Here is a 57,671-nt window from a genome sequence, read left to right as displayed (position 1 = left end):
AGACCAAAAAAGGCGAGTACCAAACCAGCACTCGCCCTCTTCCATCCGCAGCTACGAGGCCTTCTTCTCTAGCGTCTCGTCGCTGTAGGTTTTCATCACATACTTAAACTCAGCCAAAGACTCAGTGAACACCCTAACCAGTTTAGGGTCAAAATGTTTTCCAGATTCGCTAACGATGAGGTTCACCGCATCTTCAAAGGCCCACGCCTTCTTATATGGTCTAGAGCTAGTAAGAGCATCAAATACATCAGCTATCGCTACGATTCGGGCGGCCAATGGTATATCAGTGCCTGAAATCCCCTCAGGGTAACCAGTACCATCCCACTTTTCATGATGATAGAGCGCAATGTCTCTAGCAGTACTAAGCAAGGTGGAATCAGTGTGTTGGCCAATGATATCAGCACCGAACTTAGGGTGTTTTTTCATGACCTCCCATTCTTCAGGATCAAGCTTACCCGGCTTTTGAAGAATGTTATCGGGCACACCAATTTTTCCGATGTCGTGCATCGGAGCTGCATCACATAACAGCTCAACCCAATCTGATGGCATTTTCAAATTACGCGCTAACACTTCGGTATAGCGACTCATTCGGAAAATATGCAAGGCAGTTTCATTGTCTTTAAACTCCGCGGCATGCCCCAGACGGTTGATAATTTCACGTCGTGAATCTTTCAACCTTTGGTTAGTTAAGCTACCGGCATATAGAGTAAACAACAAACATGGCACGGTGAAAGCCACCATCACTAGCACAACAAAGAACACGCTTCGCCTAAATAAAAAATAGTCGTTAAGTATTTCATCAACATCCATTTTCGCTACCAAAGCAACATTCAGCTCAGAGTTCCAATGAAGCATGGCATAAGTTGCCACCCCTCGATAATCGATGACTTTGTGAATACCAGCTAGGTTGTTATCTAAACCATGCACTTTAAGCTTTTGAAGCATTTCTCGGATGAACATGCGTTCGTTTTCAACACGTGCTGAATTAAGCTCGAACCGCGGTGTCGATAACATTCGTCCGTCACGATCAAACACCATCATTTCGCCACTGTTTGAGAAATTATGCATGCTGAGATCTCGATACGACACCTCTTCTTCGTTCACTTCAATCATCACGACAGCAATTACGGTATCGGTCGCTGCATCAAAAACCGGCGTTGCGAAAACAATTCGATACTCGGTTTGCCCTGTCTTAACATCATGGGTAACTTGAATAGGAATAAGCTCAGATTCACCACGTAATGGCTTAGACAATCGATTTGAACTGCTGCTCAGAATATCTTCAAGGCTCAACTCTTGGCCTTGACTATAGATAACGTCCAATTCAGGATTCACAATCAGCTTGCTGCCGTTCAGACTAAACTCACGGTACTTATCCCAAACCTCGGTCATTTTGTTACTATAGTAATTCTCGGCCTCTTTATCTCGTGTGATGATCGCTTGCAATATCTCATACAAACTATGCTGGAACTCGCCCTTCGATAAGATATGGCGAAATGTTTTCTCTCGAATCATGTGCAAGTTTACGAGACTGCGGTCAAAGGAGCGCAAATACTGATGAAATGCATCCGAACTACGGACCATTATGTTGGATTTGTTATGTTCGAGCGTGAGCCAACTTCCGGCGATACTGATCAAAATAAAGACCGAAATGGCCCCAAAAATCAATCGTGCAAAGCTCTGGGTACCGAAGGTTAAATAAATATTCCCACCTAAGTTTTTTGTTAACAACCGAAAGATAAATGCAATCAAAGCGAAAAAGCACACAAATGCAATCAACAAAATGATCAAGTTATTCGATAGTGCATCTAACCGGCTGGCTTCCTCTTCCGACAGGAAACGAATTTCAATAAGTCCAATCAACGCACCATTGTATGAGATGCTTGCTTTAGCCGTTTGATAACGTTCAAGGTAATTCGGAAAATCGCCTCGGACAAAGCTTTCTGTATCATTTCGATAAATCGAGGCTATCACTTCTTGGGTGGCATAATCGGTCACGCTCACCGCTTGCAAGCGTCGGTTAGCGCGCAACATCACCAATAATGTTTGGTCTATTTGTTCTTCATCTAAGTTATATAGATGAGCAGCCGTCAGTTCTGACAGCTCCAATGCCATTTGTCCTGCATCGGTTTTTTCAGACATTTGATCATTAATCGCCACTCTTACTTCGTCACCGATAGATGAAAAGCAAACGCTTGGAAAACATATCGAAAAGAGCAACATGCAAGATGTTATTAACCGAAACATTACTCAACCTCTGCGATATAAGAGTGAATAATCGCGTGCAATTTTCCGCTCTGTTTCATATTTTGAATGGCTTCGTTAATCGGCTGGAGAAGCTCGGTGTGTTCTTTATGCAATCTTAAAGATAGGGAGTATATAGCCACTGGCTCGGTATATTTGAGCCGACCGAACGAGGATTGGGCGTTAATGACATCGATCGGAAAGATCGCCCAATCACAGCGCTGCAACTTTATCAAATCAATGATCTGCTCTTCTGAGGTCAATGCATGCTCTTTCAACTTCGATTCTTGAACACCATTAAAACCCAGCATCTTGCACGATTTGTGGTGCATCAGTTCTGCATGTTGTGGGGGCGTTGGGAACTTGCTTGGGTTATAAACCAGCACTTCTGGTGACTGGAACAACACGTCTGAATAAACCGTCGACTCAACCTCTCCTTCTTCTTGCCTCCACTCAGGATCGATTCCAGGTTCAACATCCAATAAACCAATTTTAATGTAAGCGCGAATCCGTTTTTGAGGCAAAAACTTGTAATTGAAGTCTATGCCTGTCTGCTTGCCTATCTCATCCATAATATCGATATACATTCCTGATACCGAAGTATGGGTAGTTGACCTCACAAAATACGGTGGCCTGTCCGCATCCACTAAGCCAACATCTAACGTCGTTGAATAAGCCCCATGTGACACCAACAAACCCAACAATAGGGCTTTAGATAATTTCATTAATATTTTCTCTTTGTAGTAAGCACTCTACACAAGTGTTGCAGCACGCCATGAAACGATTACGGCCACTCATCTTGGCCCGGTACATTGCTTTGTCCGCTCGTTCATAAAGTGAATAGAAATCATCACCAGTTCTATAACTCGCAACGCCAGCACTGACCGTGACACAAGACGAGACCGACGAAGTTGGATGATGAATTGATTCATTGCTGAGCTGTTGTTGTATTTTTTTAACGAGATGAATCGCACCTTTGTTTGGGGTGCTCGGTAAGATAAGTGCGAACTCTTCACCACCGACCCTCGCAATCGTGTCTGTGACTTTACGACATTGAGTGTTTAGTAAGGACGCAACCGCTTTGAGGCAACGGTCCCCTGCGGGGTGACCAAGTGTGTCGTTATATTCTTTAAAAAAGTCGATATCTAGAAAGACAATAGAGAATGGTAAGCCATACTTTTCGGATTCTTGAACCGCACTGGCAAGACTAAGATTAAAGCCTTTACGATTTTTCACTTGTGTCAGCTCATCGATATGGCTGTCGCTTTCAAGGCGAGTGATGGTTTGATCTTTCTTTAAAAACTCTTTCTCAACATTGGCGTAAAAACGATGCACTGTAGAGTAAAAGATCACCATGAGTAGAGGGAATTTTATGATGCTAACGATTAAATCAATCACGGTTGTATTGATCTCTTGATAGCCCAACCAAAAGTAATAAACAAGATTAGGAAATACTGCAAAAAACAAAACTGTTCGGCAGATGCTCAAACTCATTAACGTAATAAAGAAACCAATGAGTAAGATCTTTTTCGCTTCGTCAGGAGAACCCCATACCAACTCAACCACCAATGACAAAACCACGAAACTTAATCCAATAAAAGCTGCACTGATACTCTGAACAGCAAAGTAACGCGAGTGGAATTTAGCGCGACAAGATGTGGTATAGCCGACATACATAAACAGTAAGCCCAAAACTAAAATAGGTGCGCTTTCGAGTGAAATCGAATGCGGATCGACCACAATATAATAACCAACCGTCAAATACAGGATCGAAATCGCCGCTGAGGCCCATAGAAAACCTTGCTCTAGAGTGTCGTAGCGTATTAGTAAAGAGATATCTTTCACTCTTTCTACTGCACCATTACACATCCACACACCCTTAAGTAATAAATTGTTACACAAGAAAACACTTAAAAATAATTGACCCGATAATAACGGATATTGACCATAAAAATCCAGCGGTAAAATCTATTTGATCAGGTGAAATCACTTCGATTTTCTATTGGTAGATGATAGAGACACAGATTTATCCCCTGACCAAAAACTATCAAAAAAGCAAATAAAACAATAAATTCCATCATTATCGATCGATTTTTATAAAATCTCACTGACAACCATTGATAACTTCTATACCAAGACAAAAAACATCAACATGGAGAAACAATAACAAGAGAGAGAGAAACTAGCATCACGCCTAACATCTCATTGTGTACCTCAACAACCATACTGGACACCTGCCCTTATTTAAAGGTAAAGTATATGCTCATTTTTAGACCAAAGCGACTATAACGGTTATCACAGTGATAGAAGCACAAGAAAACTACTGTTTAACTAAAGTCACAACTCGTGACAACACCTACCTAACCCGTGTCCCAAGACAAGAAAGAGGCCTTTATCATAAAAAGTTCTTTGGCTCGAAACGAGGCGACTCAAAACTCGAGGCAAAAAGATGGCGTGATCAAATTGGCCAGCAAGAATGGGGAAAAGATAGATGGGCGTTAATCTTGTTTATTGGCAAGACAACACCGTTTAGAGGCGATTGGAAAGCTGTTTACAGTTACATGTATACGGTTCAAGGAGTTTTACTCGGTTGGAGGGTCGTATGGCGTGAAGAGGGCGAAAATCATGCAAAATTATTCAAAGTTGCTGATTACGGTCGTGCTAAAGCTAAGAAAGCTGCACACTTGTTTGAAAACAATAAAAGAAGCGAATTGCGTTTTCATAATCATACGTTCCCAACGCCTAAAGTTGGAGATTGGATAACAGTACAAGGTGAGCAGTGTTTGATCGTCAATGTGGATGAAGGATGCAGCGACGTCCCCCCTTGTGAAGTAATCTATAACACGAAAACACCAACCAATCGCAATGTGGTTTGGAGAAAAGGCCAGTGGCAATGGGAGTCGTTCGTTAACCTAGGTGACTACGCCGATGAAATCGACCGTTTAAAAATGTATCTCAAGTTCTTTAAGGAAGGGCCAGGGATCCAGTCTGAGCCTATTTAATAAATCAACATCACCCCGCATTTAGCGGGGTGACTTTTTGGGGACAATGGGGGTTGTTTTCGCAGATTACTGCCTGTTTTTCCAATCTTCCACTTGTTCAATGAAGCTTTCGAAATCTTCCTTTCCTAAAATTCGCTCATCGTTTTCTTTTAATACCACGTTCAAGGCCGTAACCATCTGCCCAACGGGCGGATTAAGTTCAGCCAGCTTTTCAAACAACCCAACTAAGCGAGCATCGATACTGAAACGTTTTGTGTCTGCCGACTCTTGCAGGCGAACACGTTCAAAGACCGATTGACGCGACTGCGCCACCTGTTGGCGATTAATTTGATAGCGCTTGAGCAGAGTTAAAAGCCCCCTCCCCTGAGTATCAGAAAAATACCAATGTTGTGGCTGCGAGGCTTTAAGAGATTGCGCATGCTCCAAAATACGGAAACAGTGATCCGCAAATCCTACTTCTTGATCTCGACAGCCCAAACTGAGTTTGCATCGATGTTGATGGCCCTTCTCAAATTTTACGCTGATATCGACCTGATAATGACCGCTTTCAAGGGCATCCAAAGCAACTTTGAAGGCGATAGCCTCAAAGATTTCAAACTCGAATTCTTCACCAGGTTTAAGCCGTGGGGATTCAGAATGATGAACCACTACTGACAATGGTGCCATTTTCATTGTTGAAGAGCCTGACAGATGCAACGAGGATACGTTGCTCGCTTTAGCGGGCTTAGTGCTGTGAGTGTGCGAAGAAAGGGAATGTGACATGGTGTGCTCCTTAGGTGATTGGGGTTTCATCGTCGTTTTCGCCTAACTTCCCGACAGACAAGCGGTTTTCATTGTCAAAAGCGCGCAGCGTGCATTTCACTTTTGATAATGAAGTTCGATTGGCAAAGGATAGAAGTGGCGTAAACGAAACGATGAAATCCATAGCTGAGGACTTTCTCTTGCACAGGCAAAACGCACACTCAGACAGCACTTGGCCGAGAAAGCGAAAGTTTGTTCAGCCCTGATTGTGACCGGTACGGACAAGACTATAGGAAATACGCTGTTTGTATTTTTTATTGGCTTGGTTGAGCCACCGAGAAACGAGGGACGAGTGAAGAGGTTCGCGAGATAAAGCAGGTTTCAGCTTCTCTTTAATCAATACAAACATGCCTAGGTAGCTTGAAGATCTTCTCGATTCGTAATATGCCAATTATCCTCACAACACCAACGCCCAGCATCTTTAACCTAACAAGTTAAAATAAATCATGGTGATCAGCGTTTTATATTGCTTATTTGTAATTTACATAGGTGATCAGCTAGATGTTTTTTTAGACCTATATACTGGCCCTGTCTTTAGACATTAATTAACCCAAATAAAGGAATAAAAAATGAAGAAACAAAATCATAGAGCACTTATCGCCTTTGTAGCAGGCGTTGTTGCGAATAACCCAGCTTTAGCAAACGAAGAGGTAGATACGTGTAGCAAGGCACTTGAAATAGAGCAACGCACAACCAAAAGCTACTATTTAAGCCACGATATTGACTGCAGTGGTTATACCTTAACGGCGCCTATCAAGTTTAATGGCATACTTGATGGAAAAGGTTATGCAATTCGTAATCTCACTATTGATGCAAATAGCCGTTACTCAGGCTTCTTTTCTGAAATGGACGGCGCTACCGTCAACAACCTTACCTTTGAAAACATTACGCTCAAAGTAGGTAGTAACGTTAATGCTGCCGGAATTTTAGCTGGTGATATCCAAAGTAGTAGACTGGAAAACGTCATCATCACTCACAGCCAAATCCAAGCGACAGGTGAAACAGTTCCACAAGGAATTGGTATAGTCGCCGGCCGTTTTCGCAATCAGAGTGACGCGCTAGGTATCAATGTACTCCACTCCAACCTTTGGGTAGAGAAGAGTAGTCACGTGGGCAGTATCTTTGGGTATGCGGCTAACAGCAATATGTCTTCCTTAATCACTAGCAACAACCAATTGATAGTCGAGGGAGACAATCGAACTAACTTTGGTGGTCTTGTCGGTTACTTAACCGATGCAAGCCTATTTGATATTGAAAGCACCGATAATCTACTTAGTGCTCCTATGGTTGAGAAAGGCAATATGGGCATGATAAGTGGTTACATTGTCACGGGTCAAATTGTGGATGCCACCATTGCCCGACATATTTTCGATACTCAGGCACAAACGAACCACCTACGTTTAGCGATCATTTCTGGCTACATCGATGATCCTAAAGATTCGCCAGAGTCCCCTTCGCTCCAAGGTATTGCTTACTACGGGGACAGCTCATTAGATTGGTTCAACAGTAAAGATGTTGTTTATACGGACAATCTGACCAAAGTTGAATAAATGGACTAGTTAGCTTTATAAAAAATCGCCCCGCATTTAGCGGGGCGATTTTTTTGAAGAATAGAAGCTAGTTTCTACCCCAAGTACAGCTGATTTAACATAGCACCTTATCATTTATAATCTCTTAATAAGTAATATATAAACAAAAAACTCTATCTTTGTTGTGACCGCCTAATAAATTAAAGAGATTTTTTACTGAGTTTGAGAAAAGAATTTTCTTGTCCGTTTTGTACTGAAAATTCGATTTATCACAACCCAAAGTTACGATAACTTTAACATTCACAGAAAAATCACCATAAGTAATTTATAAGTTTTTTATTAGTTATTTATTAGTAATAAATTCGTTAAATTTAGTGTTGACCAAAAGTACAAGTTACATTTAAGCTATATAAATCAACCACTTAAATGGATACTAAAAAATGACAAATACAGACACAAAACCACCAAAGATAAAACATCAACAAAAGCAACTATTAGCAAAAAAAATTAGTGAATTAGGAATAGATGGTGTTTTGTATCCAGACGTAAGTGAGGGACGACATCCATATACACAAGAAATAATGCTCATGGCTATGAGTAAAAACATAAAACAGGAGGATTTAAGTAGGCTTTGTGGAGTAAGCCAACCCCAAATATCACAATGGGCCAACGGAAAAGGGTTCGCTACGGAAGAGCAACTCGCAAAATTATTACCTCGATTAAAAAACACTGCTCCAGGAGAGGTTTTCCATAAATTTAATGTCGTAGAAAAAAGTATCCTAGACCTACCTGAAGACTGGGAGCAAAAGAGCTTTATTGCGTATTTGAAAAAGGCAATTGCGGATAGACTAGAAGGCATGGATCCTAAAAAGATATGTATCCCAATTTTGGAAAAGTTACGGAAACAAGAGCCATATGATTGGTATCAAGATGACTATACCTATAACTGGAAAAATATTGAGTGGAATTCAGAGTTTTTAGAAACCGTTTTGTACGGGACACTTAAACAAGAGCACGCCAATCAAGAAGAGGATCTACGCAAGCAACATAAAAGTCACCTTGATAAAGTGGCGGAAAAGATTGATGAACTTCGAAATCTTAAGCTGAAGTCAGAGCAAGAAGAACAGAATAATCAATCAAAAATAGAGCTTCATAGTGCGTCAATACAGCAATTCTACAACGAACGCCCTCAGTTGATTAACGTAGACGAAGATGTAAAAGAAGCCTTAGCTCTACACGACCACCCAGAACCTACTATTACGCATGATTCAAAGGATGCTTATGAAGCATTTCTGTGTTCCTGTTCAGAGGAAATGGGCACCAATGCCAATTACTCAAACGTTATTGAGATTCTTCATCACAAGAGTGATGAATTAAAAGAAAAACATGATATTGAGATTTCTAATCTGAAAGCCCAACAAGAAGAGGAAAAAGTCCAACGAAAAATTCTAGGGAAATACAATTCCGATTGCGCTGTGCCAGATCTTCATATCTCTGATTTTTTCCAATTACCAAGTTCTGAGATTCAGACAAAAGCAAACGAGCTGTATAAGTCTAAAAGTATTGATTTAATTATCCCATTAAAGGTTGTTATATGCAGAAGATATTTAGACAAATCACATGAGTTTAACGTTGATGAAACGATAAAGCTCGATTTGGAGCAAGCCTTTATAGATTACTGCAGTACTTTACCTTTAAGGCATGAACAAGAAGTAGTTCAGGTAGCCGGTTGTTGTATCTTTACTTCAGAAACTGTCGAGTGTTATCGATTATACAGTGACCGCCTACTTATCAAACACCTCAGGAAAGACGGTGATAGTAAAGATGTTCATGAATATATCCACATTGATTGTGACGGCGACTCAGCTATCGAGACTATACGTAAGATAAATGAAATTTATAACATTGATCCAGCGTTAGAAGATAACTTAACTAACGCTTTGATTCAGAAAGGCTACTTGCTAGACAGTGTGCGTACGATCTACTAGTTATCCTCTTAATTATAGGAAAGAAACATGGTTGAATTTACTTTTGCTGTACTTGTTGATGGGGAAAATGTTCAACAATCAAAATACCCCGAGATATTAAGTGAAATTAGTAGGAAAGGTGTTATCGCTCTTAAGTGGGTGTACGCCGATTGGACGAACCCAAACTATAAAAACTGGCAACAATATATCTTAGATACAGCGTCTACACCAAAGCAGCAGTTTCATCATGGCAAGGATGCTGCAGATCATGCATTGATTATGGATGCCATAGAGTTGATTTGCACAAACGACAAAATTAATGCTTTGTGCATTGTTAGTAGTGACGGCGGTTTTGCAGGACTCGCTCAGAGAGTGCGTGAAAAAGGGCTACATACCATGGCGATAGGAAAAAAAAGTACGCCTGAGCGCTTTCGTAATGCTTGCCATGATTTTGTGTACTTAGAAAACCTGAGCCAAGAAGACAACGATGAAACCGAGCAAGAACTCAAGGTTACGGATAATTCAACAGAACTCGACAACTTAATATCAAAGGCTTACTGGCAATTTTACGCTAGTGAAGATTACGTTTATCTTGGAGATCTAGGAACCAAGCTTAAGCAAATTGATAGTACCTTTGACACACGCAGTTATGGGTACTCAAGTTTAAAAAAGACCATTAAAAACCTGAGCCATCAATTCGAAATTTTTGGAGAAAAAGAAGACCGATGTTATGTGAGACCGACAGCCCTCATTGGCAAAGTAAAGTCAACACCACAACAGAGTAAACACTTTGCCTTTGTTGTGTACGAAGGAGAAGAGTTCCATTTTAGAAAAAATGACTTAAATGAAGGGCGACAATGGGATCAAATAACTAAAGGGACAAGTCTTAAATTTCAAGTTTCCCCGAACTCAACAGGAAAAGCGCGTAGTGCATGTAATGTTGAAGTGGTTTAGAAAATTTGCCACCACGACACGACCACCGCTGCGCCAATTAAAAGCCTGTGATAATGGGTAAGATGCCGATAATGCCACAGCTTTAGGTGAGCTTATTAAACCAAAGAACGGGGGCGCAGCTCTGGGTGGGCGGGGGATGTGGGGGCTACCCTAAAACAGCTTGCGCCTTTTGGGGATTGGCCGGTACGGGCAACATAAAACCTGCCACGTGTGAAGATTCAAACTCACCGCTGAACGTGACCGCTTGAAAACACGTTGTTTGTGTTTTGATGCGCCACCAATGCCCTGCTTTGCCCGTCTTTTGGGGCAAGGCAGATAAACACTGCCAGCTTGCCTGGCCGCCTTGCAGCACGCTTGCCGTGCGGTTGTGAAAATTTATACATAATGTCCAACAATGCTTGAAGTTGCCCAGCGCCCGGCAGCTTGCTGGCGGATTGGCGCGTAGCAATTTCGCATTGTTCCACATTATGTTCAATTTGAACTAAAAAGCCCCAAGCTTGGGGTTTGGGGTTGGTAAAAAAGCTCTTAAGGGGCCTTGCTACGGAAGACAAAGCGCAGCCGCCTGAGTGGTGAAGACGTTTATGTGATGGGCTGTGGCGCGCAGCGGCACGTATTTAGCCCATGACATGTTTTTTCGTGTTCACCGCTTAGAAGTGGCAAGTTTTGGCTGGAGTGGTGAGCAAGGCCGCGATTTCAATGCCATCTTTGTTCAAAAACAAATAAACGTGAACAAGGCTTCATCAACTGTTGCAACTAAACCAGCTTAAAATTAAAGTTCAGCACCCTTTATTTTTTGACGTTGTGAACATTATGAATTGTAAGAAGAACATATTCTTCACTCTTTTTTTAGCTTTTGCTTCACCCCTTGCTGTCCACGGTAAGACCAACTCGGCAATTGGAATCTATGAAGATACCTATGTGATGCAAACCGCCACCAATCAAATAAATCAAGCGGTGTACGACGAGGCTTATGATAACAAAGTTGATGGGCTCAATAACTCAGAAGTAAAATTTCAGTTTTCGTTGTCTGCTCCACTCCATGGAAAAGGGAGACATGCTCTAATGCTCTCCTATACCCAGTTATCTTTATGGCAATTGGGAAATACTCAAGCCTCATCCCCTTTTCGAGAAACAAACTACAAACCTCAAATTTTTATGATGCACCAAGGTAACTGGTTTGCATTCAATAACATTGAGTACGGGTACCGTCATCAATCAAACGGCGGTGAGATAAACATTACTCGAAGTTGGGATAGGGCTTTTATAACGCTCGAACGCGTGAATGAGAGAGTCACTTATGGCATCCAATGGTGGCATGTGCTGAAAGACTCAGAGAACCCCGACATCTCTGATTTCATCCCACCATATGAATTGTCGTTTGGTTATAACGGGAGTTTGCTCAGCTGGAAAGTGAAAGGGGCGTATAACTTTGAAACGGATAAAGGGCAAGCAGAGTTAGGCGCATCTATTCCCCTTAACCAATTTCTCGATATTTACGCGCAGGTATTTACGGGATATGGTGAAAGTTTGATTGACTATAACTACGATCAGACTCGACTAGGTATTGGTTTAAAGCTCATCCCTGCAGCAATAAGATAAAGTAACTCTATAGCGACTGATTAGCCATAAAGGCTTGGTAATTATGGATGGTTCGCCCATAGCTCTCATACGCACTTGGCAACACATGGAAGTGGTAATGCTCGGTCTTCTCAGTGTAATTCAACACCTCCAAAAGGTACTCCTGCTCCCTAAACTTGATGAAGCTTGCTCCTTTTCGTGTATGTGGCATTAAGTAGCAACGCTGCTCTTCTACAATAATGACACCACTTTCTGTCAATAGCTCACACAGATACGCCTTCGTATTCCCTTCGTAAGCAATATGAAAATGCTTGGTAATGGTGTCCATGTCGTCGTATATGACCCACTCTTCCAGCTCAAGACTTTCACGTCTATCGCTTGGCACGATATACGCCATGATCGAGTCCATGCCATCCATGTTCTGTGAGTCTGCATCTAACAGTATGCCTTTCAACCCATAAAGTGAGCACTTTTTGTTAGGATCGCCCGCCTCGTATTCGAGTTCTCGACAACATGTGAAGGTTAAGTCTTCTTTATTCAACATTGAGCAGCTCTGATATCATCTTCTGTACTTCTACTTAATTCCTACGATTATCCAAGAACCCCCATTATAAATAAAGGATTAAAGACTTTAAAAATAGCCACATTAGTACGTGGCCATTAAGGTTAGATATGCTGTTTTAGGAATTGCGTTATCATATCTTGAGCAGCTTTAGAATCCGGACAATGCCCAAACTCGTCAGCAACATACACAGTACTTTGTGACGAGAGCTTGGCCGTTTTCTCCATGTCTCCTAACGATGCGATAGGGTCTTTCTGCGCGTTAATCACCAACAATGGTGTCGACATACGAGCTTTTCCATCAAGAAGCCCTCGGTTTGCCATTGAGTAAGACGGCGCATGCTTTTCAAAGTACGCCATGTCACCAACGTCACCACCAATACGAGCAATAAAAGAGTCGGCGGACATTCTAGGAACAAACTTCAGCGTCTCTTTCTGACCAATTGGGCCATCGACCAATGCACATCGCGCTACAACGGCCTTCAGCTTAGGCTGTTTAATGGCAAAATCCATCAACGTGATGCCAGATCCCGACGAACTCAACACACCAATTCTGTCCTTATCGATGTTTTTATTGTTCTCTAGAAACTCAAAAGCAGCCTGATGAGACGCATCAAGCTCATCTAGTTGGGTATGGTTTTTATAATCCAACCCAGCGCCAGGCATATCAAGTGTCAGGACAGCGTAGCCACTGTCGATGAGCTCTTGGAATTCGGCATGATGCTCAATCAGTGTTTTGTCTACCCCGCCCGTCCATATAATTGCAGGAACGGACTTGCTCGTATTTTTAGGTAGATGCAGCAAACCTGGAATACTTCTGTCATCAAAGCGCGTCAGTGCGACTTTTTGTACATTTTCGCCACGTAAGTTAGCGGCTTGCAAATAAAGGTCTACGGCCTTGTCTAACGCAGCGATCTCATTCGCTCGGTGCAGGTTCGGATAAGATGCAATCAAGTAAACCGTAGACGCTCTTTGGTACGCATCTGCCGTTTGAGCCTTCATCGCCTCCTGTTCTAGTACCTTCGCAATTTGAACAAACTCATAGGTCCAATGGCCCGGGCTATTGGTATTTTCCGTATCAAGTAACGGGCTCTCTCCCGATGCTTTAAGGCGTCCCATCGCGCTAAGAATGTCTGATTTCTTCGCACCCAGCTCTATCCATTCATCGACTCTGAGTGACCGATAGTAATCGCTCTGCATCTCAGCAATATTCGATTTAAAAGCGGTATGGGCGGTCATGTTCTCATCGTTAGCAAACACAGACGAAGAGACAACCAAGCCGATAACGCCAGCAAGCTGCAACTTATTCATATACTACCCCTACCCTTTAGAATTTGTACGTAAGACCCACACCAACTAGGATCTGGTTTTCGTTGTAGAAATCGATGTTCGAAGATTTTACTTCATAGCCAGAAATAGCATTGAACGCAACGCTGTCCCAGCCCATGAACTTATCGTACTCATACGCTGCAAATACGCCGTATTCACTGTCTTCTTGAGTTTTGTTAAACACTGCATTACTACTGTCGTAGCTTGTCTTGGTGTAGTCTGCCGACAATACAAAAGCGTGACGGTCTAAGTGCTTTTTGTAAGCGAGTTCAAAGCCATACGCTTTGTTAGACATCGCACTACCGTCGGCCGAGAATGCTTTGTACAGCACTGATGGCTCTAGAATTGAGGTATCGTCTAAGAAGTGTGTGTAAGAAAATTTGCTGTAGATACCGTTACCGTTACGATCCAGTGAGCTCAGCACGGTACCGTCTTTGCCTGACTTTTCACTATCAACGTCGTAGGTGTAATACGCAATATCTGCAGAGAAGTTCGAGTCTAAAATCGAATCATACTTCACGCGGAATGCGCTGCTGCTTACATCCGTAGTTTCTCGCTTACCCGTTACATACGGGTCTTCCCACGTTTCGCCACCTAGGCTTGGTAGGTAAGAGAAAGCCAGTGACGACTTTTCACCAAAGCCTAGCTTATAACCGCCTTCAAGCACAAAATCACCCACGGCGATATCTTCTCTTGAGGTACCGAAGAACACTTGATGGTTATTGCCTTCACCAAAGGTATAACGAACTTGACCTAGTGGCGCGACTAACGCCTCAGACTCCGACTCGGCTTCCGTATTTAGATCACCGGTTTTGCTTTCCGTATCCGTGTTAAAATTTGATTTTCCAGATGAAAAACCAACCAATCCTGTTACTTCGCCATCAAAACCAGGCTGACCAAGCTCGCCAGCGTGCGTTACGGCTGAAATAGAAATTGATAATAGTGTTAATGCTAATTTTTTCATGTTCACTTCTCATGGGTAATGGATAGCAAATAGAGGATAGCGTCCTTTCTGTGAAAGAAATGTCGACGCCAACCACCCCATGAAGGTCAACAAGGAGACCGATCATTTCTTAAAGTAGCGTTAAACTTCTAATTTATTTGATCATTATCTGTAAACTCGAGAGACTGCCTGTTGGTGATCCGACCTTTCATTTCGCAAATCATGCCGGCGAATGTAGTCACTCAAGGTGCTTGGTGAGATATCCAGCAATTTGGCGATTGCGGCCTGAGTCAGGCCCATTTTCAGATACTCGGTGATCTTATCTCTTTGCTTATCAAGCTTAAGGTGCTTCGCAGGCCCTTTTGGCCGCCCCCCAATGATCCCAAGTTTGCGTTTGGCATCTAAGGCCTCTTTGGTCCGAGTGGAAATGAAGGTGCGCTCAATCTCGGCAGCGAGCCCTAGAACGGTGGCGGTGATGGTCGCCTGCATAGTGCCGTCTAGACGCATATTCTGCTTAGCGATAAAGACGTGGATCTTTTTGGAAGAGCACATTTCAAGCACTTCGAGAACCTGCAGCGTTGAACGGGCTATACGACTTATCTCGGCAAAGATAATCGTGTCTCCGGCCGTGAGTTCTTGAAGAAGGTGGCCAAGTTTACGCTGATGCCACTTTTTAGTGCCGGAAGCCGTATCTTCAATGAATTGAATGTCGGCAATCCCCATTTGATTAGCGTACTCGAGAATGCCGTGCTTTTGATTTTGAGTATCTTGTGCGTCGGTAGAAACGCGCAGGTAAGCATAGGTTGTCATGACCCTTCCTTGGTTGATTACCTTAGACGTCATAACAAAGGTGATTAATCTGAAAACTTGAGAACAATATCACTGTAGGTAACAAATTTTTAGTGTTACGCGAAAAACACTAAAAATCTGTTACCTGAAAATTTAGGATTCCATCAGCTCCATACGATGATAAAAGACAGAATCAAACTGCATGTCTGCAGGCATAACAATGATGCCCATGCGCACGCTCTCGATCGCCAATTTGTGGTGCTCAGTCAGCTCACCATTCACTGGATAAGAGAGCACAATATTGAACGCCTCTTTTGCCAGTTGCAACATAGGGTTATCTGGTACCGTCTCTTCAGCAAGCCTAGCACGCTCTTTCGCTTCGCCTTTATTGTCACTTTTCTGTTTCCACTCAAATAGAAACTCCAGTGCGACGATGCTCTTACCGCGGTAACGAGCTTTGTAGCCATAAGAGCCAGAATCTTCGTCCACGAGAAACGCCAACTCTTTCTGTACCTCTTCATTCGAGGCCAGCTCTTCAATCGGCTTACGGATACAGCGCTCTAAGAAAACCTTGTTATTGCCGTAACTCGATTTCGTCAGTGTTCCCTTCTCATCTAATAAGCCGAACAAACCATGCAGCTGTTCGATGGATTGCTCATGCAATTTCATCCCAGGCTTCTTGAAGCGAGACAAAATACTGTACAAGCGCTTGGAGTGTTCTGATTTCAAACTTCTAAAAGAGATGTGGTTAATCTGAGCGTGACCTGCCGATTGCGCCAAGTAAGCATCCATTAGCTCGGCGTTCGGCACCATGATCAATGCCCCTTTCTTATACGCAACACGGCTAAAGAGTGGCATGAAATCAAATTCTTGCTCGGCATCGTTCATTAAACCGACTTTACGAGAAGAGAGACGCTTGGCCATTGGCTTAAGCGTTGGGTACAACTGCTTTGCAGACAAACCAAACCACTCTTTCAACACTTCTGATTGAAAAGTGTATTCCGGAGCATAAACATGCCGACCTTCTTGATAAGCCACCCAGTGATCTTCATGCAAACGCGATAAGAACAAGGCGAAGGTGTCGTGCTCACGGGCAGTTAAGCCAAGTTGACTAAATACAAGTGCATGACTTTTCTTGAAAAAGTCGTTCGGCAACTCTCGATAGTCTTCCGTGGTAATCAGTTGGCGACGGTCTGGCTGGTCTGTCATAGTAATTAGCTTTCAGGTAACAGGTTTTTAGTCTCAAATAAGAGTAAGACTAAATCTGCGTAACCTCAAGAATAAAGATCGCATTAATTGACTAAATTCCTGTAACCTTCAAAAAAATGCTAACATTGTTTGACCAATCTGATCGTTCAGAGGATAAAAACGGTTTAGACACTAAAAATATGTGACCCCAAAACTAAAAAAACGATCATATACACTAAAATGTTGTTACCGATATACTAATTAAACGATCAATCAGACTAAAAATAAGATCAATAACACTAAAAACGTGTTACCTATAAATGTTTAATTGGTTGATTTTAAAGGTTTTTTATGTCTCTATAGATCTTATATACTTTATAGATCCTATATAGGTTATATACTGTTATAGAGTCTGTGGATAATGTGAATAACCGATATTTGGTACTTTTCAGCTCACTTATCCACATGAAAACGCTGTGATTTATCTTCGATCAGCTCGACAAACAAACATGCACCTCATGTAACCGATCACCTAGATCATTCTTAGATGATCGCAAAACATCGCCTAACACGATCATCGACCACTTCTCCAATGATATGGCTAAAAATGAGTCATTTAGATAAATCACTAGCGAGATAAGCAGTTTCTAGCCGTAATACTCATCAATTAGGATTCATACCTAAGTCGATGCGGATCACTTACGCCAACGACAATAAATAATTGGGTGATTAAAAAATGAATGACAATTCTCTTTTCGTCCTCGGCGGAGACGTTCTGCAAATGCAGAGATAAACAAGTTAACGGTAATGATTCACTATGTTGTGGTAGAGCATGAGGATGCGATAAATCATGTAGAGTGATTTAACCTATCAACACAGTGAGTAAATGGAAGGGGGTAACGTCCCAACCTACAAATGGTGTGGCGAGCCATCAGTTATGCCCAGCCCTAACTAATACACTGACAAATTACGCGCTTGATAAAAAAACAGAATTGAAAAGCTACAACTTAAATTGGTCTTAATGGTGGGAAATTTTAGGTAGATGTTCACGTATTTATGTGTCATTACCCAGCCCGTCATAGGACCTTTTTTGTCTGAAGAAAATACGAATTTAATGACGGTTTTAATCGTACTGCTCATCCTCAATGTCTCTATCATCCATCATCACTATCGTTTACCCCTTACTTCGATCTAAATATTTTTCTTCGTTCAGAAAAACTCACGTGAGTCTCGGACGTTTTATTCGAAGCCGATCGAGCGCGATCCCTACTATCAAAATACACAGTTACATGAAAGACTTGCACTGATCGCAAAGCCTCGCTTTGCGATATCTTCGTACTAATATTCGCGTAATCTGAGGTTTCAAAGTCACGGAGACCTCATGAGATTTTTGAAACTGCGCACCGACCATAAACGAGTGAGAAAGAACGGCAGCCCGTACATTACACCGCTGATCGTCGACTCTCCGCGTCGGTTTGCACCATCCAAAGATCGCAAAGAGACCACCTTTAAACGTACCCAATGCCAGCTCATCACCGGCGCACACGATTCAGGAAAAAGCCGTTGGCTCAGCCGCCTAATTGAAAAGCACGATGGGATCTGGGGAAATAAACATCAACCAGTGTTACTTGAGACTTTGTTACCCATGACTAGCTGGGTAGAAAACGAAGCCGTTGCTAAGTGGTATGAGAAACGACGCAAGACCACTGAAGACCCAGATCTGAAAACTGAGTGGCGCAGGCTCAACTTACAACTGAAAGCCGATGCGCTTGCTGAATATTTGTTAGATACCGGCGCACTGCTGTTCGTCGACGACGCGCATAAACTGTCGGGCAGAAAAGCCCAAGTGGCTCGTTCATGTTTGTTGTCTAGCAATATCTGGATCATGACAGCCAGCGAAGAGGGTCGCTTGCCCCCTTCCGTTCGCCCAGTGATAGAACGCCGAAACCCGCAACGCACCAACCTGTTAACCGATGCAAGCTACGATACAACCAAAGCCCTGATTTGGTTTATTGTTGCGATGTGTGTGGTTGCCGGTGCCTGGGAAGCGGGTGCTGTAGTCGGTGGGTTACAGATGCTCGGTTCTGGCCGCAGGTCAGCCCGAGCTGATTAAGCAGAATCCAATGAAAATAGCCTTTGCTTTGCTGCTATTTGGGGGAGCTTCCATGGTGAGCGCAAATGATTGGGGGATCAGCTCACCATGGAGTGAACCTACCGTTTTACCACCCGAATCTAGGCCATTCGAGTTGCCGACGTTACACGGTGACGCCCCGCACTTTAATACTCCCGTCCCTGCCCTACTGCCCGCACCGAAGATAGATCCAGACATCATTTTTGATTCGGTACTGCATTGCTACCCAGAGAAAAGCAAATTCAAGATCGACATCGATATTGTTGCCGGCGTGCGCTCCAATATGGATGAGTACAACAGCGACGACTGGCCAGAGATCTCCGAACACTACATTGGCATTGTTGGCAAAATGCCCCTCTATTCAACCACCGAACAATCGCGAGAGCGCCAGTGGGAATATCAACGCCGAACTGCGACCGCGACTGCAGTCGCCGCTTTTACCAAAGCGCTGGCCAACCGTAACTATGCCTATCGAACGATGGGACTTTACTTGGCACTGGAGGCTCGCTCTCAAGCCAGGGTGAGCAAAGGCATTGCTAACGTTGATGAGCAGATCGCCCTACTCGAGAAAGTCGCCACGGCGCACCGAGATGTATTAACGCACGAAGCCACGCTGGTTGAGCAGCGCCTTGCTTTAGTCGCGATGTGTGAAGAGAGCCAAAGCCTGGGGATGAACACCTACCTACAAAAAATAGCCGTGCTACCGAAGCACACCGCCAAGGCAGAGAGCAAATGAAATGGCTCAACCACACCTTAATTGCGGGGGCCTTGTGTGCGGTGGTTTCGCCACCTCACGTAGCCGCTTGTGTTGCAGGCGCAACCGCGCCAGATTGGATGGAGTATGTTTATAAGCTGTCCGGTAGGCCAATCAAACATCGAGGCCCTACCCATGTCTTTACCCATTGGTTAATGGCCGCCCTCGCCTTCACCTTAGTTTGGGATTACCACGGCTTAGGGATGGCGTTTGCTTGGGGTGGCGTCAGCCACATCTTGACCGATGCGATGACGGTATCTGGCGTGCCCTTCTCCCCATACAGCGACCGACGCTTTCATTTATTCGGTGGGCGCTTTAGAACCGGCGACCCCGTCGAGTACGCGATTTCAGCTGGAGTGATTGTTGCGTGCGTTGCCCTCTCCCACCTCACCGGTGGTCACGGGTTTGCCCCTTTCTTCTACGATTGGGGCGAGCTTTACCAGCGCGGATTGATTGATGGCCTAGAGTGGAAAACTAACCGATTTAGGTTGATTTAGAAAAAACACGTCACTTCAAGTCTAGGATATCTAGAGGCCTACATTTGGTTACTAGTTCTGTTTAAAAATCAAGCAATTTATTTTTCTGAATAGCCATGATTAAACCAATTTCATATAGATAATTTTCTAATCCCCGAACTACTCTAATTCAGGGAGTTAGCAGATACTTACTGATTTTTATCAATTGATTAGTTATCCACAAGAGGTTCGAAATCCGATCCTTGAAAATTAAAATTCTTAGCACTATCTTGTGGTTCTAGCTTTTCCAAGCACTACATGTTGTGCTTTGTATTGAGTGTGAGGAAGCTTAAAGCAGTAAAAAAAGAAACCCCTAACGATTGTTAGGGGCTACTTAAGATAATCACCTAAGAACTTAGGATGCTCATCTAGACTTGAGAACTTTAGCATAGCATCCGATAGGTGAACTGAAAATACTATTTACCAATAACGGGTATATGAATATGTCGAAGAATAAAAAACAAACTTCGAGCAGCCTAGCTTCTCTCGCTGCTCAAACATTAAATAATCCTAGCTCTTCAGCTATTGCAAAAACATTGGCTGGGTCGGCGCTGTCACAGTCATCCACGTCTAGACAAACAAGTTCTGATATGGAGCATAAGGCATCTAAAGTTTTACAAAGTGATAAATATAGTAAAACGACTAAATCTTTGGCTGCATCGGTTCTATCTCAATCTAATAAATCGCGATAGGAGGATGTATGTCTAGAAAACATCTCTTACAAGATATTAGTTCTTGCCTAAAAACCATAGGATTTAAAGAAAGCGCATCGGGTGAGCCTAACTCCTTTGAAAGTAACGTACGATACCCAAGTACTCTACTTCCAGGGAAAAATGACTACGCTCACTTTGTGCTGCATACATCTTTGGGTACTGTACAGATCGCTGCTAAATATCAAGAGTCACATGGAACTGCCATCGAAAAGCTAGCCTATACCGCGATGGATGCTGCTAACTCTGAACATCAAGAATATTTAGTTGTCTGTGCTGGCGAAGAGTTACTAAAGCACAACCGTGCTATTAAATTTCTGAATGCACAAAGGAGTACAGCACCTAAGTTGCTGGCACTCAATGTAAATGACTTACACAGCCATTTAACAAGGCATTACAACCCTAAAGTTGCGTGATAGCAATGAGGCACTTAGGTGCCTCATATTTGGAGCAAGGAAAGTCTATGAATCAAGAGAGCGAAGAGTGTCCATCGTGTAAAGGTACTGGTGTAGGTAAAGTTAACTCTTTCACCAAGCGACTTTTAAGCAAAGATGATTATGAGCCATTGGAATGTCAACATTGCAACGGTACTGGGTTCAAACCTGACTAGATGCTTTCCATAAAGTCAGTGTGAGCATGTTCCCTACCTTGTTTTCACTCAAAACAACCCCCATTGTCCCCAGAGGTTTTGAGTCGGGTCGTAGGTGTGTTGGTTCGTTTCGAAGCGTAGCTGCAGCCCAGATAAATAGGGCGTTTGATTGCTTTCCATAAAGGCAGAGTGAGCCTGTTCCCTACTCTATTTTCTCATTAAGCGTAAAAACTGTGCGTTGGTAAGTTTAATTTGTAGGCTGCCTTTGTATTCAGTAATTTTTCCACGAGCACAAACTCTATGACCTTTGAGGTAATTAAGGTCTCCAAATCGTTTTGTGAATGTATCTAAGTTGTTGTTCCAAATTAGCAATGTAAGTGTTTGGTTTGGATATTGCTCATCGAGGTTTAGAAAGTTAGCTTGTTTTTTGGCGCTGACTTGCTTAACCGTCCCGCAAGCCATTACAGTCTCACCTACATAAAATGGTGCCTTGTAAGCATCAATTTTAGGCTCTGATATGGCTTTAAATGGTGCGAGTGCGATAATTATAGCGATATGTATTTTTTTCATTGTCGATTAGTTGAACTTTAGTTGATTGGGCTGGGTTATGATTGTTTGTTGTCGATTGTTATAAGTCGAGATCTCACCATTTACGCATACTGTTTTTCCAACTAGATTCATAAGGGAGCTATGTGATAGTGAAACAGTTTCTTTGTCACTATCCCAAATTACTCCGGTAAAGCGAGTTTTTGGAAATGGTTGATCGAAGTTTAAGTAGGTTCCTTTACTAAAGTTTGATACCTGAATTAGAACACCACAAGTTGTACGTTGTGAGCCAACATGATATCGGGCTTCACTAGTAGTTATGGGAGGCTTCTCTGAATGGAAACCACCTAGTTCTAGTTGTATTTCAACCTCGGGAACTTCCTCCCAATTATCAATGCTCTCAGCTTGTATGTCTGATTTAGGTTTAATAGCGATCGACTCCTTATTCGGAGTAACATTGCTTTGAGCCAATAGAACTGAAAAAAATGCAATCAGAACAAGAGCCGCAACCAATATAATGCTCTTGTTTTTGCTTGTGGCTGCAACGTTATCTGTATCTTCGGGTGCTGGGACACCTGGCTTTCTTTCGAAATTTGGTCTTTGATCTACAGATTTATTCGAAGCATTTCTCAATGTTCTTTCGTGTTGTAAGCTAAGAGTTTGTTGGATCTTATTGATTACATCGTGAGAGTCATTAAACATTTGTTTGTTTGTAAATCTAAGAACTATGCCAAACTTAGTGACAAGCGCGTTTTGGCGCTTAAGAAAATCTCCCCAATCCTTATGGTTTTGGTCTTTGGCCAACCCATCTAACTCAATAGGTAGCATGTAGCCTTTAGCTTCATTGGCTATGAGAAAGTCAATGTATCTGGTTTTACCTTGGTCATCGTAAAACTTAAATTGTGGTATTACATCTTTTGGCTCGATTACGGGCAATCTACTTAGAATATTATCGACAAACGCTTCCTCGAACCCTGCAATGTGCCAAATTTCATCTTTGTACTTCTGTTTCCAATCTTTCCAAGTAATCATTTTTCTACGACTATTTACTCAAAATCTATCGTTGATAGAAAATACATTCTAATTCAGTCATTCCTGCACATTCAGGGGAACTTGAGGTTGCATTGCTAACTTGGCTAGAGAACATGTGCGCTTCTCTAGGGTCGATATTGCAAGTTAGGTAGGAGCTAGGGTATTTAAAATGAGGGTCGATAACTGAACCATTGGCAATAATTGTTGCATATAGAAATCCGCATTCATCAGTATCAAAACTACAGCTTGTCGGTATTCCTTGCGTTGACTGCAAACAAGATTGTGTTGGTAATGGTATATAAATGGATAACTCTTGTTCGTCTCCCCCTATTAGAACAATATAGTTTGCGTATAAATCACCATGATGAGCTTTGAAAGTGATCTCCTTTTGATTTTTTTCGAAATCGAAAGACTTACCTGTATCCAAAAGGATGTTGTTTGAGCTCTCTAACAAGCTTTGTTCTTTCGGTGTTTTTAATAGATGAGACTTTAGCGCTTCTATGCTGATAGAAACGTAGTGGTAATCACGGCTTGTCTCTATTCTTACTACATTGTCATAGGAGTTAGCAATGGCTCTATTTGAACCGTCTATACGTTTGGTTTTGAACTTGTATGAATAACTTGAATAGTAAAAATATGGGCTAGATTCAGTAATTTCACGTACCGAATCAAAGTCATATTCAGAGGCTGTAGTTGAGCAAGCAACAGTGGTAAAGCTCATAATGATAAGAAGTAACGCACGAACCATCTATCTTTTCCAATATCTTGAATGTTGATTTTTTATGGAACGACATTTTACATGTTTTAACTTGTTACATCTAACATGTTATTAGGTTGAGGGAAGGGTATTATCTTGGTGAATGTTTATTAGTGTTAATTTAGTAACCAAATGGAAAGTAAGATGAGTAGATTGGTTGGTTTATTGTTTTTGATGTTAAGTTTTTCTACATTATCTGAGGTTCACACCCCCCACTGTATAGGAGGATGCCCTGAGGGGGTGAAGGCTAGTAACGACCTTATTGTTCGAGAAATTTATACAATTAGTAGTAATGATGATACGAAATTTACAGATTGGGCAGCATATGTTGTAACAAAAAAATCCATAAAGTCTGGCTGCTCTAGGAGATGGAAAGCTGACCCGCTACTCACGAATGTTGAAACGCTGTCACCCAAAGATTACAAAGGAGCGCATGAGGCTATCGGCATTGACCGCGGGCATCAAGTTCCTCTGGCATCTGTATGTGGATTCTCCGGATGGAAAGAAGCTAATTATTTGAGCAATATAACGCCGCAAAGATCGGAGTTAAATCAAGGACCATGGAAGTACTTGGAAGAAAAAGTTCGTAAATTAGTAAAAGAAAGAGGCGTGGATGCTTATGTTCTCACTGGTCCATTATATGAAAGAGAGATGCCTAAGTTACCTCATACAACCAAAAAACATACGATTCCTAGTGGATATTGGAAGGTGGTTGGATTTAAGGAAGGTAAGCAGGTCTATCTAGAAAGCTTCATTATGGATCAAAGGAGTCGAAGAAGTGACAAATTTTGTGGGATGAGAGTTACCTTGAATAATGTAGAAGAACGTTCAGGCTTAGATTTGTTTCCATCACTGCCAGACACTATCGAAATAGTGGAATCAAAGAGTACGGTTTTATGCCGCTGAAAAACTTGGTCTATATGGAATCGTTTAGTTAACGTTTGGAAAACTCACAAATAATCATTCTTGTCACTTCTCTCTATTGTCCCCAGAGACTTTTGGGTGGAATAGTGGCTGTATTAGTTCGTTTCGATGTGATACTGAAGCCCCGTGAAATAGGGCGTTTGGGTACTTTTCATAAAGACAGAGTGAGCCTGTTCCCTACCCTGTTTTCACGCAAAACAACCCCCGTTGTCCCCAAAGGTTTTTGGGTGGGACAGTGGGTGTATTGGCTCGTTTCCATGTGGCGCTGGAGCCCAATGAACTAGGGCGTTTGGGTGCTTTTCATAAAGACAGAGTGAGTGTGTTCCCTATCCTATTTCGAGCAAAACACCCCCCATTGTCCCCAAAGATTTTTGGGTGGAATCGTGGGTTCATTAGGGTGTTTCGAAGTGTCGCTGCAACCCACATAAATAGGGCGCCTCGATGTTTTCCATAAAGCCATAGTGCGCGTGTTCCCCACTCTGTTTTTACGCAAAACAACCCCCATTGTCCCCAAAGTTTTTTGAGTGGGGTAGTGAGTGTATTAGATCGTTTCTATGTGTCGCTCCAGACCAGATAAATAGGGCGTTTGATTGCTTTCCATAAAATCATAGTGAACCTGTTCCCTACTCTGTTTTCACTCAAAACAACCCCCATTGTCCCCAAAGGTTTTTAATTGGAATAGTGGCTGTATTAGCTAGTTACGATGTGGTACTGAAGCTATGTGGAATAGGGCCTTAGAAAAGCTGTCTCAATTTACTTATTTTTCGCCTTAATTTACTAAGCATTGACTCTTTATTACGTTGTACAAACTCTTTCCAAGCTCTATGCCTTTCATAAGCTCGTAGCACGAAAGCGCCGTCACTTGGATCGAGAGATTTACTTTTTTCTCTAATGGCTGACGGTGAAGCCATTAGCCATTCATTAAACTCTCTAGAGTTGACTATAGCCTCTGCATTGGGAATGCGCTTGGCTAATTCATTAACATATTGTTGTTGAGAATATTCTTTTTTGGGGAAATGACGAACGGCACTAGTTGTGACAGTCTTAAAGTGATGGCACTCTGGGCGTGTTTGATGACTTTGATGTTCCGTGTGTCTTGACTCTGTTGTCCTCGTATTCGACCTTTCTGAAGAAACGCATGTAGTTTGCACTGATAGGCTATCTATACAAGATAAGTTTACGTTCTTTTTCTGCTTTTTTCGTGTGATGCTCTGTAAACTCATTTGATCCGTTAGCGACAGATCAGCCGTGTCTTTAGCTTGAATCTCGTATTTCTCATTAGCGGCAAATTTATTTGTCGAGTTCGAATTATTAGTGGCACGAAGAACCTCTTCACAAATGTTCCTGTTAGAAATAAGCTTATCATCACAAGGTGAGGTCCTCGTAATAATTGATTCTTTTGGAAGCTTTCGCTTAATGTCGAATTTTTCGAAATCAGGTATTGCCTGTCCATTAGCCGTAGAGTTGTAACCACAGAGGTATGAACCTTTTTGTTCTATATGATATTTTTCGAATTGATCTAATTGTGATGGCGAACACTCTTCAATAACTTCAAATCTAAACTGCCTAGCTCCAAGTTCAGCCCAATCACGCCCTAACGATGTATTGGAATGAAATCCTCTTCTTAAATCATTTATATGTTCCTGCCATCTTATTCCTATATGTTTTGATTGTCCGATATAGCTTTTACCATTCTTACATGCGATGCAATAAATCCCACATTTGTTTTTAGCTTCTTTGATGGCTTCAGTATGGTTCTGTGTATAGAATGCCTGTGATCTTGGCTTGTTCTTGCGCTGTGTTGGTTCCCTGCGATAGGTTTGTTTTGTCTCTTTGGGAAATGTAGAAATCTTGATTCGGAATTTATCCCGTTTTTTCCATGGTGTAATTTTCGCTATTTGGGCTGTGTAATATCTACCAGTGTCGATTATATGAGCTAGCCTACCCCCCGCCTCTTTTCTGGGTATGTAGCCAATTTTTGTTCCTAGGTAAATAACTGCAATAGCGTTTAAATCATAAGGATTGTCAGGTTCTCTGAGTAACAAAACGTCATCATCTATGTTGCATCGTTTATAAAAACCTTCGTTTAAGTTTCTATATTCAGTACCATTAACCGATACTATTTCATCTTTATAGTGTTGCATATAATCAATTGCTTCGAATATGGATGATTAGAATATCTGACTCTAGTTTTAGTCGTATTGACATTAATTATATTCTAGGTTGAACGTATGGGGGGTACCTCGATAAAGTTGTGCTCCGCTCCATTTTACACAAAAGAGTTCTCGCACTATCGCCGGTGAATTAAGACTTTTGGGGGCTTTCCATAAAGCCAGGTGAGCGTGTTCCATACCCTATTTTCACGCAAAACAACCCCCATTTTCCCCACAGATTTTTGAGTGGGATTGTAGGTGTGTTGGTTCGTTTCAAAGTGACGCTACAGCCCAGTGAAATAGGGCGTTTGGGTGCTTTCCATAAAGACAAAGTGAGCGTGTTCCCAACACTATTTTTACTCAAAACAACCCCCGTTGTCCCCAGAGTTTGAGCGGCACAACGGGGGGGCGTTAAAGCTCTTAGATTAACGGTAAGAAAATGCGATTTTCTGATTTGACTGAAGCGAACCTGTTAGTTGTTTATCAGATCATTTTCAAAAGCATCGTAGATACAACCCATCAGCTTTGTTAGCTCGTTAGTATCATGGATCTGTGTATCGAGCTTATCCAAAGCCTCTTTCGGTACTGTTAATTTAATGACGTAACCAATCGCCACATTTATAACGGTACGATTTGAATCTAGAATCTTCGTTTGCCACTTAGACTGCTTTCTCCAATCGTAAGATAAGTGCTCATCAAGGAGCTCTTCTATCTCATGCCAAGTGTCTCTCGCGTATCGCCCTGTTTTATTCTTGAATGTCTCATGTGTGTATAAGTTCTTTTTCATCTTACTTTTTTCAAACCAAAGGCCACTAATGTAACCCTGTCCTGAAAACTTAACGTGATAGCCAATAGTTAAGGGGTAAGATTGACCATCCAGCTTTAATGCAGTACTAAACTGGGGATCTTTATGGAAGATGTGCCATCCCTGTGATTTCGTATTTGCTGGATAAATTGAACTGATTAAGTCGCCTGTCTCTGGAGAGACTTCAAAGAGAACTTCATTAGCCCATCCCTTAGAAAAGGTTGTTCCAAGGCGATCATTGTAGGTTAAGAGCTTTAGGTTATCTCTAGATGCCACAAGCTCCTCTACAGAGATGCGAATGCGCCTGTATATCGCGTTGTGGCTATTAGGGTTAAGAGAAGCAATTGGCGTTGCTGGAAGCCACTCTGGGTTATGATCTCGCACCAATTGAATGAAATCAGCTAAGAAGCGGTTTTTGTTGCCACTCATTTTCTCAAAGCTTGATACTTTCACTGCAATGGTCATCAGCTTCTGCCAGTTGAGGTCCCTATCGGTGACCATGTTCTTGCATTCAGTGAGCGATAACTTGTCCTTGCGGAGAATATTGAAGATCTGGTTAAACAACTGAGCTGTACAGTCTATGCCGTCTCTTTTGGCTTCGATGACGATGCAAACATCGTTAATGGTGAGTACGAGATCGCATATCGGGTCATACTCATCTACTCGCGTTTGTCCCCAGAAGTTAACCATCTCGGCTTCACTCAAACTCACGGCGTAGATGTGGCTATAACCCTTAATACTCTCGGCGTTTTTTTGAATGGAGATCTTGAGCTTTGGCGGGCTATTGATGTCTTGAAAAAGTTTGTTGTAACGAACATCCCCATCAAATATCGACTTAAGCACTTCATGAAGAAACAAGGCATCTTCTTGGAGACAGATTGCGAGAGCGCGAGTTAAGTCATTTTCGAGTTGGTAAGTACGCTCTTTCTTTGCGTAGGTTCTAAAGAGGTTGAGATGTTTGTTCATTTCGCTGACGGGCCTTGTTGTTTGAAACTGGTATGGCGTTATGTACGACTCATTCAGAATTGAGTACTCATAATATCAGCAAAAACAACGTCATTCAGGTTGTGGCTTAGAATATGATGGGTAGAGTTGTAGGAATCTAAAGCAGTTTTGTCCAAAGCGTTCTAAGACTTCAAAATTGTCTTTCCTAATATTTTGGGTTGCCCATCAAAAACAACCCCCTTTGTCCCCAGAAGTTTTTGAGTGGGGTAGTGGGGGTGTTGGCTCGTTTCGATGTGTCGCTTAAGCCCAGTGAAGTAGGGCGTTTGGTAGCGTTCTACAAAGCAAGAATGAGCATGTTCTCCACTCTGTTTTCACGCAAAACAACCCCCATTGTCCCCAGCGTTTTCGGGTGAGTAGAGTAGGGAAGAATAACTTCTTAGAACAACATCTAAGAAATACGTTTGGCCAGAGGCGATAATTTTTAAAACCTGTACCTCGGAGTCGCTATGATAACCGCCCAAAAAGATTTACTCACACTACTGACACAAGAGTGTGAGTTGTATTCTTCTATCCCAACTGAAGAGCATCAACGTAAGCGTGACAAGAAACACTTCATCAACGGTTTGATGACGGCCTGCAGAGTGGTAGGTGTCAGTTATGAAGAACTCAATCTCATCGTTGAACAGACCATTAAGCCAATACCAGTTGAAGATTCTGAAGAGCAACTCTCTATTCCTGCCTATATCCGTCAGCAGGTAAAACTCGCACTCTAATTGAATTTTACAGCTAGTCGGTGACGCTCTCACCAAGAGGTCATCTTCGACAGATGTTCTAGCTCTCTCACATGTTCAACTTACTGTACAACTTTTGAGTCTGCGTTTATACTTGTCCCATAAAATGTACATGTGGAGATTAGTATGAGAATCGTATCTTTTACTGAAGCAAGAAACAGTCTTAAGTCTGTATTAGATGGGGTAGTGGACGATGCTGATACCACAGTGATCACTCGTCGCGACTCCGAAGATGCCGTTGTGATGTCTTTAGATTACTACAACAGCTTGATGGAAACGGTGCACTTGCTGCGTTCACCTAAGAACGCGGAGCATTTAAGTCGTTCTATTGAGCAATATCGTGTTGGTAAAACAACGGAGCGAGAGCTAATCGATGAGTAGTAGTCAACGCCTACTCTCATGGACTGATGAGGCGTGGAATGATTACTTATACTGGCAAACTCAAGATAAGAAAACATTAAAGCGCATCAACAAACTCATTAACGATGTAAAGCGTTCGCCTTTTGAAGGCATTGGGAAACCAGAGCCGTTAAAAGAGAACCTATCAGGGTTTTGGTCTAGGCGGATTGATGAAACCAATCGATTGGTTTATGCAGTAGATGATCAAGCCATCACGGTGATTTCTTGTCGCTACCATTACTAGCCGTATTAAGAACGCTGTTAATCCATCTTTAATCTTGAAAGCGCAACACCAGGCATTTAACCGGGCGTTGCGTTTTTTGTTTCAATACAATGGTTGAGGTAACGCCGCTTATTGATAGCCCAAAGTCCTATACGTTTGAGTGTGTCTATGAGGAGACGTGTATCTGCATTCTGAGAACAAAATCACAGTGGTAAATCAAAGTGATTGTTAGGGTCTGCCTTGAGGGCAGAAGCTGGTCTAGCTGGAGCCTCAAGAGTGAGCTCATTGAGCTGATTTTCACTTGGACTCAGTAAGATTATCGCTCTAACGTTGTTCACTACCTACAGTAAAAAACATGTTTGAAAACTACCTAAATACGATTAAATCCTTTGAACGAAACACCAGTGATAAGTCACTGCCAGCGCCCCTTTTAATGGAAGAGAGCTGTGATTTATCGGTTTACTATGCTCCGTTTGATCACATCAACACTAAAGCGAAGATTGTCATATGTGGCATCACGCCTGGGCATCAGCAAGCTGAACTTGCATTAGAGGAAGCGTGCCAGCAGCTAAAACGTGGCGCGTCGAGTGAGGAAGCAAAAAGAACGGCTAAGAATACGGCCAGTTTTGGTGGGCCAATGCGCTCTAACTTAGTTCGCCTACTCGATTTTGTGGGGATTGATGAACTCTTGGGACTCTCATCAACATCCGAACTCTTTGGCGGAAGTAGCCACTTAGTTCACTATACATCAGCGTTAAGGTACCCAGTGTTTAAATCTGGGAAAAACTACAGCGGTACGCCATCGATGGTATCGAATCCTCTACTACGCAAGCAGATAGAGAACTACCTGATCCCAGAACTTGCGTGTTTAGGAGAACGGGTTATTTATGTACCACTGGGACCAAAGGTGGAAGAAGCTTTAAACCTGTGCGCAAGACAGGGCGTGATTCGACAAGAGCAAATATTAAGTGGGCTACCGCATCCTTCGGGAGCCAATGCCGAAAGGATCTCATATTTCTTGAATGAGAAAGCAAGAGAGGATCTTTCAGTAAAAACCAACCCTGAAAAAATCGATGTCGCTAAGACGGCATTGTTGGCGCAAGTTGCGAAGCTTAAAGTGTCCAATGCTATTTAAGCTAGACCTAGTCTGAGAAGGTGCCCTTTAGAATCAGCTGGTTACCTTGTAACACCTACACTTAACCGTTTTGGTTTATTTAGGAAGTACTCGCTGTAATGCTACCTTAATCGGTAGTGCTTAACTGAAGTTGATACCATGCAGCAGACGCTGGAGCCTTGAGCATTCAACAACATACATTGAGTTTACTTGGGTGGCCGCTTTTAAGCTTGGGTAGAATTTAATTTTGCTCAACACGAGAGGGCAGTGTGATGATGACAGGTGCGATGATTTATATTGGTTTATGTGTAGGCTTTGTCTGTTTGCTTGCCGTTGTCGGATGGGGCCTTGTTTGCCGATTCTGTAAGAAGCATGGTATTGAGTAGCCAAAAAGACGAACCAATGTACTTTTTCTGTAGAGGTTCATCCTTGTGCGGCAGGATGCAATAGAGGTGCAGGGTGCCCCTCTATTACATCAAAGAAACTGACCGTCTTTCTTAAGACAAGGTCGAACTCAGTTGCGCGAGTTATATTATCGACAAGAACTGCCTTTAAATGAGTTTCTTAATTACCTTCTATCGCTATTTCACGCTCGTTGTGTGCGAAGGCTGCAAGGCTTGCAAATCCCGCCGCGACATGGCCATTTTTCGTTCCTATCAAGTGTTCAGAGGTTGATTGGTCAATGGCAACGGTTTTTTCCGCTGCGGCCTTCGTGGTGTTTGCTGTGGCATTGCTAATGCTATCGCGCCCACAACCCACTAATGTTGCAAACACAACCGATATCAATATCAGCTTTTTCATTGTTCAACTTATACGATGCTAAAAAGTGTAGCTAACGCCAACGTTGCCCATCACTGACGTGGTGCTCGCAAGGATAGGGCTCTCTTCTATTTCAGAATCGAGGTTTTCGTAACGAACACCGCCAGTTACACGCAGGTTTTTAGATAGGTACATGTACCCAGACAAACCAACGAAGTAACGACCGCTCCAGTTGGGGGTAAATTCATCGAAGCGAGTTTTTGCGGCCTCTGCGGCTGATACGCCATATAGGTGCTCATTTAGCTTGTCACTATTGAATGAATAACCAATCGCAGGGATTAAGCCGATCGGACCCATAGGAATGTGATAGCTCACTCTGGTTTCTGCATACATGCCGTTATGAACGGAACCAATATCAGTACCTGCACCAATACGAAATTGCGCATTGCCAGATGTTAGAACGTAGGCAACACCACCCATAAACGAAGAATCACGGTCATCGAGCTTTTTAACGTCGGCATCATCGGATTCGCTCGCGTCGAGAGTTCGTGGATCGTATGCCACAAAAAGTACGATGTTACTCATAGAGCCCTTCGGCATGAGTCTGTATCCCGCTTCAACCCCCTCCACAAAAAGGTGCCCGTTGTCGTAGCTGAACAGAGGGAATGGCGTCACTTCTGTGTCTCCGCCTTTGTACACATTAGGTGAGTAAGTTGCAGTCAGGCCTAGGCCGACTTCTGCATGGGTGAGCGGCGATAGTGCCAGTGCGAACAACGATAGTGCGGTAGTTAACTTTTTCATGATCTTCCAAATAAATAGAGGGTGCCATATTTTTTTGTGACAAAAGAAAATCCAATAAAGCTTGTTTCTATTGTCTTATAGCGTCTGTATAGGTATTTTTACCCATCAAATAAAGGATGCTGTCCGTATCTTATCATTGTGGTCGGAAAATGCACTAAAAACATAACAGGTGTCCATTGATTCACGTCATACGGCACTAGCTATCTAATCGTTTTCTGGAAGAAGAAGTCGTTCTTCTTAGTACCCTTCATAAAGAACCATAAAATCAGAGGCCTACACTATGGAACAACAGATTATCGAACTCATCACTGAAAGGCTGACAGGACTTGATGGCATTCACGTCGAAGTTATTAACCAAGATTCGCCGCGTATTGGGCATTTCATCATGGTTGGATTTAAGCGCACTGATACAGAACTGGTTTGTCGGTGGTACAAGCTCGGAAAATATTTTGATTGCTGGTATAGACGCAAAAAAGGTGGGCACTGCAGAAGCAGACCTTACAATAGCGATACACTGTATCGTGTCGAAAATCTCCAATCAGCAAACAAGTTGTGTCAACTAATTGCCTTAGGCCAAGAGTTAGCAATTAATGGCCAATATAACAATGAATAGCGAGAAAAATCTCAACTATTATTTGGATTTAGAACATGAAATTTTCAATGATTTCTGTTGGTTACTGACTTTAAGTTATATGATGTCTCTATTCTTTTACCAACCTATCGATGATCATCTCACCCTTCTTAAAGGCCTATCCTAATAGTAAGAATATCGCGTTATTTTATTCACGAAACATCAGAAAAAGCGGCTCCGATGCGATTGTAGTAGAGAAGTAACGGTTGTTTTTTCTTCATCGATTCTCGACGTTTGAGTGTCTGTAGGTGCTCGTTCTCTTGACCTCAATTATCACCTTAATAAGTATATTGGCCTTTATTTTTTTGGTAAATAAGTTCTCTAAATTGATTTAGATTCAATTGTTATTTGGTTTTTTTGGTTTAAGTGTCTAATTTATATGCGTTATTTTGTTTTTTTATTATTGTTCTTTCATTGTTAAATTTGAATTAATGAGTTTAACTTTTCCGCAATAAGGGTTGGATGTATAGTTTTAAGTGTGTAGCATAGACATACAAAAGGAGATTGATATGCCAAGAGTTAGCCAAGCTGTTGCCAAGCAAACACGCCAAAATATTATCGATGCATCGATTAAAATTATTGTTCTGGAAGGCCGAGATAAGATGACGTTTTCTCACATAGCTAAGAAAGCCAACATCAGTCGTTCTGGGATTAATTGCCATTTCAAACGTAAGGAAGATCTGCTGCGAGAGATCAAATCTTCGTTGTTTGAGAGAGTTCATCAAGCACTCGATTTTTCTAGCGCAAATGCTTTTTATCAATCTTGGAAAAGTGCAGTAGATGAAGACAGAATGTTTAGAAATCTCATCACTAATTTGGATGACGTATTCAATGGTAAAGAAGGTGTAGAAAGCCTTGCTGAGCTGATTCAAGGTAATGAAAAGGATATACAAAACGCGATTTATATGGCGATTGGCTACGCTGTTATCAATGTCTAGTCTCCACTCTTGAGTTTACTAGTGATGGTTGTGTTACGCTGTAACTTTTAGCTGAAGTGTTAGGTTGAAAAATACTCTGCTGTTAAAGCTCTTGCCGCAGTAGAGCTGCTTTCTAGGTTGTGAGAACAGTACTAAAGCCATTAGCTCAAGCCTAGGAACAGGCTCTTCATACTATTCGAGCTGCTCTATTCGCTCAAAAGTGAAGTGGCATTGGGTGGTCAGACGGCATTGTCACTCTAATTCGAACTGTAAAATGGATCATGTTCACCGCCGATAAAGAGTAGCTGGTAATTTCATTGAGATATTAACCCTTCAGAATAAAATTAAACCTTAAATGTGGTAATTTTCACTTTCAGGGTTTAATTTTTGTTTTTAGTGCTCTATAGTATCTACAGGCGATTTAGGCACTAAGGACACCTCATGACCACCATCATCGATTCATTGGAACTCGTATGCGAACGCATGCAGCAAGAGCAAGCCGATCTCAAGGCTGTGATTAAAGAACGCATGCAAATCAGAGTAACTGACACTGAAGTTGAAGGCAGTGTTGACCGTTTGATCTACAACCATTCATTGAAGAAAAAAGAGCTTCAAGAGTTGTTTGGTCTATCGCGTGTGACGTTCAATACTCGGATCGATGAAGCAACAGAGCAGGGCGTGATTGGTGCACCTATCATTCAAGGCCGCACCCATCTTTATAACCGCTTTGATGTGGCGAGCATGATGGATTTTATGGACTTTCCAAAGTACAACCAACGCTTCGAACCAACAACAGTGGTAGTCGAGAACCATAAAGGTGGCACCGGCAAGTCGACAACCACGGTTACCTTAGCGACCGCTGCGGCCCTAGACCTTAACCTCAATGCGCGTTGCCTAGTGATCGATTTAGACCCACAAGGTTCAACGGGCCAAAACCTCATCCATCAAGCCGATGATGAGTCGGTGTACATGACAGCTGTCGACATTGCACTGGCCGATTTGGAGCCTGAAGGCGACTTTTCTCAGTACCTTAACGACTTTAGCTATGACGAACTGGTTAAAGCGATTCCATTCAAGACCCACCTACCAAACCTTGATGTGATTCCGGCGTTCCCGTCAGACGAACGTTTTGTTGACAGCTACTGGGGACAAGATGAAGCCGGCCAACAACAGTTGGTGAGTGTGCTGCGTGAAAAAATCCTTCCGGTACTGAAAGAAGAATACGACCTGATCTTTATTGATACGCCACCTCAGAACTCACCAATTCTATGGGCTGTGAATGAAGCAGCTGATGCCGTGCTTATTCCAGTAACCCCACGTGAGTTCGACTTTGCGTCTACCAGTAATTACATGGCGACCATGCCGGGTACGTTCAGAGCGCTGCCATCGCAAGGTGAAAACCTGAAGTGGGCGAAGCTTCTTCCGGTGAACTTTGATGAGAAGAGCGCTCATGAGGTGAAAGTCTTCGACAAGCTACTGCGTGCAGCGCAGGGACATTTGCTGTCAACTGCTATTCGCCACTCTGAAGCATTTGTTGCTGCTGCAGAAAGTAATCGAACCGTACTGGATATCCGAAAATCAGAGCAAATCTGCAGTGGTAAACAGTTCGATTTAGCGATGACGTCTGTTAATGCCGTCTATCACCAGTTCATCACCGAAATTAAGCAACTAGCAGCGAAGGGGCTATAACATGTTACGACCACAAGATAAGCGCACCGGTTTTAACCAAGGCAATCAACTGGGAAAACGTACAAAGTCTGAAAGCCCAAAGAAAGTCTTCACCTTCGCCAGCGGAAAAACGGCAATGGCCGAACGCGTGATCGTCAAAGCTGATGAGTTAGAAAGCAAAACGGCGATTCACCCACTTAACCCTCGTCGCCAAGAATCACTCACATTAGATTCCGTGCGTGATATTTTACCGAGCATCCAAGAAGAGGGCGTACACACTGAAGGTGTCGCCACCAAAGACGAGCAGGGCGCTTATCAGTTGCTCGACAGTTCGCGCCGACGCTTCACCTGTGTTCACGCTAAAAAAGACTTACCATTGTGGGTGATTGAAGGAAACGTAGATCAAGACGACCTCATCGCTTTTATTGGTACGACTCAGTCGGTCAAGCGTCTTTCTTATCGAGAGTTAGGTGCGGACTACGCAAGCATTATGCAAGAGCAAGGCTTCACTAAGATTGATGAACTTGCAGCGCACCTAAACATAGGTCGTGAAACGTGTCGTAAGCGCTTCACTGCAGCAACAATTGACCAACGCATGATTGAGGTATTCCCAGATTGTGAGGGTATCCCAAACGGTTACTACGCCAAGCTTGCTAAAGCTGAAAAGCAGCTAGCAAAAGAAAATACACCAATTACACACTTTATCCGCTCACTTAAGTTCAACTTAGACGATGCAGAAAATGTGGAAGACAAACAGAAGCTCGTTTTAGCCGCGATAGAGGCGAAACTTACCAAGAAAGAAGCGAAGGTTTCTTGGAAAACCGAGTCTATAGCGAAGTTTGAGGACAAGAACCAGTACGCCAAAGTTTCTCGTAGCAGCGACAAACGCGGACTGAAGATTGAGCTGAGTCGTTTACCCACAGAGATGTACGATGAAATCGTCCAGTTCATCTCTGACAAGGTTAACCAAAAGTAACATGAGCCTCGCTATAACGCGGGGCTTTTTTATTGCCATTAACTCTAAGAAATAGTGGTCTTCGTCCTTAAAAATCTTGTTGGGTTTGTTATCATCTGCCTCCCTAAAATTTCAGATGATCCAAACTAGGCAAATAACAATGTTTAATAAGAAAATGCTCGCCACTTCGCTAACAGCAATAATGTTGACAGCATGCGGCGGAGGTAGCGGCTCTGGCGGCTCGGATGGAACGTCAGTATCCATTCAAGGAAAAGCGATTGATGGCTATATTCAGGGTGCAACCGTCTTTCTCGATCTCGACTTTGATAAGGTATTAGACTCGAACGAGCCACATATTGTCACTGTAGATGAGGGTGACTTTGAGCTTGTTGTTGGCCCAGACATTAAAGAGTGCGTTAAGTATGTGCCCGTGGTCGTTGACGTTCCCATTGGGGCGATTGACCTAGATAAACCAGAAGAGCCGATACAAGAAGCCTACCAAATGGTAATCCCACCTGAGTTTGCACTCACCACTGATAGCGACCTCAAAAATGTCACACCACTCACATCCGTGATCTGGAGTGAGGTTGAAAGCGAACTGCGGACTGTTACCCAGCAACCTCTATCTTGCCAAACCTTAATCAAAGGTGAAGCACTTCGTAAAGACATTGCACAGCGCTTACGTGACCAAGAAGTTCAAATGCACACACGTTACAACATCACTGCAGAACGGCTTTATGGCGATTACATTGATACCAATGACACAGAAGCGCATACCTTGGCCAAGCGTCTTATTCCTGGTCTACAAAAGACTTACAAAGAGACCAAGGCGATTCGAGATGAGAACCCAAGCGCGATCGCGTTTGTAGAGTTCTTCCTTGGTGAATACAGCGTAGAAGAAGGCTACGAAGATAAGTGGTACCGACGCCAGTTCATCCAGCCATCTACCGGCAACTACACGAGCAACGTGTGGGAGATGTCAGAAGATTTAGAAACCCGTATTAAGCTGTTCAGCCAAGACCAGTTGGTAACGGTGCAAAGAAATGGCATCAATGTAGAGACGGCTCATGGTTTGATATGGGACTCTCATAGCTCGAATTATCAGTGTGCTTCTGCTGAGGCGCTAGAGAGTCTTGATAAGCCCTATTCTTATGGCATCAATAACACGGTTTACTTGTCTGTAGAGGACTGGAATACCTGTAAAGCTGCTGATTATGAACAAGGTTCTGTCGAACAAACGGTTCTACTTAAAACATTCTCTGGCCAACAAGGGGAACTCACCAATTACTCACACCATACCTACAACAGCGCAACGAGTAGCGGCCTTGAGTACTTGATTGGCGATGAGTCCCTCACAAAAGCAGAGTTAATCGCAGCCATTAAAACCAAAGGGATCAGCCACGATTTCTATGACGAGTCCGATTACGGCACAAGTTATTGGTTCCGAACTCGCAACCAATGGGGGAGCGATCCAACTCAAGTCGTGACCACCCATGACAAAGACGGAAACTGGCAACAATCTCACTATTTCGCCAATGGCACACACAAGAAGCTGTGTGGTCAATCAGAAGAGACATTAGTACCGTGTGAGTAAAAGCCGATTCTGATTATTGATGCTAGCCCCACCATAGAGCGGGGCTTTTTTACACGCTCGATTAAGTTTTTGCTCGAAATATAAAGGATGGGTGTTGTTATTTAATTTTCACAGAGTAGTATACGCCACCTAGTTAACTACCTAGTTACATATAAACTTATAACAACCATGAATAACTCAAAAATGAATAAAACTCTTTTTGCCGTCGCAATGACATCTATTGTTTCAAGTGCTTCAGTATTTGCAGCAGACGATGTAAAACATGAGCCCGCAAAATTGTATGTATCTGTTGGAAAAATTGACCAAACCGCAGACGAATACATCCCAGAACCAGCAGGTTTTGAATTAACGTTTGGCGGTGATATTAATGATTACCTAGGGGTATCTTTATCGTTTGCGAAAGCTGACGAAACATACAATACAGTGCTTGCCGAGACTACGACGTTTGGTATCAACGTTGATTTAGGTAAAAAATTCGATGTGAATGAAGATTTTCAAATCAAGCCATACGGCCTAGTTGGTATCAAAGAGACGGAATTTACACTCTCTAATAGCTATGCTGAAGCTTCAGATAGCAGTGCTTACATGGGATTTGGCTTAGGTGTGCGAGCGACTTTTAAACAAGCGTTAGTCATTGGCTTTGAATATGTTTCTAACTCAGCAAGTGACGATTATTTCCCCGACTATGACCAAACGAAGTGGTTTGTCGGATATCAGTTCTAATCAAATGTATAACAAAGTAAAGGGCTCTTAGAGCCCTTTTTGTTTGATTGAGCCCAATCACCTCTTCTTTCATTAAGGGGTGTTAGCCTTTATTTTATTTCTGGTTGTTGTTATATTCTTGAATTAGTGCCAGTCAACTTTGCGGGTTGTTAAGGAGATTACTATTTTTCATCTAGATACAAAGTGCACAAGCACACTGTGGGTGCTTGATGAGATAGAAGAGAAACATGTGATGGATACACAAAATAGCGACCTATCGCAATGCATCTTGGATTGCTATGTAATTGGGTATTATCACGACGCAATGTTCGGAAGAATGCCTATTGTTGCATTCATTGATGAGGGAAATGAAAAAGAAGGATTGATGGCCCCTGACCACATTACACAGCGCAGTATCATGGCGTGTTACAAAGCAGGAACCTATGATTGCCTGCCATTGAAAATAAAAAACATGATCCAAAAATATGAGCAAAAATGTGGAATGGAACAATAATCACTCTACAACAATGAGTAGAAGTGATATTGCACAATTCATATGATTAAAAACCGTTAAAACAATCAATTATGTATGTGTTGTTATGCATGAAACCTTACTCAGAAAGCTGATAAAAAGAGGGAGCTGTCGCCTTTCATAGGAATCCAAATGAGTTCGTGGTTGTTGTCTATTCTCATTTGGTGTTTGCGTGCCGAGGCATAAGAGTAAAGTAATAAAAATAAGCAGTGACTATGAACCAAGATGTCAATCTAAGCAGTAAGTCGATTATAGGTGAAATCCGATACAAAGTTCTTCATTACGGGTACCTATGGGTTATTGTCACTCAAGCATTGCTATGCATGACGGTCGGTTACTATATTGTCGCCGATCCTCGCAGTGTCTCTCCTGAGTATTTCTCAACACTGGCAATAAGCGCAACTCTCTTGCTAGTCAGTTGTGGCGTTTTTTTCCTGAACAAACCAGCGCGTTACTATGACGTTTTACTCTCCACTTACGCTTTACTTATTAGTATCAGTGCTATTCTCTTAACCCATATTACGGCGTCGGCTTTTTTGTCTCCTGATGATGGCAAAAAAATCTTATTGATTTTATTTCTTATCATGTTGATGAGCTGGAACGCGAATCGAGTTGTATTAGCGACGGGGACGTTGCCTATTGTCTGCTTTTATATCTATTTAACCTCGATTCGACCAAATGTAATCATGTTAGATATTTTAATTAGCGCGATGAAGTTTCCCATTTTATCGATGGCTTTCTATTCTATGTCGAATAAGTTCTTTGAGCTTTTTGAGTCGAAGTTTATAGAAAATTTTAACCAAATTCATAGGCTTGAAAGGGTATCTTATGTTGATGAACTCACTCGAATTAAAAACCGAAAAGGCTTTAATTCGGCTCTTAGAATAGCGATTGATTCAGCCCGCCGTTCAAAGTCGACACTCGCGATCGTGATACTAGATATCGATTTTTTCAAACAGTACAATGATACAAAAGGACACCCTGCCGGGGACTTATGTCTTAGGAATGTCGCCGCAATTCTACGTTCTCAATGTAAGCGTAAAATCGACAGCGTGTGTCGTATTGGTGGAGAGGAGTTTGCACTCATTATGCCGGCAACGTCCGCCCATCAGGCAGCTAGTGTTGTGGATAATATTCGAACTGCATTGGCCAAAACGGCCATTGAGCATCCCAAATCATCGATATCAAAACACGTGACGGTGAGTATAGGTATTGCTGAATTCGGGGATAAAGATGACTTTGAATCGCTTTATCAACGTGCGGACAAAGCGATGTATAAAGCGAAAGTAGCGGGACGAAACCAGTACATTGTTTGCCTTGAAGAATGCGCATATTGTCATTCAAATTCGGGCGTAAAAACCGTTTGAGCCAATCTTTCGAAAGTGAAAGATAAGCACCCACGTAAGAGGGGCTTTTTTAATCGGCAAACTTGAAATTGTTTTTACCATGCTTCTTCACATCGTACATAGCTAGATCCGCTTTTGATATTGCATCTTCCGTACTGATTGATGGTGCTTTTTTGCAAATACCAATTGATACCGTAACGTTGAACTTTATTCCTTCGTGAACGAATTCGTGAGCAGATATTTCGGTCATTATGTCCCCCACAATGCTGATAACTCTCTCCTTCGAGTTTATACCTTTCAGAAAGAGAACAAACTCTTCACCACCAAATCTAAACAGCATATCGGTCTTTCGACATTTCGACTTTATCAGTTCGCACACTTGCCAAATGACATTGTCGCCACATGTGTGTCCATAGGTATCATTGATATTTTTAAAGTCATCCACGTCAAACAGTAAAACATATCCATTATCAATCAGGCGATCTTTGCTCTTCAGGTAGTAGTTTTTGTTGTAAGCACCAGAAAGGGAATCAACGTTAAGAGCTTCTGTTAACTTTTTGTCGAACCCCTTAAACCACATGATGACAGGGATGACAAATATGACCAAAAACGCGAGGTATCTTATTAAGAACCATGTGATGTCGATGGATATCACTTTTACACCATATAGGTCGCCTTCCTTGTAACCGTAACCCGTTTTTTTACCGTAGTGACGATGTTGCTGGGCTGAGGCATTCTCTACTTTACCGTGACAACTAAGGCAGCTTTCTTTCACGTAAATTGGGTCATACCTGATCAGGTATATATGGTCTATATCGCTTGAAAATCCATATTGCGCGACGGATTTTTTTGCACCCATGATTATCTTTTTTTCATGGTCGTTAGCTAAGTTTTGCCGATTAGACGGGTTATTACTGACTTCTCGGTACTTCATATTGACCGACAAGTCATTGAGCTCTTTCATTACATGTACGGCTGCAAAACTGGGCACGTTATAGGGAAAGTCTTGCGCTGCTGAAAGATTCAATTTTGAGGTGTAATTTCTGATTGCCTGAGAAAATTCAGCCATGCTATCTATTCTGCTAACGGCAGATACATTGAAATCAAGCACCGCTAATCCAATTACTGACGATGCTAATGCGATGTAAACGAAAGCTTTCATAAATTATATTCTTAGTGTTTATATACGGTAAATAATAAAGAATATTTCCTTATTTTAGAAGTATATGTCTCTTATTTTTGAGATTTTTGGGCAAAAGAATACACAAGTGATTGAAATGTCAATAGAGCTTGTGGTTGGGCTGGTTGTTTGACGAATACACCGATCGAACACGCGACTTTTACTGTCTTATTCATTCAAAATCATTGCAGCAAAGCTGTGAGCCCATGTTAGCTATGTGACTAAATTGATATGTATCTATATGATTAAATTAAACAAAGTTTGATAAGGTAGCTATGTGAGGCCTTGACATGGTCGAGTTGATCTGTTTTTCCGGTACTAGCAAAAGCTATCGAGAAATAATGTGTTTGTTACCTTTCTAAACCAAGGTAGAGTTAAACCTAGATACTCACAGCGCATCGGATTTCTTGAACTATTTATGTCAATGTAATGTTACTAATTCGTTTAATTAGAGGATGTTGAGTTTTAATTTTACAGTTTTATTGGTTTTTTATTGGCTGATAAGGGATGCTTTCTTGTATAATTGCAGCGGACTTTCTATGATGTGAAATCATTTTTAATTAGGATGTTTTTAAATGAAGAAACTAATTTTAGCTTTAGCTGTGATCGCTGCATCTAATTCTGTTGTAGCTGCCACCTCAGACAATATGACGTTTTCAAAGACGATAACATCGGCCTGCACGGCCACCGTAGACACACCAACGGGTGCCTTGATCCTAGACGGAACTAGCTCAGCACCAGCTGAATCAGAGCAAGCTAAGGTCACTTTTTCCACCACGGCAAACACGATCACCTACCAGTTATCTTCAGTAAGTGATACAGGCTCGACCACGCTTCCTGGTGGTACAACATACAAACTTTACAATGATACCAATGTCGAAGTTTCATCTTCGCAAGTTGGCGTAGCGAAAGGAGCAACGATCGGCTTCTTTGTTCGTTCTGACAATATTGTGACAGATGCCGGTGATTACCAGGCAACAGCCGTTCTAGAAGTTACGTGTAGCTAGTGGGCTAAAGGGAGGGCTTAGCCCTCTCTTGAGATATTTTATGGTGAAACAAATACTAATAGTGACTTTGCTGACCCTTTCCAGTCTCTGTGTCGCGCAAAGTCAATCTCCTTCAAGTTATGGCGGCAAATCTAATCCAACTGAAGCTGTGACGCTCACTGGCGTAAAAGTCGTACCTATATCAATAACCAATACAGACGATTTCCATCAAGCATTCGATATCACTGTCAATGGAAAAGTCGTTATGGAAACAGTCTCTCTCGGTCGTGGGGTAGAGCAAACCATCAACGTTCCTGTGCGATTAAAAGCGATGGGTATACCTGAGAAGTTTAAGATTTGTTCTATATCGAAGCCATTGGCCTCTCAGTCTATGTATCGCATAAAGTTATGCACGGTTGCTAAGTTGTTGTGGGTTAAAAAATGAGGTTGTTCTTGGTTTTGTTCGCATTGTTGTCAACCGGAGTGTTTGCGGATTCTATAAGAACCTCTGATGGTATTAGCTGTTCATTCGATGCGGGCGACACGCCATTTGAAATCATTGCATACACTGAAAAAGATCTTGCGGATTATGATGGTGAGAACTCATATTACAATGACAATACCGAGTCAAGAATTGGCATGAGGCTTAAGTATAAGTTTGGTGGCCCGAAGAGACTAGATTGCGACAAACTATATCAAATGGAACTACGAGACAAAGAGGCGAGAGTTCGTCAACTAGAAGAGCAGATAAGGGCCATGGAGGCTGTAAATTCAGTAGATTGGGACATATTTTCTAAGTGAATTCCCAGTACTTTAATGCTCTGAAGATTGTCTTAATATTGGTGTCAGTTATATTAACCATGCAGTCATGGTTATCATAAATAAGTGTCTCTAGTCATGAAGTTCCAAGCACTTTAATGCGCCTAAGGGGCAATGACCCATGCGATTAAACCGACCTTTGTGTCGGTTATTTTGTATTCACAAGTAGTAAAAGGACGCCTACCTTTAAGTTCGCCCGTTTCGCTGTTAAAATAAGCACTCAACAACTCACCCTCATAGAGAAAAACAATTTGACAGCGCGACTTTACCCGCTGGTCGGCAAGCATTCTCTTTCCATTCTAGAAGGCCGCTTGACCAATGGTGACAGTACCGATTCTATTTGAATTGAAACGATAATGTTTGGCGGATATCGAACCTTAAAAGTTGTAAGGAAGTAGTGTGAAGAAAAACGGCTTTACTTTGATTGAATTGGTTGTGGTTATAGTAATTCTTGGCATTTTAGCGGTGTCCGCCGCCCCACGCTTTTTAAACTTACAGGTCGATGCGAGAAACGCCACACTGCACGCAATGAAAGGAACAATCAACGGAGCTATGGGGATTGCTTATGGCAAACTCGCCATTCAGGGGCTTGAGAACGAGTCGCGAGTATCCTCAGCGGACTATCCAGACTTGTTTAGTAAGTGCGGAACGGATGAGGGTGATATTTCTAATCTGTGTGTTTTCAGATATGGATACCCTGCAGCTGATTGGGGAACGTTACCTGCTTTGGTGACAAATCTAAGTGCTGTTGAGGGAAGTGACTGGTTTATACATGACCAGAACACGGTGTCGGTATCTGGTGGTTTTATGTCGTCCATTAAAATATCGCCAAAAGGCTTTAGGGATACAACTAAGTGTCATATTTTGTATGAAAATTGGCTCGTACTTGTTGATACTGCAATGTATTCTCCACCTAAATTGACAGTTGTCCCTTGTGACTAATCTAACTCCCCGCAACAAGTTTAAACACTCGCCTCAACAATCAGGCGAGGCCTGGCTGAATCATTTAAGAGGAAGGCTAAGTGTTGGCTCTTATTGAACAAAACCACATTAGACAATGCAACTCCGCACACTTTTGACTCTAAAGCTAAGGTTAGCATTGACTGTAAATAGAGTGCAGTTGTATTGTTTGAGTGTGAGTTGAACGCCAACCTTCTCATAGAAATGTCACTTCCCAAGGTAAAACTTTCTCTTCTTTTGTTTTGCCTGCGACATGTTGTACAGTGGTTACTATTGGCCACAACTTTGTAAACACAAACTTCACTAACACTGGTAAAGGTAGTGTCTACGATCAAGTTATCTTTTTGTTTCGGTTAATGGAATTCTTAAATCCTTTTGGGCTCACATGGTGTGGGCCTTTTTTCTTTTTCCATTTCAAGTCATTGACTAGCATAGAATTATCGGCGGTTCTTATAAAGTCTGGATATGTCGCTCTTAGCTAAGGTGGGCCAAGATTGTTTACTGTTCGCTTAGTTAAAATTCAAAATTAATTGCCACTGATGAGCTTAGTTTGTTGCAATAACACCCTGCTCAGATGCATGTTTTTAAGCTTGATAACTCCTCTTTGGTATGAGTAATTCGTTTAAAAATTTGTGTTATAAGCCACAAATGTAACAGTTCACCTTTCCTTACTTTAACAAACCAATATAATGGTCGGTTGCCGCTATTATAAAAGGGAAGTTGTTATGCTGCTTAGACCAATTTGCTTTATGGTTTTTATCCTGCTGGTTCTTTGGGTTTTTGGAATAAAATTGAACTAAGAAACATGATCATGGTAGGTGCTATGTACGAGATACTAATAAATGCGTAAGGCTGCCGCATTGCTTTGCACACTTGCTTCGTTTTCTAGCGTCGCAAGCTCAAACTATCAAGCGGTGGCTGTATCTGACGATTGGAGTGTTGGCCTATGGACAAACCCGGATACGAAAGAGAGAACATGTGTCGTTGCACCAACGACGATGAACAAGCGAACAATTCCCGCCATTGTATTTATCCCTAAGGCTCCTGGGGGCGCTAGAGCAAACCTGATAGCCAGTGGTTCCTTTGAGGGGATAGGAGCGACTTACACTGTAGACAATTCAAGCAGTGTTACTGTCGGTTTGAAGAACAGAAAGGTTCCTTACGGACATCTGGTCACTGACCACGAATATCAACTTATGCTCGAGCGATTTAAAGATGGGTTGACGGTAACTTACGAGGTATTTTCGTCAAATAAATTTGTCGAGGGTGGAAAGAGAACAATGTCGCTTGATGGTTTTAGAACTGCTTACGAGTTAGCTCAGCGATGTCAGTGGTACTAAAGTAATAGAGCAACGTGTCTTTGTCTCTCTTCTGATTATCACTTTGATAAACCTCTATGTTGGAACCCTTTGTTGTTCAACCGATAGATGTCCAGTTCTAAATCACCATAACGACCATTGTTAAGTGGTCAGTACACCAAATGACTTGGTGAAAATCACCCAATCTAGACTTGATGAGATAAATAATAAAGGACGGTTGATTAGTTTGATTGCTAATGTACAATGTTTATTAGCTAAGACATCTTCTAACCTTGTGGAACGGGAAAGACAACTCGTTCTTAGCGATAGCTCTTATATAGAGTGGAGAATTTATTCTCATTAACAGCCCCTTAATTGGGGCTTTTTGATCACCTTTTTCCAACAAAAAGCCGCCAATAGGGCGGTTTTTTGCGCATGTACAATCTACATTGCATCACGTCAAGTTTTCCCTTGCTCCCGATTGTCCACATTGGCGTAAGAGAATATAACTGTTTTCGCAGTTTTCACGCTGACAGTAATTTCATAATCAGTCATTTCTTTGTGATTTCCCTTCTACAAAAAAACGCCAGATAACATGTATTTTTGCACCAAATAAAGGATGGTGTAATTTAAGGAGTAGTGTATGGCTTCCAATTGTTCGGCAAAAAATTCGTTAGCACTAACCATTTTTTTGTCTTTTATTTTAACCGGCTGTAACGATGACTCTACGGATAGTGCAGTAAATCCCGGGCAACCTAGCCCACCTGAAGTAGTAGAGCCTGAGCCTCCTTTTGAACCACCAATAGAGCCTCAGCCTCCTGTAGAACCAGACCCGATCGACCCACCTGTGATGCCTGAACCAGACCCTGAGCCAGAACCCCCAATAGAACCTCAGCCTCCTGTAGAACCAGAGCCGATAGAGCCGCCCGTCATACCAGACCCCGAGCCTGAACCAGAACCGCCTGTGGTTGTTTATCCGCCAAAGATCTATGTAAGTTCTCTATTGGCTGCAGGTAAAACTATCAAAGGCGATGTAGATTGTGATGGCAAGCGACTAGCAGAGGCTGATGGAACATTTGAGGTGGAAGAGGGCACTCCATTTGCGTGTAACCTTGGCTCGATTGTATTAGGTAGCTTTGTCGCGCCACTCTCTGAACAGCCAAAAAGCCTAATGATAGCGACGGTGGAAAATGACAAGTTGTCAACGTCGTTTGATGTAACCGACGTTCTTAGTGGTGGCGGTGCCAATGCGGTGAAAGTTCTTCAGTCTATCGATTCTTGCGAGACGGAAGGCGCTATATGTTTGAGTGAAATAGATTCTTTTGACATTGAAGAGGTCTATCAGAACCTCGATGATGATGACAAAGTTGAAGCGTACTTTGACGCCATCGCGGAAAAAGATACAGACAATACAGGCGAGACTCCAAGTTCTCACGTAGATGATACGGTAATCCCTGTACTCGATCCCGATGCAAGCAACAATCTGGACTCAGGCTTTGTTTCTGCCAATGCTGAGGCAAGCTATGCATACCAGCCAAGCGCTGCTGCACAAATACTCACTCGAAGTACACTTACCGATGCAAACGGCACACCGATTGCTAATATAGGTTTTTTCTCTGCTCACTCTAACGGCACTACCGATCAAAACGGTGAGTTTGAGTACAAATGGGGTGACACCATTACATTTGGCATCGATACGTTCGAGATTGGTAAGGTGAAGGGGAATCAGGTTAATTACAAGATAACTGATGTCACTGAAAATCCCATTACAAAAGACAATATTCAATCACTGCTCGAGCGTTATGCCACTCGCAACGCTTCATCATTAGAGATCAGTGACAACATTCATCAGACTTTTGCCAAGTACCCAAATGTCATCAATGAACTAATTAACCTATCACTTCCTAATGGTGGACGTTTGGATGGGACCGACTTTTTGTTGCCAAACGAATTTGAAGAACAGTTTGATAGTGGTCTAACGGCTGCGATTGACAGCGATCTTAAACTTTCCTCAACCTACCCTCAAATGCGCGCTGTATTTACGCCAAAAACACTAAGTACAGACTTTGACGATAAATATGTCACGAACACTCTGAAGCAGATTTTTGCTAACGTTGACAGTTTTCATGTGTTTAACGACACAGGTAGCTATTACGGAGCTACCGGTAACACTCGTGGTATGCGAGCATTAAATATATCGAACGAAGCATTCCCGATCATGATGCCCCGTACTGATATAAACAGTGAAATACCACTTGGCGAGCAACAAATATGGACACGCGAGGGGCGTCCGTATATTGCAGAGTATCCGGGCGTTGAGATGCCAGAAGTCCCGTTGGTAACCAAAAACAGCGCAATTTATGGCTTCCCATTCGTTACTGCCGGTAGCATCGGTGAGGGCAAAGTGGTGTTCATGGGGAACGGGCTATACCCAAGTATTCTATCTTGTCCGGATGCTTATTGGGGCAGTCGCTCTGTTGTTGTCGATAGTTCAACAAAATCCTGCACAATAAACGAGATAGAAAACTCGAATCATGACGATCAAGGGAATATGAAGCGCTTCTTTTCTAACTTGTTTGAGTGGTTCAACAATGGCCAATCAACCCAGGAGGTCAATGTCGCAACCAATATTGAGAAAGGGTATTTAGCAACTCACAATAGACTTATGGGCATCGAATATCCCTTCTTTATTAGTGATGAATATGGGTTTGGTTATGTAGAAAAGCTGTCACACTCTGGCTTTGGCAATCTATCGGTTTCTGATACTCCAATCTTAATTCTTCAGGCCTATCCACCGATGGCCATAAGAAAAAAGACCAATCAATTTTTGTCAGATCTAGAAAATCCTAACCTGAGTCAAGATGATGTTACCGCCCTTATCAAATACATCAATGATGGAGGTAATGTGTTGTTTATGGACGCGATTCAAGAGATTAACCCGGAGCCAATTGGTCGCTTGGCCGATGCCGCTGGCGTATCGATTGGAGGTCAGAACGTAACACCGACTTATCAAGCCTTTTGTGGCGGCTCTCATTACTGTAATTCTCCATATCCCAACTTACATGTTAAGAGCCAAAAAGAAATGGTGGTGTTTGAGCGATTCAAAGACAATTTTGGCTCACAGCCATTTACTGTTCATCAAGATGGTAGCGTTGAGTGGATCAAAGATGAGACGAAGATTAAGTTTGAGATCCCTACTTATGAAATAACAAAACTGGACAGCGACGGCAACCCTGAGCTAAATGCAGACGGCTCTCCAATCATGGTTGAGAAGTATGCCCGTATTTTTGTGAACACACAGGAAGAACGCGAAGCTGCAATCAAAGAGCTGCAAACCGCATTTGAAAATGCACCGGTTTGTGCCAATTCGTACGAGTACGAGTTCAATTGTATTGAAGTTCGTAAGGGGCATGACTTTACTGTTCGAGGTAAGTATCACCGACCTGACTTTGATCGCTATGAAGTCAGTACCGATGTGATTGAAAGTATGGTGAAGTCAGCGAACTTAGGATCTAACTTTACTGCACTGTACAACCACGAAATTTACTACCGAACAAAGGGGGAGAAAGGTCTGCGCTTGTCAACATCGGAGCTGAACAAGGCTTACGACAGTTTGGCTGTTTGGATGTGGAATGACAATCCATATCGCTACCAAGACGATGTGCAGGATGAGCTTGGCTTCAAGGAAGCTGTGCAGTTCTTAAACTGTTATACCGGCGGCCAACACCAGCCTGATTCCGGAGAAGCAAGTTGCCCTAGCGATCTGAAAGCTTCGTTAGTCGCAAATGGCATGATTCACGGATATGGTGACTTAAATAACCAGTTGAATCCAAGTTATCCTATCAATTACATGGAAAAGCCTCTGACGAGAATTATGCTTGGCCGCTCATTCTGGGATTACGATATCGTTGTTGATACGACGGAATACCCTGGTAAAACTCCAGGTAGCGGCTCTAGCGGTTCTGTCGACATTGAGACTGACGGTAACAGTGTTGCCTACTCAGCAGGTAATAAGCAATCAACTGGATTGTGGGCACCTCAACTGCAAGAAGTTACGGTAAGCGGCGGTGTAGAAGCGACGATTACCGTCATGATGGCCGATGATCTGACAGGCAGAGCGAATCATGAGGTAGGTCTAAAACGCCCGCCACGTATGCAAACCAACTATCATTACGATGGCAGCAGTCTGAGCTTTACCACTCCTTATGGCGGATTGATCTACGTTAAGCCAAAAGCGAAAGGTTTAGGAAAGCAAACATTCAACTTTGAAAATGTTGAGACGGCCGCTTGGTGGAAAGACGGAGCTTGGGTGAATGGCCCTGACTCTTCTGTTGCGCCTATTGCAGAATTGGATACTGGCACATTCATTTACACCACCCCGATAAACAATGTCCGCAATATGGATGTTGCAGGGTTCTCTCAAAATATGAATCGCTTTGCCAATGCAGCGAGTGATTTCTATGGTCGCGACGAAGAGGTCGATAGCGGCCAACACCGTCGTTATACCTACGATAGCCTAAAGGGTTTCCGTCATAGGTTTGTTAACGACGTACAAATCTCAGTGGGCCACGCTCACTCTGGTTATCCAGTGATGAATAGTAGCTTCAAGGCTGACAGAGCATACGTTCCGACTCACGCGAACAATGATTGGATACTTTGGCATGAAATAGGGCACAACTTGGCTTCTCCGCCATTTATGGCAGAAGGCAGCACAGAAGTAACCAACAACTTCCTTGCTCTATACATGCAAGAGCTTGAGGGTCGTGACGATCTACCTCTGCGAATGGACAGGATCATATTTGATATTAAAAAAGCCCCATTATGGCTAGACGAAAACAATGGGCATGCCTGGTCAAATGGGCATGCAGGTATTCGCTTAGTCATGCTTGGCCAATTAAAAATATGGGCAAAAACCCACTTTTCATTGGATGACTGGTATGAAGCCGATGCAAGTCAGCCGCCGATATATGCTCAGGATGCAGGCTGGAACATGGTTAAGCTAATGCACAGAAAGGCGCGTGGAGATAAGCAGGGCGATAATTTGCAAGACCGCGATGGCACTAACTACTGCAGCACGCAGGAGACGGGACTGTCGGGGGGCGATTTAATGATGCTATGTACTTCGTATGTGTCAGGCTATGACCTAAGTGACTTTTTCGTGGCGTGGAACCCGGGAGAGGTATCGACGACCAATCCAGATGGAACCAAAGTGTACTCAGGTGGTATTAGCGATGCGGCACTTTCAATGTTATCTGGCTTAAGGTTGGATAATCCCGAAGATAGCCCGCTTGGAGTCAACTCTTTGAGTTATGGAGAGCAAGATTAGTCTCCTTGCGTATAAATAGAAAAGCCCCAAATTATAGGGGCTTTTTTAGTTCCACATTGTGCATTCTTAAATATTTCGCTGCCGTAGCGTCGGTAACGCGATTCTTTGCTGCAACCGCCTTTACGGTACAAAACTTGCCACTCGAAGCATCGTTAATAATTGACTGAATAACATCTTTAGGGACTTTTCTTACGCCACCTTCGTCGTCATTGAGCCAAGCGTTCATATTGCCGAATCTTCGGCTATAGTTCCAAGTGGCAAGCTTTTCGAGCTTGTTTTTAGCCTGCGCCATTTTCCGCACTGCACACGTAAATATCTTCTTTAAGCCCTGTGTGAGCCTGATAACGTTCAGTAACGGCAGTAACGACATCATCAACCAGTGGAGGAGGACAAAGAGCCACAATACAGCCACCAAAGCCGCCACCGGTCATTCGAACGCCACCTTGTTCACCGATTACCGACTTAACTAGGCCAACGAGATAATCAATCTCAGGAACGGTAATCTCGAAGTCGTCGCGCATCGATGCGTGAGATTCTTCCATAAGCTTGCCCACAAGACCCATATCACCTTCCGTTAGAGCTTTAGATGCAGCAAGCGTACGAGCATTTTCGGTAATAACGTGACGAGCTCGCTTAACAACAACGTCATCAAGACCATCACGGCGGTTCTCTAGCTGTGAAAGGCTGACATCGCGCAACGCTTTAACACCAAAGAAATGAGCGGCTTCTTCACATTGTTCGCGACGAGTGTTGTACTCGCTATCAACCAGACCACGTTTTTTGTTCGAATTGATAATCATAACCGACATACCTTTAGGCATGCCAATAGGGTAAGTCTCTAGAGAGCGGCAGTCGATCAGCAACGCGTGATCTTTTACACCCTCTGCAGAAATAAGCTGATCCATAATGCCACAGTTGCAGCCTACGAATTCGTTTTCAGCTTGTTGGCCGTTTAATGCAATCTCAGCCTGAGAAATCTCAAGATTGAATAGATTTTTAAAGGTTTGACCAATAACCACTTCTAGAGCGGCAGAAGAGCTAAGACCCGCACCCTGAGGAACGTTGCCGCTAACAGTCAGGTTTACACCACCAAGTTCAAAGCCGCGAGACTGCAGACACTTAACAACACCACGAACGTAGTTAGCCCACATGTATTCTGGGTGGTGTGTGATCTCTTTATCCAGATAAAATGCATCCGTCTGGTTGTAATCAACAGAATAAACCTGAACCATATTGTCGCCAGACTTTTTAGCAGCAACTGCCGCTTGGTAGTCGATTGCACAAGGCAGAACATAGCCATCGTTGTAGTCGGTATGTTCGCCGATTAGGTTCACTCGACCAGGGGCTTGAATTAGGTGTGTGTTTACTTCGCCAAAGATCTGCTCGAAAGCGCTCTGTACTTTGTCAAATAGGTTACTCATTGTGTTACTGCTCTTTATAGTGGATGTCGCTTAGATCGCGTAGACGTTGCGCTGCCTGTTCAGCAGTCAAGTCGCGTTGAGATTCTGCTAGCATTTCATAGCCAACCATAAACTTGCGTACAGACGCGCTGCGAAGCAATGGTGGGTAGAAAAGGGCATGCAGCTGCCAGTGTTCTATATCAGTGCCTTCTTCGAAGAACGGCGCATAGTGCCAGCCCATTGAGTAAGGAAATGAACACTGAAACAGGTTGTCGTATCGGCTAGTAAGCTTTTTGATGGCTACTGCCAAGTCGTCACGCTGCTCATCCGTGAGTTCACTCATGCGACGAATATGAGTTTTAGGCATCAGCATGGTTTCGAATGGCCATGCAGCCCAGTATGGTACAACAGCAACCCAGTGCTCTGTTTCAACGACGATTCGTGAGCCATCTTCAAGCTCAGATTTAACGTAGTCTACGAGCAAGTTACTGCCGTTTTCTTGATAGTACTCTTTTAGGTTTTTCTCTTTTCGCTCAATCTCATTCGGCAAAAAGCTATTTGCCCAAATTTGACCGTGTGGGTGAGGCTGAGAGCAGCCCATTGTTTCACCCTTATTTTCGAACGCCTGAACCCAAACGTAGTCTTTCCCAAGTTCTTCGATTTGTTCAGTCCATGTGTCTACGACACCTCGAATTTTTTTTACAGGTAGCTCTGGTAAAGTTTTGCTGTGGTCAGGAGAGAAACAGATAACTCGGCTAAGACCGGTTACACCTTCAACTTTGAACAGAGGATTATTTGACTTAGGCGCAGCTGGCGAATTTTCCATAAGCGCAGCAAAGTCGTTTTTGAAGACATAAGTGCCCTTGTAGTCCGGATTCACATCGCCTGAAATTCGAGTGTTGCCGGCACACAAGAAACAGTTCTCATCATATGCAGGTAGCTGTTCGTTAGATGGTTTCTCGTCTTGGCCGCTCCAAGGGCGCTTAGCTCGGTGTGGTGACACTAGAATCCACTGACCCGTAAGTGGGTTGTAGCGACGATGTGGATGATCTACAGGGTTAAATTTTTCTGACATGTTAGTAGCCTTCAGGGTTGTTGCTTTGCCAATTCCACGTATCTGCTGTCATCTCTGCAATAGTACGTGTTGCTTTCCAGCCAAGTTCCCTTTCGGCTTTTTGTGTACTTGCCCAACAAGCTGCGATGTCGCCAGGGCGACGAGGGCAAGTTTCATATTTAATTGGGGCTCCACATGCTTGGCCAAATGCTTCTACCATTTGAAGAACGCTTGTTCCGTTACCCGTTCCCAAATTGAAAATGTGGAGACCGCCTTTGTCTTTTAGTTTATTTAATGCGGCTAAATGACCATCAGCAAGGTCGACTACGTGGATGTAATCTCGAACGCCTGTGCCATCAGGTGTGTCGTAGTTGTCACCAAATACCGAAAGGTGGTCTCGGCGCCCTACAGCAACTTGAGCGATAAATGGCATTAAGTTGTTAGGAATACCTTGTGGGTCTTCGCCAATACGACCTGATTCGTGAGCCCCGACTGGATTGAAGTATCGAAGTAGTGTGATGCTCCAATCACTTTCCGCGTCAACCAGGTCCATCAGGCAGCGCTCAACCATGTGTTTGCTGGTACCGTATGGATTTGTTGTGCCGCCTGTTGGAGAGCCTTCTGTAATAGGTACGACCGCAGGATCGCCATAAACGGTAGCTGAAGAGCTAAAAATCAAATTCTTAACGCCTGCTTTCTTCATCGACTCAACTAAGCAAAGAGTTCCTGCCACGTTGTTTTGGTAGTAATGAACTGGTTTTGCTACCGACTCACCAACAGCTTTAAGACCAGCAAAGTGAATAACGGCATCTATATCTTGTTCTTCGAAGATGAGATCTAAAATTTCAGACTCTCTAATGTCTCCGCGATAGAAGGTAGGAAGCTTCCCAGTTAGCTCTTCTATTCTGTTGAGGACTGCGATCTTGCTATTGCAAAGATTGTCTAAAATAATTGGCTCAATGCCTGCATTTATCATCTGAACGCATGTGTGGCTTCCGATGTAGCCCATGCCGCCCGTAACTAAAACTTTCATGATGCCTCTGTGTTACTGTTTTTTTGAGAAGTATATGCATATTTTTAAGTAGAAAAATGATCTACTCGTCGTTTGCAAAATCAAATGGTTGGAAAGAGAAATATCGTAAAGAATTTTCTATATTTAACGGGCGACATCTGTTAAGTAATTTCATTAAACTAGGATTTTAGTCAGCCTTAAAGTGCAACTGGTATCATTAAGTAATGGAAAGACAAATCTAGGTAGGTCGGTAATGAAGAAAATAATGCCTTATTGGGCTATTGCGCTAATGACATTGAACCTATTGGTTACCGTTGTTAACGCTGCAAAATTTACCACTGTAATAGGGGTGTTCAGCGCATACTTGGCAATATCTCCAATTTTGTTAGCTTTTAAGTGGATTCACCCAGAGTGGTTGGCGATTGATACTGAGGGCAAAATGAGCAAGCACATGCGAGCAATGGTGTTGTGGCCAATCACACTGTATGAGTATCACTCGCACAAAAGAGTCGTTAAAAAGATAACAGTTTTAGTCGAAGCTCTAGAGCAAATGAATGGCGATGAGATAGTAAAAACTCAAGAGTGGGCTGAGTTGATTCAGTGTCGAAAAAAACTCTCTGTGTTTACTGCAAAAGCGAAAAAGTATTCAAAGTAAAACAGCGATTAAATGAAGTAACAAACCTCTCCGCATTGCGAGGTCATAGATCATACTTGTGAAACAAGTACTGGCCTTCGTAATCCATTTCAAACTCGTTAAAATGAGTCCGTTGGCTTTAAAACTGACACACCATACAAGTGATAGTTTTTCCTTTTACTGCTCACTTGGCATCCAATTCTCGGCGTAAAAAACAATGGACCATGACCTAACGGCACAACAACCCCTTCCTCAAAGTCATGACCATTATGTGTATGGTTAATGTCAGGCGCGATCATTGCTCATAGAAAACCTCTTTTAAAGTTCATTCGAACTCTGCACCGCCAAACAATGCAGTATACGCTTATCTAAATTTTTAATCACACCATCTGAGTCAGACGGCTTAAGAAACTGAGTGTCAAAGCCATATGGCTATGGCAAATCAATGGCTTCAAGACCAGCCGCCGAATAATCATCAGCCATTGTCGTAGTGTTTGTCAGTGTGATTGCCAACCGCGGCAGTTCTCACTTCATTCGCACGATCTACCAGTGAATCATACGGGCTTTTTGGGTAGGTATTCTAACCGTAGTTAAGCATAAAAGAAGATGCTCCCCTTTATTATGGATTAATAACCAAATCCTATATAAACCCGAAAAAATTAAACAAAATATTATATCAAAAACCACATCGGGGGTGTTTTGAAGTAAAAAACTGATTTTGATTGTATTTTCAGAGTTTAAATTCAATTTTATCAATAAATATCGAATCATGTGAACCACAGAGTTATAAAACAGTGTTTTCTTTAAAGGGGTTGTTAATTTATATAGAGATCATTGTCTTTTATTGTTTAACGGGATCGTGTAGGATTAACTCGATAACAATTAAAAAACAAACACAACAATAAGTAGATGTAAAACAATGACTTGCGAATATATTGTTAATTAAAAATAGTTTTATATTAAAAAGCTTACTTAAGCTTTCATTTTTATATCTATTGTCAGTTACTTCTCAACTCAATATCAAAATGAAAATTAGTTTATGAGCAATTACGGTATCGTTGAACTATCAAATAGACCTGGCAGTTTTAGGGCAAGAGTTCCTATGCTCAAGAAAGGAACGTATACAAGCAAAGATTTTTCGAACGAAAAATATCTACACCCAATGACCTCAGCGCAAGCCTGGAGGGATGAACTAGGCAAGAGCACATGGGGCGAAGAGATATGGATGTACATAAAGAAAACAAAGTCCGTTAGATGTCTTTGGGGCAAGAAGGGTGGAGTATCCGTATGTCACAAAACCATCGAAGGCGAGGGTGAGATATGGATAGTAATGTGGAGAGAAAAAGGAAAACCTAAGATTATGCCTTTTTTATTAAAAGATGATATCGAGGCTAAGAAAAATGCAGAAGAATATGCAAAAAAGAAGAAGGTGGAATTATCTTTTTTAAATAGAATATAAAGGATGACCAGAAGATGTCCTCATGTAGCAGGGGGGTGAGCACATCTTCTGGTCAAATAGTTTTAAATTACCGGTTCAAACACCAGAGTTAACGTATCTTCATAGTTCAAATCAATAGCAACAGTCGTTGTTGAATCACTTCTATCGTATTCCAGATCAAACTTCACTTTAGCGACACCATTGCCACCAAAGTAACCATTAGAATCCCTAACTAGGTTTATTGTGCTCGTAACACCACTTTGTAGTGAGAATTTCTGATTAACTCCCTGAATGCTTGCCTCAACATCATAGGAAATGTCTTGAATGTCAGCTATCCCAGGGTAGCTGCCAGGGCACTCATTACAAAGCATTTTGAAATCGGTACC

Annotated in this window: 55 protein-coding genes and 1 pseudogene; 32 read left to right on the top strand and 24 right to left on the bottom strand. The window is 42.5% G+C overall.

Annotation, left to right across the window (positions count from 1 at the left end):
• Nucleotides 1–51: 51 nt before the first annotated feature.
• The 3 genes and pseudogenes from FIV04_RS27285 to FIV04_RS26400 form a co-directional block, all read right to left on the bottom strand.
• Nucleotides 52–675, bottom strand: a pseudogene (locus FIV04_RS27285) (HD-GYP domain-containing protein); the annotation flags it as partial.
• A gap of 1,571 nt (nucleotides 676–2,246) precedes the next feature.
• Nucleotides 2,247–2,969, bottom strand: a complete 723-nt coding sequence (locus FIV04_RS26405; RefSeq protein WP_152471385.1) for an ABC transporter substrate-binding protein — start codon at nucleotides 2,967–2,969, stop codon at nucleotides 2,247–2,249.
• Nucleotides 2,956–4,113 carry a GGDEF domain-containing protein gene (locus tag FIV04_RS26400; protein WP_152471384.1) on the bottom strand — a complete coding sequence of 386 codons (1,158 nt, stop codon included), beginning with the start codon at nucleotides 4,111–4,113 and terminating at the stop codon, nucleotides 2,956–2,958. The genes FIV04_RS26405 and FIV04_RS26400 overlap by 14 nt, the downstream gene beginning before the upstream one ends.
• Nucleotides 4,114–4,544: 431 nt before the next feature.
• Between FIV04_RS26400 and FIV04_RS26395 the strand changes: the two genes are divergently transcribed.
• On the top strand, nucleotides 4,545–5,246 hold the full coding sequence (locus FIV04_RS26395) for a hypothetical protein (protein ID WP_152471383.1): 702 nt from the start codon (nucleotides 4,545–4,547) through the stop codon (nucleotides 5,244–5,246).
• A gap of 66 nt (nucleotides 5,247–5,312) precedes the next feature.
• On the opposite strand, the gene FIV04_RS26385 is transcribed toward FIV04_RS26395, so the two are convergent.
• On the bottom strand, nucleotides 5,313–6,008 hold the full coding sequence (locus FIV04_RS26385) for an LPD25 domain-containing protein (RefSeq protein ID WP_253895687.1): 696 nt from the start codon (nucleotides 6,006–6,008) through the stop codon (nucleotides 5,313–5,315).
• 10 nt (nucleotides 6,009–6,018) lie between these two features.
• Nucleotides 6,019–6,171 (bottom strand): hypothetical protein, encoded by a 153-nt coding sequence (locus FIV04_RS27080; protein ID WP_172974347.1) that lies wholly within the window; start codon nucleotides 6,169–6,171, stop codon nucleotides 6,019–6,021.
• Between the two features lie 445 nt (nucleotides 6,172–6,616).
• Between FIV04_RS27080 and FIV04_RS26380 the strand changes: the two genes are divergently transcribed.
• From FIV04_RS26380 to FIV04_RS26370, 3 genes are all read left to right on the top strand, one after another.
• Nucleotides 6,617–7,597 (top strand): hypothetical protein, encoded by a 981-nt coding sequence (locus tag FIV04_RS26380; protein WP_152471382.1) that lies wholly within the window; start codon nucleotides 6,617–6,619, stop codon nucleotides 7,595–7,597.
• A gap of 419 nt (nucleotides 7,598–8,016) precedes the next feature.
• Complete coding sequence (locus FIV04_RS26375; protein WP_152471381.1) at nucleotides 8,017–9,564, top strand: helix-turn-helix transcriptional regulator; 1,548 nt, start codon at nucleotides 8,017–8,019, stop codon at nucleotides 9,562–9,564.
• 27 nt (nucleotides 9,565–9,591) lie between these two features.
• Entirely contained in the window at nucleotides 9,592–10,497 is a 906-nt protein-coding gene (locus FIV04_RS26370) for an NYN domain-containing protein (protein ID WP_152471380.1), read from the top strand.
• Between the two features lie 145 nt (nucleotides 10,498–10,642).
• On the opposite strand, the gene FIV04_RS26365 is transcribed toward FIV04_RS26370, so the two are convergent.
• Nucleotides 10,643–10,963, bottom strand: coding sequence for a hypothetical protein (locus FIV04_RS26365; RefSeq protein WP_152471379.1), 321 nt, complete (start codon nucleotides 10,961–10,963; stop codon nucleotides 10,643–10,645).
• 281 nt (nucleotides 10,964–11,244) lie between these two features.
• On the opposite strand from FIV04_RS26365, the gene FIV04_RS26360 reads away from it, so the two are divergent.
• Complete coding sequence (locus FIV04_RS26360) at nucleotides 11,245–12,096, top strand: phospholipase A (protein ID WP_253895696.1); 852 nt, start codon at nucleotides 11,245–11,247, stop codon at nucleotides 12,094–12,096.
• Nucleotides 12,097–12,103: 7 nt separating this feature from the next.
• Here FIV04_RS26360 and FIV04_RS26355 read toward each other — a convergent pair whose 3' ends face one another.
• From FIV04_RS26355 to FIV04_RS26335, 5 genes are all read right to left on the bottom strand, one after another.
• Nucleotides 12,104–12,619 (bottom strand): hypothetical protein, encoded by a 516-nt coding sequence (locus FIV04_RS26355; RefSeq protein WP_152471378.1) that lies wholly within the window; start codon nucleotides 12,617–12,619, stop codon nucleotides 12,104–12,106.
• 122 nt (nucleotides 12,620–12,741) lie between these two features.
• Nucleotides 12,742–13,947 (bottom strand): alpha/beta hydrolase, encoded by a 1,206-nt coding sequence (locus FIV04_RS26350; RefSeq protein WP_152471377.1) that lies wholly within the window; start codon nucleotides 13,945–13,947, stop codon nucleotides 12,742–12,744.
• Between the two features lie 16 nt (nucleotides 13,948–13,963).
• Complete coding sequence (locus FIV04_RS26345) at nucleotides 13,964–14,929, bottom strand: DUF2860 domain-containing protein (protein WP_152471376.1); 966 nt, start codon at nucleotides 14,927–14,929, stop codon at nucleotides 13,964–13,966.
• A 144-nt stretch (nucleotides 14,930–15,073) separates the two neighbouring features.
• Entirely contained in the window at nucleotides 15,074–15,718 is a 645-nt protein-coding gene (locus FIV04_RS26340) for a recombinase family protein (RefSeq protein ID WP_152471375.1), read from the bottom strand.
• Between the two features lie 132 nt (nucleotides 15,719–15,850).
• On the bottom strand, nucleotides 15,851–16,906 hold the full coding sequence (locus FIV04_RS26335; RefSeq protein ID WP_152471374.1) for a replication initiation protein: 1,056 nt from the start codon (nucleotides 16,904–16,906) through the stop codon (nucleotides 15,851–15,853).
• 1,360 nt (nucleotides 16,907–18,266) lie between these two features.
• Here FIV04_RS26335 and FIV04_RS26330 point away from each other — a divergent pair.
• The 6 genes from FIV04_RS26330 to FIV04_RS27075 all read left to right on the top strand — a co-directional run bounded on the left by FIV04_RS26330 (nucleotide 18,267) and on the right by FIV04_RS27075 (nucleotide 21,605).
• Nucleotides 18,267–18,998, top strand: a complete 732-nt coding sequence (locus tag FIV04_RS26330) for a hypothetical protein (RefSeq protein WP_152471373.1) — start codon at nucleotides 18,267–18,269, stop codon at nucleotides 18,996–18,998.
• A 10-nt stretch (nucleotides 18,999–19,008) separates the two neighbouring features.
• On the top strand, nucleotides 19,009–19,752 hold the full coding sequence (locus FIV04_RS26325; protein ID WP_152471372.1) for a hypothetical protein: 744 nt from the start codon (nucleotides 19,009–19,011) through the stop codon (nucleotides 19,750–19,752).
• On the top strand, nucleotides 19,749–20,267 hold the full coding sequence (locus tag FIV04_RS26320; protein WP_152471371.1) for a metal-dependent hydrolase: 519 nt from the start codon (nucleotides 19,749–19,751) through the stop codon (nucleotides 20,265–20,267). The genes FIV04_RS26325 and FIV04_RS26320 overlap by 4 nt, the downstream gene beginning before the upstream one ends.
• 461 nt (nucleotides 20,268–20,728) lie before the next feature.
• Nucleotides 20,729–20,977, top strand: a complete 249-nt coding sequence (locus FIV04_RS27280) for a hypothetical protein (RefSeq protein WP_152471370.1) — start codon at nucleotides 20,729–20,731, stop codon at nucleotides 20,975–20,977.
• Between the two features lie 8 nt (nucleotides 20,978–20,985).
• On the top strand, nucleotides 20,986–21,411 hold the full coding sequence (locus FIV04_RS26310; protein ID WP_152471369.1) for a PD-(D/E)XK nuclease superfamily protein: 426 nt from the start codon (nucleotides 20,986–20,988) through the stop codon (nucleotides 21,409–21,411).
• 47 nt (nucleotides 21,412–21,458) lie between these two features.
• Nucleotides 21,459–21,605, top strand: coding sequence for a hypothetical protein (locus tag FIV04_RS27075; protein ID WP_172974346.1), 147 nt, complete (start codon nucleotides 21,459–21,461; stop codon nucleotides 21,603–21,605).
• 186 nt (nucleotides 21,606–21,791) lie between these two features.
• Here FIV04_RS27075 and FIV04_RS26305 read toward each other — a convergent pair whose 3' ends face one another.
• The 3 genes from FIV04_RS26305 to FIV04_RS26295 are packed head-to-tail and all read right to left on the bottom strand — an operon-like array spanning nucleotide 21,792 to nucleotide 23,910.
• Complete coding sequence (locus tag FIV04_RS26305) at nucleotides 21,792–22,154, bottom strand: hypothetical protein (protein WP_152471368.1); 363 nt, start codon at nucleotides 22,152–22,154, stop codon at nucleotides 21,792–21,794.
• Between the two features lie 6 nt (nucleotides 22,155–22,160).
• Nucleotides 22,161–23,162: a DUF559 domain-containing protein gene (locus FIV04_RS26300; RefSeq protein WP_152471367.1), complete on the bottom strand. Its 1,002-nt coding sequence runs from the start codon at nucleotides 23,160–23,162 to the stop codon at nucleotides 22,161–22,163.
• A 25-nt stretch (nucleotides 23,163–23,187) separates the two neighbouring features.
• On the bottom strand, nucleotides 23,188–23,910 hold the full coding sequence (locus FIV04_RS26295; RefSeq protein ID WP_152471366.1) for a hypothetical protein: 723 nt from the start codon (nucleotides 23,908–23,910) through the stop codon (nucleotides 23,188–23,190).
• A 153-nt stretch (nucleotides 23,911–24,063) separates the two neighbouring features.
• On the opposite strand from FIV04_RS26295, the gene FIV04_RS26290 reads away from it, so the two are divergent.
• Complete coding sequence (locus FIV04_RS26290) at nucleotides 24,064–24,825, top strand: DNA/RNA non-specific endonuclease (RefSeq protein WP_172974345.1); 762 nt, start codon at nucleotides 24,064–24,066, stop codon at nucleotides 24,823–24,825.
• Between the two features lie 752 nt (nucleotides 24,826–25,577).
• Here the strand turns inward: FIV04_RS26290 and FIV04_RS26285 are convergent.
• Nucleotides 25,578–26,987 carry an HIRAN domain-containing protein gene (locus FIV04_RS26285; RefSeq protein ID WP_152471364.1) on the bottom strand — a complete coding sequence of 470 codons (1,410 nt, stop codon included), beginning with the start codon at nucleotides 26,985–26,987 and terminating at the stop codon, nucleotides 25,578–25,580.
• 481 nt (nucleotides 26,988–27,468) lie between these two features.
• A complete protein-coding gene (locus FIV04_RS26280) occupies nucleotides 27,469–28,767 on the bottom strand; it encodes a hypothetical protein (RefSeq protein ID WP_152471363.1) in 1,299 nt (432 codons plus the stop codon).
• A 485-nt stretch (nucleotides 28,768–29,252) separates the two neighbouring features.
• On the opposite strand from FIV04_RS26280, the gene FIV04_RS26275 reads away from it, so the two are divergent.
• The 4 genes from FIV04_RS26275 to FIV04_RS26260 all read left to right on the top strand — a co-directional run bounded on the left by FIV04_RS26275 (nucleotide 29,253) and on the right by FIV04_RS26260 (nucleotide 31,294).
• Nucleotides 29,253–29,519, top strand: coding sequence for a hypothetical protein (locus FIV04_RS26275; protein WP_152471362.1), 267 nt, complete (start codon nucleotides 29,253–29,255; stop codon nucleotides 29,517–29,519).
• A gap of 144 nt (nucleotides 29,520–29,663) precedes the next feature.
• Nucleotides 29,664–29,918, top strand: coding sequence for a type II toxin-antitoxin system Phd/YefM family antitoxin (locus tag FIV04_RS26270; RefSeq protein WP_152471361.1), 255 nt, complete (start codon nucleotides 29,664–29,666; stop codon nucleotides 29,916–29,918).
• Nucleotides 29,911–30,180 (top strand): Txe/YoeB family addiction module toxin, encoded by a 270-nt coding sequence (locus tag FIV04_RS26265; RefSeq protein ID WP_152471360.1) that lies wholly within the window; start codon nucleotides 29,911–29,913, stop codon nucleotides 30,178–30,180. Before FIV04_RS26270 ends, FIV04_RS26265 begins: the two co-directional genes overlap by 8 nt.
• Nucleotides 30,181–30,514: 334 nt before the next feature.
• On the top strand, nucleotides 30,515–31,294 hold the full coding sequence (locus FIV04_RS26260) for a hypothetical protein (RefSeq protein WP_152471359.1): 780 nt from the start codon (nucleotides 30,515–30,517) through the stop codon (nucleotides 31,292–31,294).
• A gap of 543 nt (nucleotides 31,295–31,837) precedes the next feature.
• On the opposite strand, the gene FIV04_RS26255 is transcribed toward FIV04_RS26260, so the two are convergent.
• Nucleotides 31,838–32,074, bottom strand: a complete 237-nt coding sequence (locus FIV04_RS26255) for a hypothetical protein (RefSeq protein ID WP_152471358.1) — start codon at nucleotides 32,072–32,074, stop codon at nucleotides 31,838–31,840.
• A gap of 18 nt (nucleotides 32,075–32,092) precedes the next feature.
• Nucleotides 32,093–32,833, bottom strand: coding sequence for a MipA/OmpV family protein (locus tag FIV04_RS26250; RefSeq protein ID WP_152471357.1), 741 nt, complete (start codon nucleotides 32,831–32,833; stop codon nucleotides 32,093–32,095).
• Nucleotides 32,834–33,113: 280 nt separating this feature from the next.
• Here FIV04_RS26250 and FIV04_RS26245 point away from each other — a divergent pair, with 280 nt between their 5' ends.
• The 8 genes from FIV04_RS26245 to FIV04_RS26210 all read left to right on the top strand — a co-directional run bounded on the left by FIV04_RS26245 (nucleotide 33,114) and on the right by FIV04_RS26210 (nucleotide 41,199).
• On the top strand, nucleotides 33,114–33,446 hold the full coding sequence (locus FIV04_RS26245; protein ID WP_152471356.1) for a hypothetical protein: 333 nt from the start codon (nucleotides 33,114–33,116) through the stop codon (nucleotides 33,444–33,446).
• 527 nt (nucleotides 33,447–33,973) lie between these two features.
• Nucleotides 33,974–34,402, top strand: a complete 429-nt coding sequence (locus tag FIV04_RS26240) for a TetR/AcrR family transcriptional regulator (RefSeq protein ID WP_152471355.1) — start codon at nucleotides 33,974–33,976, stop codon at nucleotides 34,400–34,402.
• Nucleotides 34,403–34,822: 420 nt separating this feature from the next.
• Nucleotides 34,823–36,070 carry a ParA family protein gene (locus FIV04_RS26235; protein WP_152471354.1) on the top strand — a complete coding sequence of 416 codons (1,248 nt, stop codon included), beginning with the start codon at nucleotides 34,823–34,825 and terminating at the stop codon, nucleotides 36,068–36,070.
• 1 nt (nucleotide 36,071) lies between these two features.
• On the top strand, nucleotides 36,072–37,025 hold the full coding sequence (locus FIV04_RS26230) for a ParB family protein (RefSeq protein WP_152471353.1): 954 nt from the start codon (nucleotides 36,072–36,074) through the stop codon (nucleotides 37,023–37,025).
• Between the two features lie 139 nt (nucleotides 37,026–37,164).
• Nucleotides 37,165–38,598: a hypothetical protein gene (locus FIV04_RS26225; protein ID WP_152471352.1), complete on the top strand. Its 1,434-nt coding sequence runs from the start codon at nucleotides 37,165–37,167 to the stop codon at nucleotides 38,596–38,598.
• Between the two features lie 183 nt (nucleotides 38,599–38,781).
• Nucleotides 38,782–39,321 (top strand): outer membrane beta-barrel protein, encoded by a 540-nt coding sequence (locus tag FIV04_RS26220; protein ID WP_172974344.1) that lies wholly within the window; start codon nucleotides 38,782–38,784, stop codon nucleotides 39,319–39,321.
• 232 nt (nucleotides 39,322–39,553) lie between these two features.
• On the top strand, nucleotides 39,554–39,814 hold the full coding sequence (locus tag FIV04_RS26215) for a hypothetical protein (RefSeq protein WP_152471350.1): 261 nt from the start codon (nucleotides 39,554–39,556) through the stop codon (nucleotides 39,812–39,814).
• 233 nt (nucleotides 39,815–40,047) lie between these two features.
• Nucleotides 40,048–41,199, top strand: coding sequence for a GGDEF domain-containing protein (locus FIV04_RS26210; RefSeq protein ID WP_152471349.1), 1,152 nt, complete (start codon nucleotides 40,048–40,050; stop codon nucleotides 41,197–41,199).
• 49 nt (nucleotides 41,200–41,248) lie between these two features.
• Here the strand turns inward: FIV04_RS26210 and FIV04_RS26205 are convergent, their stop codons facing one another.
• Complete coding sequence (locus FIV04_RS26205; RefSeq protein WP_152471348.1) at nucleotides 41,249–42,340, bottom strand: diguanylate cyclase; 1,092 nt, start codon at nucleotides 42,338–42,340, stop codon at nucleotides 41,249–41,251.
• Between the two features lie 593 nt (nucleotides 42,341–42,933).
• On the opposite strand from FIV04_RS26205, the gene FIV04_RS26200 reads away from it, so the two are divergent.
• The 6 genes from FIV04_RS26200 (at nucleotide 42,934) to FIV04_RS26175 (ending at nucleotide 51,747) form a co-directional block, all read left to right on the top strand.
• Nucleotides 42,934–43,365 carry a hypothetical protein gene (locus FIV04_RS26200; protein ID WP_152471347.1) on the top strand — a complete coding sequence of 144 codons (432 nt, stop codon included), beginning with the start codon at nucleotides 42,934–42,936 and terminating at the stop codon, nucleotides 43,363–43,365.
• A gap of 40 nt (nucleotides 43,366–43,405) precedes the next feature.
• Nucleotides 43,406–43,789, top strand: a complete 384-nt coding sequence (locus FIV04_RS26195; RefSeq protein WP_152471346.1) for a hypothetical protein — start codon at nucleotides 43,406–43,408, stop codon at nucleotides 43,787–43,789.
• A gap of 8 nt (nucleotides 43,790–43,797) precedes the next feature.
• A complete protein-coding gene (locus tag FIV04_RS26190; RefSeq protein ID WP_152471345.1) occupies nucleotides 43,798–44,145 on the top strand; it encodes a hypothetical protein in 348 nt (115 codons plus the stop codon).
• Between the two features lie 417 nt (nucleotides 44,146–44,562).
• A complete protein-coding gene (locus FIV04_RS26185; protein ID WP_152471344.1) occupies nucleotides 44,563–45,105 on the top strand; it encodes a type II secretion system protein in 543 nt (180 codons plus the stop codon).
• 860 nt (nucleotides 45,106–45,965) lie between these two features.
• Entirely contained in the window at nucleotides 45,966–46,463 is a 498-nt protein-coding gene (locus tag FIV04_RS26180; protein WP_152471343.1) for a hypothetical protein, read from the top strand.
• A gap of 601 nt (nucleotides 46,464–47,064) precedes the next feature.
• Nucleotides 47,065–51,747 (top strand): SslE/AcfD family lipoprotein zinc metalloprotease, encoded by a 4,683-nt coding sequence (locus FIV04_RS26175; protein ID WP_152471342.1) that lies wholly within the window; start codon nucleotides 47,065–47,067, stop codon nucleotides 51,745–51,747.
• 31 nt (nucleotides 51,748–51,778) lie between these two features.
• On the opposite strand, the gene FIV04_RS26170 is transcribed toward FIV04_RS26175, so the two are convergent.
• The 4 genes from FIV04_RS26170 to galE are packed head-to-tail and all read right to left on the bottom strand — an operon-like array spanning nucleotide 51,779 to nucleotide 55,234.
• Nucleotides 51,779–52,039 carry a hypothetical protein gene (locus FIV04_RS26170; RefSeq protein ID WP_152471341.1) on the bottom strand — a complete coding sequence of 87 codons (261 nt, stop codon included), beginning with the start codon at nucleotides 52,037–52,039 and terminating at the stop codon, nucleotides 51,779–51,781.
• Nucleotides 52,026–53,168: a galactokinase gene (gene galK, locus FIV04_RS26165; RefSeq protein ID WP_152471340.1), complete on the bottom strand. Its 1,143-nt coding sequence runs from the start codon at nucleotides 53,166–53,168 to the stop codon at nucleotides 52,026–52,028. Before galK ends, FIV04_RS26170 begins: the two co-directional genes overlap by 14 nt.
• A gap of 4 nt (nucleotides 53,169–53,172) precedes the next feature.
• Nucleotides 53,173–54,222, bottom strand: a complete 1,050-nt coding sequence (locus tag FIV04_RS26160) for a UDP-glucose--hexose-1-phosphate uridylyltransferase (protein WP_152471339.1) — start codon at nucleotides 54,220–54,222, stop codon at nucleotides 53,173–53,175.
• 1 nt (nucleotide 54,223) lies between these two features.
• The gene (gene galE, locus FIV04_RS26155) at nucleotides 54,224–55,234 is read right to left on the bottom strand and encodes a UDP-glucose 4-epimerase GalE (protein WP_152471338.1); all 1,011 of its coding nucleotides are present in this window, start codon (nucleotides 55,232–55,234) and stop codon (nucleotides 54,224–54,226) included.
• A gap of 232 nt (nucleotides 55,235–55,466) precedes the next feature.
• Here galE and FIV04_RS26150 point away from each other — a divergent pair, with 232 nt between their 5' ends.
• Both FIV04_RS26150 and FIV04_RS26145 read left to right on the top strand, forming a co-directional pair.
• Nucleotides 55,467–55,868 carry a hypothetical protein gene (locus tag FIV04_RS26150; RefSeq protein WP_152471337.1) on the top strand — a complete coding sequence of 134 codons (402 nt, stop codon included), beginning with the start codon at nucleotides 55,467–55,469 and terminating at the stop codon, nucleotides 55,866–55,868.
• A gap of 1,018 nt (nucleotides 55,869–56,886) precedes the next feature.
• Nucleotides 56,887–57,306 carry a hypothetical protein gene (locus FIV04_RS26145; protein WP_152471336.1) on the top strand — a complete coding sequence of 140 codons (420 nt, stop codon included), beginning with the start codon at nucleotides 56,887–56,889 and terminating at the stop codon, nucleotides 57,304–57,306.
• Between the two features lie 62 nt (nucleotides 57,307–57,368).
• Here FIV04_RS26145 and FIV04_RS26140 read toward each other — a convergent pair whose 3' ends face one another.
• On the bottom strand, nucleotides 57,369–57,656 hold the full coding sequence (locus tag FIV04_RS26140) for a hypothetical protein (RefSeq protein WP_152471412.1): 288 nt from the start codon (nucleotides 57,654–57,656) through the stop codon (nucleotides 57,369–57,371).
• Between the last annotated feature and the right edge of the window lie 15 nt (nucleotides 57,657–57,671).

This window comes from Vibrio sp. THAF190c, from assembly GCF_009363355.1.
GTDB lineage: Bacteria > Pseudomonadota > Gammaproteobacteria > Enterobacterales > Vibrionaceae > Vibrio > Vibrio fortis_A.
This window is presented reverse-complemented; position numbering and strand designations above follow the sequence as displayed.

Coding starts and splice junctions, on each gene's coding strand:
- FIV04_RS26270 (WP_152471361.1), top strand. CDS start 29,664: ATGAGAATCGTATCTTTTACTGAAGCAAGAAACAGTCTTAAGTCTGTA.
- FIV04_RS26170 (WP_152471341.1), bottom strand. CDS start 52,039: ATGGCGCAGGCTAAAAACAAGCTCGAAAAGCTTGCCACTTGGAACTAT.
- FIV04_RS26245 (WP_152471356.1), top strand. CDS start 33,114: ATGGAACAACAGATTATCGAACTCATCACTGAAAGGCTGACAGGACTT.
- FIV04_RS26250 (WP_152471357.1), bottom strand. CDS start 32,833: ATGAAAAAGTTAACTACCGCACTATCGTTGTTCGCACTGGCACTATCG.
- FIV04_RS26380 (WP_152471382.1), top strand. CDS start 6,617: ATGAAGAAACAAAATCATAGAGCACTTATCGCCTTTGTAGCAGGCGTT.
- FIV04_RS26200 (WP_152471347.1), top strand. CDS start 42,934: ATGAAGAAACTAATTTTAGCTTTAGCTGTGATCGCTGCATCTAATTCT.
- FIV04_RS26335 (WP_152471374.1), bottom strand. CDS start 16,906: ATGACAGACCAGCCAGACCGTCGCCAACTGATTACCACGGAAGACTAT.
- FIV04_RS26325 (WP_152471372.1), top strand. CDS start 19,009: ATGAAAATAGCCTTTGCTTTGCTGCTATTTGGGGGAGCTTCCATGGTG.
- FIV04_RS26175 (WP_152471342.1), top strand. CDS start 47,065: ATGGCTTCCAATTGTTCGGCAAAAAATTCGTTAGCACTAACCATTTTT.
- FIV04_RS26265 (WP_152471360.1), top strand. CDS start 29,911: ATGAGTAGTAGTCAACGCCTACTCTCATGGACTGATGAGGCGTGGAAT.
- FIV04_RS26210 (WP_152471349.1), top strand. CDS start 40,048: ATGAACCAAGATGTCAATCTAAGCAGTAAGTCGATTATAGGTGAAATC.
- FIV04_RS26150 (WP_152471337.1), top strand. CDS start 55,467: ATGAAGAAAATAATGCCTTATTGGGCTATTGCGCTAATGACATTGAAC.
- FIV04_RS26260 (WP_152471359.1), top strand. CDS start 30,515: ATGTTTGAAAACTACCTAAATACGATTAAATCCTTTGAACGAAACACC.
- FIV04_RS26235 (WP_152471354.1), top strand. CDS start 34,823: ATGACCACCATCATCGATTCATTGGAACTCGTATGCGAACGCATGCAG.
- FIV04_RS26345 (WP_152471376.1), bottom strand. CDS start 14,929: ATGAAAAAATTAGCATTAACACTATTATCAATTTCTATTTCAGCCGTA.
- FIV04_RS26285 (WP_152471364.1), bottom strand. CDS start 26,987: ATGCAACACTATAAAGATGAAATAGTATCGGTTAATGGTACTGAATAT.
- FIV04_RS26365 (WP_152471379.1), bottom strand. CDS start 10,963: ATGTGGAACAATGCGAAATTGCTACGCGCCAATCCGCCAGCAAGCTGC.
- FIV04_RS26320 (WP_152471371.1), top strand. CDS start 19,749: ATGAAATGGCTCAACCACACCTTAATTGCGGGGGCCTTGTGTGCGGTG.
- FIV04_RS26140 (WP_152471412.1), bottom strand. CDS start 57,656: ATGCTTTGTAATGAGTGCCCTGGCAGCTACCCTGGGATAGCTGACATT.
- FIV04_RS27075 (WP_172974346.1), top strand. CDS start 21,459: ATGAATCAAGAGAGCGAAGAGTGTCCATCGTGTAAAGGTACTGGTGTA.
- FIV04_RS26400 (WP_152471384.1), bottom strand. CDS start 4,113: ATGTGTAATGGTGCAGTAGAAAGAGTGAAAGATATCTCTTTACTAATA.
- FIV04_RS26215 (WP_152471350.1), top strand. CDS start 39,554: ATGGATACACAAAATAGCGACCTATCGCAATGCATCTTGGATTGCTAT.
- FIV04_RS27280 (WP_152471370.1), top strand. CDS start 20,729: ATGTCGAAGAATAAAAAACAAACTTCGAGCAGCCTAGCTTCTCTCGCT.
- FIV04_RS27080 (WP_172974347.1), bottom strand. CDS start 6,171: ATGGATTTCATCGTTTCGTTTACGCCACTTCTATCCTTTGCCAATCGA.
- FIV04_RS26295 (WP_152471366.1), bottom strand. CDS start 23,910: ATGGTTCGTGCGTTACTTCTTATCATTATGAGCTTTACCACTGTTGCT.
- FIV04_RS26220 (WP_172974344.1), top strand. CDS start 38,782: ATGAATAAAACTCTTTTTGCCGTCGCAATGACATCTATTGTTTCAAGT.
- FIV04_RS26330 (WP_152471373.1), top strand. CDS start 18,267: ATGAGATTTTTGAAACTGCGCACCGACCATAAACGAGTGAGAAAGAAC.
- FIV04_RS26340 (WP_152471375.1), bottom strand. CDS start 15,718: ATGACAACCTATGCTTACCTGCGCGTTTCTACCGACGCACAAGATACT.
- FIV04_RS26160 (WP_152471339.1), bottom strand. CDS start 54,222: ATGTCAGAAAAATTTAACCCTGTAGATCATCCACATCGTCGCTACAAC.
- FIV04_RS26195 (WP_152471346.1), top strand. CDS start 43,406: ATGGTGAAACAAATACTAATAGTGACTTTGCTGACCCTTTCCAGTCTC.
- FIV04_RS26255 (WP_152471358.1), bottom strand. CDS start 32,074: ATGAAAAAGCTGATATTGATATCGGTTGTGTTTGCAACATTAGTGGGT.
- FIV04_RS26275 (WP_152471362.1), top strand. CDS start 29,253: ATGATAACCGCCCAAAAAGATTTACTCACACTACTGACACAAGAGTGT.
- FIV04_RS26280 (WP_152471363.1), bottom strand. CDS start 28,767: ATGAACAAACATCTCAACCTCTTTAGAACCTACGCAAAGAAAGAGCGT.
- FIV04_RS26180 (WP_152471343.1), top strand. CDS start 45,966: ATGCGTAAGGCTGCCGCATTGCTTTGCACACTTGCTTCGTTTTCTAGC.
- FIV04_RS26305 (WP_152471368.1), bottom strand. CDS start 22,154: ATGAAAAAAATACATATCGCTATAATTATCGCACTCGCACCATTTAAA.
- FIV04_RS26240 (WP_152471355.1), top strand. CDS start 33,974: ATGCCAAGAGTTAGCCAAGCTGTTGCCAAGCAAACACGCCAAAATATT.
- FIV04_RS26290 (WP_172974345.1), top strand. CDS start 24,064: ATGAGTAGATTGGTTGGTTTATTGTTTTTGATGTTAAGTTTTTCTACA.
- FIV04_RS26300 (WP_152471367.1), bottom strand. CDS start 23,162: ATGATTACTTGGAAAGATTGGAAACAGAAGTACAAAGATGAAATTTGG.
- FIV04_RS26355 (WP_152471378.1), bottom strand. CDS start 12,619: ATGTTGAATAAAGAAGACTTAACCTTCACATGTTGTCGAGAACTCGAA.
- FIV04_RS26370 (WP_152471380.1), top strand. CDS start 9,592: ATGGTTGAATTTACTTTTGCTGTACTTGTTGATGGGGAAAATGTTCAA.
- galK (WP_152471340.1), bottom strand. CDS start 53,168: ATGAGTAACCTATTTGACAAAGTACAGAGCGCTTTCGAGCAGATCTTT.
- FIV04_RS26145 (WP_152471336.1), top strand. CDS start 56,887: ATGAGCAATTACGGTATCGTTGAACTATCAAATAGACCTGGCAGTTTT.
- FIV04_RS26385 (WP_253895687.1), bottom strand. CDS start 6,008: ATGTCACATTCCCTTTCTTCGCACACTCACAGCACTAAGCCCGCTAAA.
- FIV04_RS26350 (WP_152471377.1), bottom strand. CDS start 13,947: ATGAATAAGTTGCAGCTTGCTGGCGTTATCGGCTTGGTTGTCTCTTCG.
- FIV04_RS26205 (WP_152471348.1), bottom strand. CDS start 42,340: ATGAAAGCTTTCGTTTACATCGCATTAGCATCGTCAGTAATTGGATTA.
- FIV04_RS26310 (WP_152471369.1), top strand. CDS start 20,986: ATGTCTAGAAAACATCTCTTACAAGATATTAGTTCTTGCCTAAAAACC.
- FIV04_RS26405 (WP_152471385.1), bottom strand. CDS start 2,969: ATGAAATTATCTAAAGCCCTATTGTTGGGTTTGTTGGTGTCACATGGG.
- FIV04_RS26230 (WP_152471353.1), top strand. CDS start 36,072: ATGTTACGACCACAAGATAAGCGCACCGGTTTTAACCAAGGCAATCAA.
- FIV04_RS26225 (WP_152471352.1), top strand. CDS start 37,165: ATGTTTAATAAGAAAATGCTCGCCACTTCGCTAACAGCAATAATGTTG.
- FIV04_RS26375 (WP_152471381.1), top strand. CDS start 8,017: ATGACAAATACAGACACAAAACCACCAAAGATAAAACATCAACAAAAG.
- galE (WP_152471338.1), bottom strand. CDS start 55,234: ATGAAAGTTTTAGTTACGGGCGGCATGGGCTACATCGGAAGCCACACA.